Annotated in this window: 62 protein-coding genes (1 of these 62 cut by a window edge); 23 read left to right on the top strand and 39 right to left on the bottom strand. The window is 62.4% G+C overall.

What is annotated here, in order from left to right:
- The 33 genes from BM413_RS17225 to BM413_RS17065 all read right to left on the bottom strand — a co-directional run.
- Positions 1 to 6 carry the beginning of a rod-binding protein gene (locus BM413_RS17225; RefSeq protein ID WP_091915217.1) on the bottom strand. 555 nt of this gene lie to the left of the window's left edge, so the window shows 6 of its 561 coding nt (coding positions 1–6); its start codon is at positions 4 to 6; its stop codon lies beyond the left edge, outside the window.
- 63 nt (positions 7 to 69) lie between these two features.
- Positions 70 to 459 carry a hypothetical protein gene (locus BM413_RS17220; protein WP_091915215.1) on the bottom strand — a complete coding sequence of 130 codons (390 nt, stop codon included), beginning with the start codon at positions 457 to 459 and terminating at the stop codon, positions 70 to 72.
- Positions 460 to 463: 4 nt separating this feature from the next.
- On the bottom strand, positions 464 to 1216 hold the full coding sequence (fliR, locus tag BM413_RS17215; protein ID WP_091915213.1) for a flagellar biosynthetic protein FliR: 753 nt from the start codon (positions 1214 to 1216) through the stop codon (positions 464 to 466).
- Complete coding sequence (flhA, locus tag BM413_RS17210; RefSeq protein WP_091915211.1) at positions 1213 to 3300, bottom strand: flagellar biosynthesis protein FlhA; 2088 nt, start codon at positions 3298 to 3300, stop codon at positions 1213 to 1215. The genes fliR and flhA overlap by 4 nt, the downstream gene beginning before the upstream one ends.
- Positions 3301 to 3438: 138 nt before the next feature.
- Positions 3439 to 3705, bottom strand: coding sequence for a flagellar biosynthesis protein FliQ (gene fliQ / locus BM413_RS17205; RefSeq protein WP_091915209.1), 267 nt, complete (start codon positions 3703 to 3705; stop codon positions 3439 to 3441).
- Positions 3702 to 4115: a flagellar hook assembly protein FlgD gene (gene flgD, locus BM413_RS17200; protein WP_091915537.1), complete on the bottom strand. Its 414-nt coding sequence runs from the start codon at positions 4113 to 4115 to the stop codon at positions 3702 to 3704. The genes fliQ and flgD overlap by 4 nt, the downstream gene beginning before the upstream one ends.
- Before the next feature lie 5 nt (positions 4116 to 4120).
- The gene (gene flbT, locus BM413_RS17195; RefSeq protein ID WP_091915207.1) at positions 4121 to 4564 is read right to left on the bottom strand and encodes a flagellar biosynthesis repressor FlbT; all 444 of its coding nucleotides are present in this window, start codon (positions 4562 to 4564) and stop codon (positions 4121 to 4123) included.
- Positions 4561 to 4908 carry a flagellar biosynthesis regulator FlaF gene (gene flaF / locus BM413_RS17190; RefSeq protein ID WP_091915205.1) on the bottom strand — a complete coding sequence of 116 codons (348 nt, stop codon included), beginning with the start codon at positions 4906 to 4908 and terminating at the stop codon, positions 4561 to 4563. The genes flbT and flaF overlap by 4 nt, the downstream gene beginning before the upstream one ends.
- A gap of 16 nt (positions 4909 to 4924) precedes the next feature.
- Complete coding sequence (locus BM413_RS17185; protein WP_091915203.1) at positions 4925 to 5971, bottom strand: flagellar hook-associated family protein; 1047 nt, start codon at positions 5969 to 5971, stop codon at positions 4925 to 4927.
- 4 nt (positions 5972 to 5975) lie between these two features.
- On the bottom strand, positions 5976 to 7424 hold the full coding sequence (gene flgK / locus BM413_RS17180) for a flagellar hook-associated protein FlgK (RefSeq protein WP_091915201.1): 1449 nt from the start codon (positions 7422 to 7424) through the stop codon (positions 5976 to 5978).
- A gap of 31 nt (positions 7425 to 7455) precedes the next feature.
- Entirely contained in the window at positions 7456 to 8721 is a 1266-nt protein-coding gene (locus BM413_RS17175; RefSeq protein ID WP_091915199.1) for a flagellar hook protein FlgE, read from the bottom strand.
- Between the two features lie 181 nt (positions 8722 to 8902).
- Positions 8903 to 9574, bottom strand: a complete 672-nt coding sequence (locus tag BM413_RS17170) for a response regulator transcription factor (protein WP_091915198.1) — start codon at positions 9572 to 9574, stop codon at positions 8903 to 8905.
- A 226-nt stretch (positions 9575 to 9800) separates the two neighbouring features.
- Positions 9801 to 10367 carry a transglycosylase SLT domain-containing protein gene (locus BM413_RS17165; protein ID WP_091915535.1) on the bottom strand — a complete coding sequence of 189 codons (567 nt, stop codon included), beginning with the start codon at positions 10365 to 10367 and terminating at the stop codon, positions 9801 to 9803.
- Entirely contained in the window at positions 10318 to 11766 is a 1449-nt protein-coding gene (locus BM413_RS17160) for a flagellar hook-length control protein FliK (RefSeq protein ID WP_091915196.1), read from the bottom strand. Before BM413_RS17160 ends, BM413_RS17165 begins: the two co-directional genes overlap by 50 nt.
- Entirely contained in the window at positions 11763 to 13088 is a 1326-nt protein-coding gene (locus tag BM413_RS17155; protein ID WP_091915193.1) for a chemotaxis protein MotC, read from the bottom strand. Before BM413_RS17155 ends, BM413_RS17160 begins: the two co-directional genes overlap by 4 nt.
- Positions 13085 to 14308: a MotB family protein gene (locus BM413_RS17150; RefSeq protein ID WP_175544348.1), complete on the bottom strand. Its 1224-nt coding sequence runs from the start codon at positions 14306 to 14308 to the stop codon at positions 13085 to 13087. The genes BM413_RS17155 and BM413_RS17150 overlap by 4 nt, the downstream gene beginning before the upstream one ends.
- Positions 14305 to 14946: a hypothetical protein gene (locus tag BM413_RS17145; protein ID WP_091915189.1), complete on the bottom strand. Its 642-nt coding sequence runs from the start codon at positions 14944 to 14946 to the stop codon at positions 14305 to 14307. Before BM413_RS17145 ends, BM413_RS17150 begins: the two co-directional genes overlap by 4 nt.
- Positions 14946 to 16568 carry a flagellar basal-body MS-ring/collar protein FliF gene (fliF, locus tag BM413_RS17140; RefSeq protein WP_091915187.1) on the bottom strand — a complete coding sequence of 541 codons (1623 nt, stop codon included), beginning with the start codon at positions 16566 to 16568 and terminating at the stop codon, positions 14946 to 14948. Before fliF ends, BM413_RS17145 begins: the two co-directional genes overlap by 1 nt.
- A gap of 149 nt (positions 16569 to 16717) precedes the next feature.
- A complete protein-coding gene (locus tag BM413_RS17135; protein ID WP_091915185.1) occupies positions 16718 to 17494 on the bottom strand; it encodes a flagellin N-terminal helical domain-containing protein in 777 nt (258 codons plus the stop codon).
- Between the two features lie 269 nt (positions 17495 to 17763).
- The gene (fliP, locus tag BM413_RS17130; protein ID WP_091915182.1) at positions 17764 to 18495 is read right to left on the bottom strand and encodes a flagellar type III secretion system pore protein FliP; all 732 of its coding nucleotides are present in this window, start codon (positions 18493 to 18495) and stop codon (positions 17764 to 17766) included.
- Positions 18492 to 18992, bottom strand: a complete 501-nt coding sequence (locus BM413_RS17125) for a flagellar basal body-associated FliL family protein (protein ID WP_091915180.1) — start codon at positions 18990 to 18992, stop codon at positions 18492 to 18494. The genes fliP and BM413_RS17125 overlap by 4 nt, the downstream gene beginning before the upstream one ends.
- Positions 18993 to 19010: 18 nt before the next feature.
- Positions 19011 to 19709, bottom strand: coding sequence for a flagellar basal body L-ring protein FlgH (flgH, locus tag BM413_RS17120; RefSeq protein ID WP_091915178.1), 699 nt, complete (start codon positions 19707 to 19709; stop codon positions 19011 to 19013).
- On the bottom strand, positions 19706 to 20248 hold the full coding sequence (locus BM413_RS17115; protein WP_091915175.1) for a MotE family protein: 543 nt from the start codon (positions 20246 to 20248) through the stop codon (positions 19706 to 19708). The genes flgH and BM413_RS17115 overlap by 4 nt, the downstream gene beginning before the upstream one ends.
- Positions 20249 to 20258: 10 nt before the next feature.
- Positions 20259 to 21512, bottom strand: coding sequence for a flagellar basal body P-ring protein FlgI (locus BM413_RS17110; RefSeq protein WP_091915173.1), 1254 nt, complete (start codon positions 21510 to 21512; stop codon positions 20259 to 20261).
- Positions 21509 to 21982: a flagellar basal body P-ring formation chaperone FlgA gene (flgA, locus tag BM413_RS17105; protein WP_091915171.1), complete on the bottom strand. Its 474-nt coding sequence runs from the start codon at positions 21980 to 21982 to the stop codon at positions 21509 to 21511. The genes BM413_RS17110 and flgA overlap by 4 nt, the downstream gene beginning before the upstream one ends.
- Positions 21983 to 21987: 5 nt before the next feature.
- Positions 21988 to 22776 carry a flagellar basal-body rod protein FlgG gene (gene flgG, locus BM413_RS17100; RefSeq protein ID WP_091915169.1) on the bottom strand — a complete coding sequence of 263 codons (789 nt, stop codon included), beginning with the start codon at positions 22774 to 22776 and terminating at the stop codon, positions 21988 to 21990.
- A 12-nt stretch (positions 22777 to 22788) separates the two neighbouring features.
- Positions 22789 to 23115: a flagellar hook-basal body complex protein FliE gene (locus tag BM413_RS17095; RefSeq protein ID WP_091915167.1), complete on the bottom strand. Its 327-nt coding sequence runs from the start codon at positions 23113 to 23115 to the stop codon at positions 22789 to 22791.
- On the bottom strand, positions 23115 to 23531 hold the full coding sequence (flgC, locus tag BM413_RS17090; protein WP_091915164.1) for a flagellar basal body rod protein FlgC: 417 nt from the start codon (positions 23529 to 23531) through the stop codon (positions 23115 to 23117). The genes BM413_RS17095 and flgC overlap by 1 nt, the downstream gene beginning before the upstream one ends.
- 5 nt (positions 23532 to 23536) lie before the next feature.
- Positions 23537 to 23917 (bottom strand): flagellar basal body rod protein FlgB, encoded by a 381-nt coding sequence (gene flgB, locus BM413_RS17085; protein ID WP_091915162.1) that lies wholly within the window; start codon positions 23915 to 23917, stop codon positions 23537 to 23539.
- 133 nt (positions 23918 to 24050) lie between these two features.
- Positions 24051 to 25190, bottom strand: coding sequence for a hypothetical protein (locus BM413_RS17080; protein WP_091915161.1), 1140 nt, complete (start codon positions 25188 to 25190; stop codon positions 24051 to 24053).
- A complete protein-coding gene (gene fliI, locus BM413_RS17075; RefSeq protein WP_091915160.1) occupies positions 25171 to 26583 on the bottom strand; it encodes a flagellar protein export ATPase FliI in 1413 nt (470 codons plus the stop codon). The genes BM413_RS17080 and fliI overlap by 20 nt, the downstream gene beginning before the upstream one ends.
- A 5-nt stretch (positions 26584 to 26588) precedes the next feature.
- Positions 26589 to 27311 (bottom strand): flagellar basal-body rod protein FlgF, encoded by a 723-nt coding sequence (flgF, locus tag BM413_RS17070; RefSeq protein ID WP_091915159.1) that lies wholly within the window; start codon positions 27309 to 27311, stop codon positions 26589 to 26591.
- Positions 27312 to 27323: 12 nt separating this feature from the next.
- A complete protein-coding gene (locus tag BM413_RS17065; protein WP_091915158.1) occupies positions 27324 to 28442 on the bottom strand; it encodes a DUF1217 domain-containing protein in 1119 nt (372 codons plus the stop codon).
- A gap of 192 nt (positions 28443 to 28634) precedes the next feature.
- On the opposite strand from BM413_RS17065, the gene motA reads away from it, so the two are divergent.
- Genes motA through BM413_RS17035 form a run of 6 tightly spaced genes read left to right on the top strand, consistent with a single transcriptional unit; the run spans position 28635 to position 33508 of the window.
- Entirely contained in the window at positions 28635 to 29510 is an 876-nt protein-coding gene (gene motA, locus BM413_RS17060; protein ID WP_091915157.1) for a flagellar motor stator protein MotA, read from the top strand.
- A gap of 35 nt (positions 29511 to 29545) precedes the next feature.
- Complete coding sequence (locus BM413_RS17055; protein ID WP_091915533.1) at positions 29546 to 30475, top strand: FliM/FliN family flagellar motor switch protein; 930 nt, start codon at positions 29546 to 29548, stop codon at positions 30473 to 30475.
- A gap of 42 nt (positions 30476 to 30517) precedes the next feature.
- On the top strand, positions 30518 to 30907 hold the full coding sequence (gene fliN, locus BM413_RS17050; RefSeq protein ID WP_091915156.1) for a flagellar motor switch protein FliN: 390 nt from the start codon (positions 30518 to 30520) through the stop codon (positions 30905 to 30907).
- Between the two features lie 40 nt (positions 30908 to 30947).
- Positions 30948 to 31961: a flagellar motor switch protein FliG gene (locus BM413_RS17045; RefSeq protein WP_091915155.1), complete on the top strand. Its 1014-nt coding sequence runs from the start codon at positions 30948 to 30950 to the stop codon at positions 31959 to 31961.
- Positions 31962 to 31982: 21 nt separating this feature from the next.
- Positions 31983 to 33065, top strand: coding sequence for a flagellar biosynthesis protein FlhB (gene flhB, locus BM413_RS17040; RefSeq protein ID WP_091915154.1), 1083 nt, complete (start codon positions 31983 to 31985; stop codon positions 33063 to 33065).
- Positions 33062 to 33508, top strand: a complete 447-nt coding sequence (locus BM413_RS17035; RefSeq protein ID WP_091915153.1) for a hypothetical protein — start codon at positions 33062 to 33064, stop codon at positions 33506 to 33508. The genes flhB and BM413_RS17035 overlap by 4 nt, the downstream gene beginning before the upstream one ends.
- Before the next feature lie 56 nt (positions 33509 to 33564).
- On the opposite strand, the gene BM413_RS17030 is transcribed toward BM413_RS17035, so the two are convergent.
- Both BM413_RS17030 and BM413_RS17025 read right to left on the bottom strand, forming a co-directional pair.
- A complete protein-coding gene (locus tag BM413_RS17030) occupies positions 33565 to 34335 on the bottom strand; it encodes a helix-turn-helix transcriptional regulator (protein ID WP_091915152.1) in 771 nt (256 codons plus the stop codon).
- On the bottom strand, positions 34332 to 35045 hold the full coding sequence (locus BM413_RS17025; RefSeq protein ID WP_091915531.1) for a helix-turn-helix transcriptional regulator: 714 nt from the start codon (positions 35043 to 35045) through the stop codon (positions 34332 to 34334). Before BM413_RS17025 ends, BM413_RS17030 begins: the two co-directional genes overlap by 4 nt.
- 446 nt (positions 35046 to 35491) lie before the next feature.
- On the opposite strand from BM413_RS17025, the gene BM413_RS17020 reads away from it, so the two are divergent.
- Complete coding sequence (locus tag BM413_RS17020) at positions 35492 to 36022, top strand: SRPBCC family protein (protein ID WP_091915149.1); 531 nt, start codon at positions 35492 to 35494, stop codon at positions 36020 to 36022.
- Positions 36023 to 36213: 191 nt separating this feature from the next.
- Positions 36214 to 36873, top strand: coding sequence for a helix-turn-helix domain-containing protein (locus tag BM413_RS17015; RefSeq protein ID WP_244537910.1), 660 nt, complete (start codon positions 36214 to 36216; stop codon positions 36871 to 36873).
- On the opposite strand, the gene BM413_RS17010 is transcribed toward BM413_RS17015, so the two are convergent.
- The 4 genes from BM413_RS17010 to BM413_RS16995 are packed head-to-tail and all read right to left on the bottom strand — an operon-like array spanning position 36874 to position 40633.
- Positions 36874 to 37914: a heme-dependent oxidative N-demethylase family protein gene (locus tag BM413_RS17010; RefSeq protein ID WP_091915145.1), complete on the bottom strand. Its 1041-nt coding sequence runs from the start codon at positions 37912 to 37914 to the stop codon at positions 36874 to 36876.
- 17 nt (positions 37915 to 37931) lie between these two features.
- Positions 37932 to 38897: a PDR/VanB family oxidoreductase gene (locus tag BM413_RS17005; protein ID WP_091915143.1), complete on the bottom strand. Its 966-nt coding sequence runs from the start codon at positions 38895 to 38897 to the stop codon at positions 37932 to 37934.
- Positions 38894 to 39493, bottom strand: coding sequence for a dimethylamine monooxygenase subunit DmmA family protein (locus tag BM413_RS17000; protein ID WP_091915140.1), 600 nt, complete (start codon positions 39491 to 39493; stop codon positions 38894 to 38896). The genes BM413_RS17005 and BM413_RS17000 overlap by 4 nt, the downstream gene beginning before the upstream one ends.
- A 6-nt stretch (positions 39494 to 39499) precedes the next feature.
- Positions 39500 to 40633, bottom strand: coding sequence for an aminomethyl transferase family protein (locus BM413_RS16995; protein ID WP_091915529.1), 1134 nt, complete (start codon positions 40631 to 40633; stop codon positions 39500 to 39502).
- A gap of 348 nt (positions 40634 to 40981) precedes the next feature.
- Between BM413_RS16995 and BM413_RS16990 the strand changes: the two genes are divergently transcribed.
- From BM413_RS16990 to BM413_RS16920, 15 genes are all read left to right on the top strand, one after another.
- Complete coding sequence (locus BM413_RS16990; protein WP_175544347.1) at positions 40982 to 41299, top strand: hypothetical protein; 318 nt, start codon at positions 40982 to 40984, stop codon at positions 41297 to 41299.
- Positions 41300 to 41327: 28 nt separating this feature from the next.
- Complete coding sequence (locus tag BM413_RS16985) at positions 41328 to 41708, top strand: hypothetical protein (protein WP_091915138.1); 381 nt, start codon at positions 41328 to 41330, stop codon at positions 41706 to 41708.
- Positions 41709 to 41718: 10 nt separating this feature from the next.
- Positions 41719 to 41880, top strand: coding sequence for a hypothetical protein (locus tag BM413_RS33145; protein WP_091915136.1), 162 nt, complete (start codon positions 41719 to 41721; stop codon positions 41878 to 41880).
- Between the two features lie 9 nt (positions 41881 to 41889).
- The gene (locus BM413_RS16975) at positions 41890 to 43299 is read left to right on the top strand and encodes an APC family permease (protein ID WP_091915134.1); all 1410 of its coding nucleotides are present in this window, start codon (positions 41890 to 41892) and stop codon (positions 43297 to 43299) included.
- Between the two features lie 69 nt (positions 43300 to 43368).
- A complete protein-coding gene (locus tag BM413_RS16970; protein WP_091915132.1) occupies positions 43369 to 44049 on the top strand; it encodes a hypothetical protein in 681 nt (226 codons plus the stop codon).
- A 2-nt stretch (positions 44050 to 44051) separates the two neighbouring features.
- Entirely contained in the window at positions 44052 to 44354 is a 303-nt protein-coding gene (locus BM413_RS16965; protein ID WP_091915130.1) for a hypothetical protein, read from the top strand.
- A gap of 157 nt (positions 44355 to 44511) precedes the next feature.
- Positions 44512 to 45408 carry a class II glutamine amidotransferase gene (locus BM413_RS16960; RefSeq protein WP_091915128.1) on the top strand — a complete coding sequence of 299 codons (897 nt, stop codon included), beginning with the start codon at positions 44512 to 44514 and terminating at the stop codon, positions 45406 to 45408.
- A gap of 46 nt (positions 45409 to 45454) precedes the next feature.
- On the top strand, positions 45455 to 46141 hold the full coding sequence (locus BM413_RS16955) for a GltB/FmdC/FwdC-like GXGXG domain-containing protein (RefSeq protein ID WP_091915126.1): 687 nt from the start codon (positions 45455 to 45457) through the stop codon (positions 46139 to 46141).
- A gap of 12 nt (positions 46142 to 46153) precedes the next feature.
- On the top strand, positions 46154 to 47482 hold the full coding sequence (locus tag BM413_RS16950) for an FMN-binding glutamate synthase family protein (RefSeq protein WP_091915124.1): 1329 nt from the start codon (positions 46154 to 46156) through the stop codon (positions 47480 to 47482).
- 67 nt (positions 47483 to 47549) lie between these two features.
- Entirely contained in the window at positions 47550 to 48857 is a 1308-nt protein-coding gene (glnT, locus tag BM413_RS16945; RefSeq protein ID WP_091915525.1) for a type III glutamate--ammonia ligase, read from the top strand.
- 36 nt (positions 48858 to 48893) lie between these two features.
- Complete coding sequence (locus BM413_RS16940) at positions 48894 to 50147, top strand: sarcosine oxidase subunit beta family protein (protein ID WP_091915122.1); 1254 nt, start codon at positions 48894 to 48896, stop codon at positions 50145 to 50147.
- Positions 50148 to 50160: 13 nt separating this feature from the next.
- Positions 50161 to 50466: a sarcosine oxidase subunit delta gene (locus BM413_RS16935; RefSeq protein WP_091915119.1), complete on the top strand. Its 306-nt coding sequence runs from the start codon at positions 50161 to 50163 to the stop codon at positions 50464 to 50466.
- Positions 50466 to 53447, top strand: a complete 2982-nt coding sequence (locus BM413_RS16930; RefSeq protein ID WP_091915117.1) for a sarcosine oxidase subunit alpha — start codon at positions 50466 to 50468, stop codon at positions 53445 to 53447. The genes BM413_RS16935 and BM413_RS16930 overlap by 1 nt, the downstream gene beginning before the upstream one ends.
- Positions 53440 to 54078: a sarcosine oxidase subunit gamma gene (locus tag BM413_RS16925; RefSeq protein ID WP_091915115.1), complete on the top strand. Its 639-nt coding sequence runs from the start codon at positions 53440 to 53442 to the stop codon at positions 54076 to 54078. Before BM413_RS16930 ends, BM413_RS16925 begins: the two co-directional genes overlap by 8 nt.
- 124 nt (positions 54079 to 54202) lie before the next feature.
- Positions 54203 to 54778, top strand: coding sequence for a DUF2380 domain-containing protein (locus tag BM413_RS16920; protein WP_091915113.1), 576 nt, complete (start codon positions 54203 to 54205; stop codon positions 54776 to 54778).
- Positions 54779 to 55009: the final 231 nt, after the last annotated feature.

The following is a 55009-nucleotide window of genomic DNA, read 5'->3' as shown; positions in this document are numbered from 1 at the left end:
CGCCAAGAAAAACTGTCCCTTATCCGACTTTTGAGATGCCGATCATGGACGAGCAAGCTTGTGGCAACCTTACTTGTCGTCGGAGGTGGCGTTGCGCTCGATGATGTCCAGCCGCTCGCGGTCGGCGGTGTCGCGGTCGACCTGGCGCCGCACGTCGCGGTAGGCGCGCTCGACCATATTGGTGCGGGCCGTGGCGGTCGCGACCTTGTCGGCTTCGCTCCTGGCCAACTGTACATTCTCTTCCTGGCGGGCCAGCGCCTTGCCGATGCGCTGATGGTAGATTTCGGGGAACATCGACGACATCGAGCCTTCGGAATCGAAGCGCTCGACCAGTTCCGCGGCCTCGTTCTGTGCGGCCACCGCTTCCGACACGAAGCCGGCGTGACGGGTTTCATGCAGCGCCTTCAGCTGCTCCTGCACCTTCACCAGCTTTCGCAGCCTTTCCTTGCGCGCGCTCAATGCATCATCTCCCGATGGTGGTGGTGAGGAAGCCGTCGGCGAACAGGCTGAGCAGCGTGCCGATGGAGAAATAGAAGATGACGAGCCCACCGGCGATGACGAAGGGCAGCGAGATGAAATAGACCGGAATCTGCGGCGTCAGCTTGTTGACGAAGCCGATGGTGAGGTTGACCAGGATGGCATAGGCGATGAACGGGCTGCCCAGCCTCAGCACCAGCAGGAAGCTTTCCGACAGCGTGTCGGTGACGTCGACCAGGGCTGCCTGCGGGTTGAAGAAGACGTCGAGAGGGGCGACGCGATAGGAGGTGACCAGCGCCTTGATGATCTCGTGATGGAAATCGAAGACGAACAGCAGTAGCAGCGCCGAAAAGGTGATGATCGAAGCCAGCGCGGGCTGGGCTTCGTTCTCTTCGATGGCCATGCCGGACATGCCGCCATAGCCGATCAGCATGGCCACGGCCGTGCCGATGAAGCTCAGTGCCATCATGTAGAGCCGGGCCATGATGCCGATCAGCGCGCCGATAAGCAGCTCCGACGCGATCATCGGCACCAGAAATTGCGGGCGGCGGTCCATGAAGGGGACGATCTGGTCCCAGAGATTGACAAGAATAGCGCCGGTGGCCGCGACCGCCACGAACAGTCGAATCTGCAGCGGCACGCGCGCGCTGGACAGGCCGGGCATGATCATGAAGCAGCCGCCGACGCGGCAGAACGCGATGAATGCCGCAAGCACCACGCTTTCGGCAGTGATCGTCACGATATGGTTCCGAGCACCCGGATTTCGACGCCCTTGGCGATCTCGACATGGGAAAGAACGGGCAAGGTGGTGAACAGCCGCTCGATGATCATGCGGACATAGGGGCGGGCATCGGGCGAGGTGACGAGAACGAAGCGTTCGCCGGCCTCGAGATAGCCGCGTATGGCCTTCGATGCGTCCTGGCCGAATTCCTCGAGCTGGCGCGGGTCGATGTCGAACTCGCGAACCTCGCCCTTGGCGTCGCGCTTGAGGCTCTGGTGGAAGGCAAGATCCCAACGGTTGCCGAGACGCAGAACCTTGAGCACGCCACCCTCGGACAAGTCGCCGCAAATCTGCTGCGCCATGCGGATGCGGACATGCTCGACGATCTGCTCGGTGCGGCGCACATGCGGTGCGATTTCGGCAATCGCTTCGATGATGAGATGCAGGTTGCGGATCGACACGCGCTCGGCAAGCAGCAGCTTCAGCACCGCCTGCAGGCCCGGATAGGAGATGTGCGAGGTGCAGATTTCGTCGGCGAGCTTGCGGTATTCCTGGTCCTGCCGTTCGAGCAGCGCCTTCATATCCTTGTAGGACAGGAGCTGCGGCAGGTTGTTGCGGATGACTTCGCTGAGATGGGTCAGCAGCACCGACATGTTGTCGGCGGAGGTGAACTGCTCGCGCTTGAGATCCTCGGCAAACATTTCCGGCACGGAATAGGCGCGCATGCCGAAAGCCGGCTCGCGCACTTCCTCGCCCGGAATGTCGGGGAGTTCGCGGTTGCCGAGAAGCACCATGATTTCGCCGACGCGCATCTGGTATTCGGCGACCACCGTGCCATGGACCTTGATCTGGTAGCTCTTGCTCGGGATGGAGAGGTCGTCGGTGAGGCGCACTTCGGGAACAACGAAGCCATATTGCTGGGCGAACTTCTTGCGCATCTTGCCCATGCGGAAGGCCAGTTCCTGATGCGAGATCAGCAGTTTCGTCGAAAGCTGCTTGCCGATGAGGAGCTCGATTTCGGCGGTCTTGAGCGATGCCTTGATCGAGTTCTTTTCCTCTTCGTCCTTGGTCACCTGCGCCTGCTTCTGGACGGCATGGGCTTCGTCGACGCGTTGCTGCTCGCGCTTGGGAATGATGTAGCCGATCGCGCCCATGGCGGCGGCGAGCACGAAGAATGGGAACATCGGAAGGCCGGGCATGAGGCCGAGCACGATGAGCAGGACGGCCGCGACAAACAGCGCGCGCGGGTGGGCGCCGAGCTGGCCGAAGATTGCCTGGTTGGCGGAGCCGCGCGTGCCGCCCTTGGAGACGAGAAGGCCGGCGGCCAGCGAAACGATCAGCGCTGGGATCTGGGTGACGAGACCGTCGCCGACCGAGAGCTTGATGAAGACGTCGGAGGCTTCGGCCATGCCCATGTCATGACGGAAATAGCCGATGGCGATGCCGCCGACGATGTTGATGGCGGTGATGATCAGGCCGGCGATGGCGTCGCCGCGGACGAATTTCGAGGCACCGTCCATGGAGCCGAAGAAGGAGCTTTCCTCTTCCAGCTCGCGGCGGCGAAGCTGCGCCGTCTTGTCGTCGATGACGCCGGCGGAGAGGTCGGCATCGATCGACATCTGCTTGCCGGGAATGGCGTCGAGGGTAAAGCGGGCGCCGACTTCGGCGATACGGGTCGCACCCTTGGTGATGACGATGAAATTGACGATGACCAGGATCAGGAAGACGATAAGTCCGATGACGAAATCGCCACTCATGACGAGTTGCGAAAAGCCGCTGATGACATAGCCGGCGGCATGGGTGCCGATATTGCCTTCCGACAGGATCATGCGCGTGGTGGCGATGTTGAGCGACAGGCGCAGCATCGTCGCGATCAGAAGAATGGTCGGGAAGGACGAGAAGTCGAGCGGCCGCTGAATCCACAGCGCCACCATCAGGATCAGCACCGAAAGGGCGATGGAGAAGGCCAGGCCTATATCGATGAGGAAGGCCGGGATGGGCAGGAAAAGCACGGCCAGGATGACGACGATGCCGAGCGCGAAAAAGATGTCGCGTGCGCTTTTCGCGGGGCTGCCCGACGGCATTGTTTCTGCGATGGCCATCTTATCTCCATGCTGCTCCCGGCCGGTGCCGAAGTTGGCAACGGCCGATTACAGCATGAGCCTAAACGGCCAAGCTTGCGCGAACATGGGAGGAGAAGGTCATTCCTCTTCCCGTCTACGGGGAGAGGGTCTCAGGTTCTAGAACCCGTTTTCGATGCGTTCGAAGATGACGTTGGTGAAGGACGAAATCTGCGCGCCCATGAACGGTCCGGTGAAGGCCACGACGAGCATGATGGCGATGATCTTGGGAACGAAGGTGAGCGTGATTTCCTGAATCTGCGTCAGCGCCTGAACCAGCGCGATGGCGACGCCGACGATCATTGCCGCCGCGACCGCCGGACCTGCGGCGGTCAGGACCGTCCAGATGGCGAACTGGACGATGTCGAGGGCGTCGGCTTCGTTCACGCTTCGCTCTGTTCGCTCGGCTTGATGACGACGCCGGGGCCGACGACGATCTCCTTGCCGCTTTCCAGCACCGCAACGATGCCGTCCGAATAGAGCTTCACCGAGGCGACCTTGCCGGAGAGCGTGCCGTCTGCCGAGGTGATGTTGCGCCCGATCAGGGCGTCGGCCTGGGACAGCGTCGAGGACGACAGCAGCGCATCGAGCTTGCTGTTGATCTGAACCGACTGCTCGACCTGCGAGAACTGCGCGAGCTGGGCGACGTATTGCGTCGAATCCATCGGATTGGTCGGGTCCTGGTTCTTCATCTGGGCAACCAGCAGGCGCAGGAAGGACTGGTAGTCGACCGCCGTCTTCGACGTCTGGTCGGTCGAGGATGTGTTGGTCGTCGACGTGGTTGGTGCGATTACCATGCTCATCAGTATCGTTCTCCTACGGCGATGGGGCGAGGCGCGGATGCTGCCGGAGCTTCCAGGGCAAGGGCTCGCTCTTCGAGACGGTATAGCCCGCGGAGCGCCTTGAGCGCCTCGTAGACGCGGTCTTCACTGACCATGCGATCCACTTCCTTGAGTGTGGAGCGTATTTCCTTGTCCTCGAAGCTTACCAGAAGCAGCGGCAGGGACTGGCGGAACATTTCGCGTGCCTGCACGGCGCCGGAAGGGTCCATCAGCATGACCTGGATCATGAAGTAAAGCTGGCGAAGCGGCGTGGAGGCATCCTCGGGCTGGAGGACGTGGCTCTCAAGCAGGAACTGAACGTCGTTGAGGAGTTCCAGCGAAACCTTGCGGTCGACCTTGATGACGGCGCCGTTGATGTAGATCTTCTCGTTCGGCTTCAGCGATATCTTCAACGTGCTTTTCATTGAATGCCGTCGCGGATTATCTGCGACACCTCGATCAGGCCTTCGAAATTGCTGGAGCGGCCCTGGCGCACCTCTTCGGTCTCGCGCAGCAGCCACAGCCCGATCGAGATCAGATTGGCGCGAAGTTCCTTGGGCAAGGCGTTGTCGGCGCTGCCGAGGTCCTCGATGAAAGTCGTCCAGAGCCGATTGGTGAAATGCAGCGCCTGTATCGCCTCCAGTGAGCCGACGCCGACGGTGCTTGCGGTGGCAAGCAGATCGATCGAGCGGTTCAGGAGCTGCTTTTCGCGATCCTTGGCGTCTGCGACTGAGTCGGTTTGAACGTCGGCGTATGAAAATTGATACATTTGAGGGGTCCGCCGGTTAGCTCAGGAATTTCAGAAGGCTGAGTTGCTGAATACGTGCCGTGATGGCGTAGGACGTTTCGATGTGCGACAGGAGATCGGCGACCCGCGTGTTCGCCTCGAGAGGGTCGACGCCTTCGGTTGCCAGGATATGCTTTTCGATCAGTCCGGTCTGCGTGTTCAGGCGCTCGCTGGCGTCGGCGACCCGCTTCTCGGCGATACCGGTCTTCGACTGCAGATTAACAATATCGCTGATGCTGTCGGACACCAAGGCCCAGGCTCGGTCGACCAGTGCCTTGCGGGCATCAGACGGGAGATCGCCTGACATAAGTTCGCTGATCATCGTCGTGGCCATGGCCAGCTTGCGAAAGCCGTCATTGTTGGCGCTCGCCGACGTCTCGGTCGTCTCGTTCAGCGAAATGCGGCTGCTGATGCTCTGGTCAGAGGCGTTCGACCAATTGTCCCAGCTTGCGCCCGTGAACTGTGGCTCGACATAAGTGTCGAGGAAAGCGTTCATGTCGGCAGCGGTCGGAAACGGGTCGGCAGGATCCGCCCCGGTATCTGCCAGATATTGTGCGTAGGCGGCGTCATAGGCGGCCTTGGCCGGTGAGCCGGGTGCGGAATAGTCGTTGATCGGCTTGGCATCGGTATTAACGCCGGCAAATATGAATTCGCCGTTCACGCCGGTATTCAGCACCGAGGTCATCGTTTTCAACGCGTCGGTGGCCATATCCTTGGTGACGCTCGCAGTGGAATCGCCCGTCATCGCGGTATGCAGGATCGACAGGAAGGACTGTGCCGCCGTCGAGACCTGGCCGAGGGCATTCTGGGTGGCAGTCAGGCGCGTGGTGGCCAATGCGTTGGAAGCAACGATGCCTTTCATGCGCTCGACTTCCCGGTTGAAGGTAACCGATTGCGACGTGCTCGCGCCGAGCGCCAACCCCTTGTCGGCGAAGAAACCGGTTGCCTGCTCCTTCTGCGCGTTTACGAGTGCGGCCTGCGTTTTCATCAAGGAATAGCGCATGGCCTGGTTGATGGCTGACGAGGAAACAAAACTGGCTTTCATCGTATTACCTCACTGCCGCCAGCAGGGATGCCAGCATTTCGTCGACGGCCTTGATCAGGCGGGCCGACGCCGAATAGGAATTCTCAAGTTCAAGCAACAATGACATTTCCATGTCGACATTGACGCCGGTGTCATTGGATAGCGCCTCTGCAGTGCGGACGGCCAGCGCCTCCTTGGACTCGGCTGCCGTCGAGGCATCCTTGCGCACTCCCTGGAACCAGCCGATCGAATTTGCGGAGTAGGTTGCAAGGCTTACCGAGCCGCCGATGCCTGTGGCGGCATCGAAGGCCATCGGCTCGTCCATGCGGTCGCCATATTTGATGAGAAGGTCGGTATAGGATGTGCCGCCTTCGGTGTTGTGGACGTAGCCGGCACCGTTGGCGCCGCCGTCACGCAGATATTCGGGATTGCTGACGAAGGCCGCATTGAGCGAAATCTGCCCTGCGAGCCCGTTGACCAGCGTGCCGTCCGCCGGCATGGCGGGCGCGCCGGGCCATGTGAACAGGCCAGGTGCGTCGGCAAGAACCCCGTTCGGATCGGTCTCGGCGAAAGCGCTGATGAGGCCGCGCGCGATTTCGTCCATCTGGCTCTGCATCGTGGTGGCGACGCTGTCGCGCAATTGCAGAAGCCCGGCGATCTTGCCGCCGGATGTCGTGTTGCCGCCCGATCCCATGGTGACGGGCACGCCGTCGATATAGACCTTGTTGCCGGGAGTGCCCGACGCATAGGCGGCCGAAGGCTCGAAGCTGATGCTGCGCGGCACGGTCTCGAACAGCGTCGTGCCATCCGAGGTCATGACGACCATATCGTTGTTGCCACGCGTGAAGGTGGAGACGGGAACGTATTCCGAAATCTGCTTCAGAAGCGCATCGCGCTTGTCGAGCGCATCGTTGACGTCGCGGCCGGACGCGGTTCCCGAGACGATTTCCTTGTTGGCGGCCTGGAACTGGGACAACAGGCTGTTCAGTTCGTTGACCGCTGTGGAGATCTGCTGGTCGGTCTCGACACGAAAGGTCTGGATCGCCGCCGCGCCGTCATTGAGGCTGCGCACCACATTGCGCGCGGCGTTAATGGCGTTGTCGGCGAGCGTACGGTTGGTTGGAGTGGCGGAGTAGGTCTGCAGCGCCTTCTGCAACTCGGTGATGGAGGTTGCAGGCGAAAGCGCATTGTCGACGCCATCGACTGCGAGGCTGAGCCGGTCCATGCCGGTATAGACGGTTGTCTGGCCGCTCCAGGAGGAGACGGCCGACAGGTTCTGGCGGAAAAGCTGCTCGTTGGTGGCGCGCTGGATGACGACGACGCGCGCTCCGGGAGCGGTGCTGGAAAGCACGGCGGTCCGGCGCGCATAGTCCGCGTTCTTCTCTTCGGAAACGTTTCGCGAGACCACACTGGTCTGGCGGCTCGTGTTGAGAAGGGAATTCTGGGCGATGCTGAGTGCGCTGGATAACGACATGCTTTATTCCTGTTCGGCTCGTCTGGCCGGACTACCTCTTGAGGTTGACGAGGATGTCCATGAGATCGGCGCCAGTCTGAAACACTTTCGAATTGGCGGTGTAGCTGCGCTGGGACTCGATCATGTCGGTCAGCTCCTGGGCGATGTCGACGTTCGACCCTTCCAGAGCACCGGACACGACCTTGCCCCTGCCGCTCTCGTTGGCGAAGCCCATCTGGACGACGCCTGAATCGGCGGTTGGCGAAAATACGTTGCCGGGTAGCACCTGCATCATGTCGGGGCTCTGCACGGTGGCGATCGGAATGCGGAAGATCGGCTTCAGCGCGCCGTTTTCGTATTTGGCATAGACCGTGCCGTCGTCGGAAATCTGCACGCCTTCGATGCTGGCGGGCGGGGCGCCGTCGGCTTCAGCCGAGACGACGGTGTAGCTCTTGTCGAGCTGCGTCATCTTGGACAGGTCGATCTTGATATCCTGTGTCGGCGGGCCGGGGATCGTCACGGTCACGTCGAGCGGCGTGGTGGTCAGCTTGCCGTTCGCAGGGTCGAACTCGAGGGTCTGGGTGCCGACCAGTTCGTCGCCGGTATAGGGGAATGAGGTGTCAGCTGCCGCGTCGGACTGCTTGTAGATCGCGACTTCCCAGGTGTTGTCGGCGGTCTTGGTGTAATAGACGTCGAGGAGAACCTCGCTGCCGAGACTGTTGTAGGTGACCAGCGACGACTTGGCCGAATATTTCGCCGTGGCGGCATTCGCCGATGGCAGGTCGGCCGGGTCGACGATCTCGGCATCCAACGGCAGATTGGCGGTGAAAATGCCGGTTGTCGATGGGATTGCGACTAGATCCGTCTGGTTGATGGTCACGGGAACCAGTCCGCCGAGACCGTTGGCGACAGCGCTGGGGATGCCGTTTTCGTAGCTGTAGCCCATGAGCTGGAAGCCGGCAGCGTTAACAAGCTGTCCTTGCGCGTTCGGCACGAACGAGCCGGCGCGGGTCAGCACCGGCGATCCGCCTGCGCCCTGCACGACGAAGAAGCCGTTGCCGTTGATGGCAAGATCGCTGCCGGAGGTGGTGTACTTCATGTCACCTTGCTGGCTGATCGAATTGCGAACCGTCGTGGTGACGCCGCCCGACGTATAGTTGCCGGTGGTGGATGGGATGATCAGCGAGGAAAATTCCGTGCTCGCGCGCTTGTAGCCGGTGGTGCTGGAATTGGCGATGTTGTCTGCGACGGTGGAAAGGCGGTTTGCCTGGGCGTTCATGCCCGACACGCCCGTGCGCATCATTCCATACAAGCTCATCGAAAAGTCTCCTGATTATCCGGACCCTGGGTCAGGAGAAGGCTATATGGTTTGACTTGCGCGAGGCTGGCGCGGTGCAGCCGCGAGGAGAATTCGAGCACAGGGCAGGGCGCACGCGCGGCATCCGCGTTGAGCTGAGAGCCGGCACCGAAAGGCGCGGCTATCCTGTGCGGAAGACCTCTCATCCGACGATCAGCCGGTAGCCGAGGAAGCGCTTGGAATCGACCGGGTCGAAGCCGAGCTTCTCGCGCAGCTTCTTGCGCAGCTTGCTGATGTGGCTCTCGACGACGTTCTCTTCGACCTCTTCGTCGAAGATGCCGTAGATGGCGTTGAAGACCTGGGTCTTGGTAACGCGGCGGCCGCTATTGCTCGCCAGATATTCGAGGATGCGGCGTTCGCGCCGGGGCAACGGCAGCGGTTCGCCGGCGATCTCAGGGTCGCGGCCATCGGTGAAGATGCGCATCGGGCCGACCTGGGTGAAGCTTGCTTCTTCCTGGGCACGGCGCCGGATGGCGGTGATGCGGGCCAGGATTTCGCGGATGTGGACCGGCTTGCGGATGACGTCGTCGACGCCGGACTCGAAAAGCTTGAGCGTGTTTTCCAGGGAATGCTGCTCGCTGAGCGCAATCACCGGAGCGCCGGAGCGGTCGCGTATCTTTCGCGGCAGCACCACATCGCCGCCACAATCGCCGATCAGGAAAGCGCGGACTGATTTGAGATCGGCTTCAGCGACACTTTCGACCCACTCGCCGAATTCGCTCGACCGGAAGCCGGCGCTTGCGACGCCTTCCCTGTCGAAAAGTGAATGATATCCCTCTGTAACGAGCTGTCGCTCGTCTACGATTACAATCATCGACCCGCCCCCGAATCAGCAAGAATGCCCTGACGGGGAAGTGGTACGCGTTGCCGCGAATCATGAAAAACCGTTAAATCTTGTAGCTAGTTTCTTGGGAGTCAGGAATCGGAATGGTTGCATCCCCCGGTGGTGCTCGCGCCGTTTGATTGTGGCGCGGGAAATGCACGCGCTTGGCGCCCAACAGGTATGGCCACCATCAAATTCCGTTCGAACAGCGGTACAACTATGGGGCGCAGAAAGATCGTGCGTTGCCGGTCCATTTGCCAAAGCCGGTGGCGACCATGTTGGCGATGACGCGGCAGACATAACGCTTCTGCGCAGGGTCGTTGTTGGGGCCGGCATGATAGCGCGCAACCGCCATCGACCAGGTCATGTGCCGGGCATGAAGCTGCGCCAAAAAGCGTGCTGCATAGTCTACGTTCCGGCCGGGGTCGAGCATTTCAGCGACGCTGCGGAAATGCTCGCCGTGATAGTGGTGGTTGATCTGCATGCATCCCAGATCGATCAGCTTCGCCCCGCCGCGCCTTGCTGCATCGAAGGCCGCGATTGCTTGTGCCGACGAAGTTGGGAAAACGGCTTTTCCTTCTATATTCAATGCGTTGGGTTGAAGGCTCCCTTTCCTGCCAGTCTCCGTCAGGCCCACGGCATAGAGGATTCCAACCGGTACGCCATAGCGGTCGGCAGCGCGCAGGATTTCAGGCTCGCACGGATTGCCGGCTGCCAAAGCTGCTGATGCGGCGCTAGATATAAAGATCGCTGCCAGTGCGGTTCGAAGAAGTCGATGCGCCATCACCAGTGCCATATGCGCCATCGTTGCCGTCCCTTGCCGATCGCTGTCCGCCGGATGTCTCGCCGTTGCCGCCGGACCCGGCAGAGCCGAACGACTGCTGGTCACGCGGTGCAAAGCCTGAGGCCGTTGCGCTGCTGTCGGTACGCGTCACCGATTGCGATGCGACCTGTGGTTGCTGGACTGTCACGCGGTCGATGTCGAGACCCATCGCGCGGAGCGATTTCACGATGGTCTCGCTGTCCGCGCTGAGGCGGCGGTAGGCATCACCGTTTTCAACCTGAATCTCAACCGTCAGTTGCTCTCCGGAGAAACGCATGCTGGCCGTGACGACACCGAGTTCTGCGGGGTGCAGCTGAATTTTCAGGGTGTGCGCCGAAGACAAATTGGGTTGTGAGGCAAGAGGCCGGAAGGATGGGGCCGCCGCTTCGCGCCAACCGGTGTCGGAAGCAAGCTGATTGGCAAGTGCGGAAGCGGTCGAAACGGGTGATTGGGCGACCGGCGCGGGTATGTTCTGCTGGTTCACCACCGTCACACGCTCGGCTTTGCCGTCCGACCGCCTGCCCGACGTATCCGCCTGCTGGCGGCCACGGCCGCCGGCCTCGAGGCTTTGACGGAGATCGTCGCCGACAGGCGGGATTGCCGCGTCGGCGCCCTCTGCTGTTTCGCCGAGGGTCGTCGCTTGAGACAGCGAGACGGTGAGGGAGGCTACCGTCGACTTGGCAGCGTTTTTCAGATCGGCGCGCGTAATGGAAAGGGTGGCCATCTCGCCCGAAACCTGTCCGGGCAACCGGAAATTGGCCGATGGTTCCTTGCCCTCGGCGCTGCGCGCCGCGCGCGCGGCTTCGGCAAGCGATGCCGCATCGCCTTCGAGCGGGATTTTCGTGGCCGCCAAGGTCCCAGCGGCACCTGATTTTTCAGAACCGCTCTTTGCATTGCCGGACTGCTCGCCCCGCGCCTCCAGCCTGTTTGCGATCATGAGAGCCGACAATGGATCGCCGACGGTTTTTGCCGAGCGAGTATCCGTGGCGCTATCAGCGTCGGTTCCGGCGGCATCGTCTTCCGGCAGGGTTTCGCCCGAGGCATCGGTCTCTTCGGTGGTGCCCTTCAGGGCAACGTCGATGACTTTTTCGAATTGAGCGCCCGGGCGAAGCCAGCGTGCCTGTCCCTGCTCGGATGAAGCCGCCGGCGTTTTTTGCCGCGCAGCATTCTCCGGCTTGTGCAAGCCGATAGCGGAGCTGGAGGCCATTTCGCCGTCCTTTCCTTTCGTATCCGAAAATCCGACCACGCTGCCGAATGTGCTGCCGCTGTCCTGTCCCTTGGCGCCCGGCTTCCCCGATTTGCCCGACACCACCGGAACCGAGCCGGCTGACACAGGAGCCTGATTGATGCCGATCGTCATTGCGCGTCTCCCAGCATCTTGTCGATTTCTTCCAGTTTCTTGCGGTTGGCGACGAGCTTTTCATCGGCGGGATCAGGCGGTGTTTGCGGGGCAGCCTGGGCTGGTGTGCTCTCGGCTAGGGCTATCGGTGCCGAGGCTTCTACAATGTCCTGAGGCTGCTGTTCTTCGACCGCATCCAGCGGCAGCGGGTCGGCTTCGATCACCAGAGGGTCGCTGTCGTCTGCGGCAGCAGTGATGGGGATAGCCTGGCGAACCTCCTGCCGTGAAGGCGTGGGCAGCGTGCCGGTCATCTTGGAAGCAACGGCGGCAACCGCATCGAACAGCTTGCGGTCGCCTGCCGAAAGTTTGGCGCGGTCGATTTTTGCAAGCATGGCCCTGATTTCGGCATCGGTGCCGGAGGTCACCGAGGCAAGGCTGGCATAGAGCAGCGCACGCGGGTCTTCGCCGCCGGCAACTGCATCGCCGCCTGCGCCCTTCTCGGCTTTTGCCGAGGCAAAGGCGGACAGTTCCTTGTAACCGTCGATACCGGCGACGCGGGCGATGCGCAGATAGATCACCCGCTCCTGTTCGGCGTCCATCATCGCGGTGATTTCGCTGACCTTGGCGAGGTCGATCGAATCATGAAGCGCCATGACGCCTGCCACGAAGGAGTCGGCGAACTGGCTGGCATAGGGCGAGCGCAGATAACGCTCGACATATTGCGTGGAGGCGAGCGTGAAGCGCCCGGCATCGCCATGTGCGGTGGCGAGGCCGATGGAGCGGCGAAGCGCTGCTTCCTCGACCAACGTGCCGGGGCCGAGCAGGCGTGCCTGATCGAACAGTTTCAGTGCACCTTGCGGGTTGTCGTTGGCAGCGAGCGAGCCCTTGACCAGGGCCAGAAATGCGCCGAGTTCGGGCGGCTGCTTCATCGGATCGACGGGCCCGAGCGTGGTTCGCGCGCTGACCGCCTGACCGTTGAGATAGTCGAGCAAGCCCTTGCCGATGCCGAGGTTTTCTTCATCGAGCACGAGGCGCGACAGAACGGTGTCGATCGTCGCCGGATTGCCGCCGCTCATGGCATAGACCAGCATGGCGCGATAGTTGCGTGGATCGTCGAAGCCGTCCTGCCCGGTCTTGCGCAGGCGCTCGTCTATCATTTCGAGCAGCTTGCGCTGCATCGGCAGCGCGGCATGGTCGCCCGATGCGATGCGGTCCTGCACCAGCTGCAGCGAACGCACCATCTGGAAGGGCTGGAGCTGGGTTTCGGCGCGCGCCAATGCGGGCAGGCTTGCTGCAAGCAGCGCCATACCGATCAGACCATGCAGCGGACGCGGGAGCCTCATCCGCCGTTCTCCAGCACGATCTCGATGCGGCGATTGGTGGCGGCCAGCGGGTCGGCGGCGTTTTTCGGCTTGCGGTCGGCGAAGCCGCCGACTTCGGTGACGCGGCGCTCGTCGAGGCCGCCGCGCACCAGCATGTAATAGGCCGAATGGGCGCGCGCGGACGAAAGCCGCCAGTTGTCGTAAGTTGCGTTCTTGAACGGGCGCGCATCGGTATGGCCGCTGATGGTGATCACGCCCTTCTGTTCGTTCAACGCCTTGCTGATCTTTTCCATCGCCAGGATGAGCTCGCGGCGGGGCACGGCAGAGCCGATCTCGAACATGCCGAAATCGAGCTGGTCGGTAACGGAGATGATCACGCCCTTGGCCGTTGCCTCGACCGAGATGCCGTCATGCAGCCTGTCACCGGCAGGGAAGGCGGCGGCAAGTTCCTTGCGCAGCTGTTCCGCCTTCTTGACGTCGGCAGCGCTCGGCTTGTCCTGCTTGGGTGCTGTCTCGGCAGGCTTCTCAGCGACGGGCTTTTCAGGCTTGGCTTCCGCCTTTGTCTCGGCCAGCTCTTGCAGCGGGGCGACATCCTTGGGAGCGGTGATATCTGCCTTGGCGGCTTCCGTCTCGGGCTTGGAACGTTCGGCGCTTGCCTCGGCCAGCGGCGTTGCTACCTGCTGCGACCAGAAGTCCGGCGCGAACGGATCGCGGTAGGACTCGCCGCCCTCAGCACCAGTTGCCGGGCCGGCTTCCTGCACGCCGCCGTCGCCCTTGTCGCTGACATTCTGGCGCACGCCGGAATTGGCGGCGATCTCGGCCAGCACCGCGTAGGGATCGGCAAAAAGGTTCTCGTCCGAGCGCTGGTCGGCGACGGCTGCATCGGCGGAATTCTGCTCCTTCGCCGGACCGGAATTGGCGCGTCCGACGCTTTCGCCGGCGCTGGTCGAATCTTCCGGCTTCTCGGCGGGCAGGCCTTCGCTCTCGCTTTCAAGGCCCCGGCTGCTGGTGGTGTTGTCCATCAGCTGCACGGGGTTGAAGTAGTTCGCGACGGATTTCTTCGTCTTCTCGTCGGCGGCGCTGATGAGCCACATGACGAGGAAGAAGCACATCATCGCGGTCATGAAGTCGGCGAAGGCGATCTTCCAGACGCCGCCGTGATGGGCGTCGTCCTCACCGCTGTGACCACGCCTGACAATGACGATCTCGTGCTTGACGTTGTCGATGTCCACGCTGCTCACGCCAGGATCTCCGAGATTGCCGTGGACCATTCGGCGATCCGCGTTTCGAATATGTCGCCGTCAATCGTCACCGTCAGGTCGAAGCCGGGGGCCTCGACATAGTCGAAATTGTGCTCCCGCTCCGGCATGGCGGCCCTGAGCGCCTCGAACAAGGACTGCGGGCCGGAAACGCGGATGCGCACCGCTTCGGGATCGGCGGTGGCGGTCTTGATCGACAGGGCGAGCGCTTCGAGCGAACGCTTCTGGATATCCTCGCTCAGAATGCCGCCGACGATGCGTGCCGTCGCCGTGGTGGTGAGTTCGGTGACACGCGCTTCCATCTCAGCGATGCCGGCAGCCATGGTCGCGCCGGCTTCCTGCCCGAAGCGATGAAGGACTTCTTCCATCTCGGTGGCGTGACGCAGGCGCTCGGCTTCCATTTCGATAGCGTGTTCGGCAGTAAGACGCTCGGTCAGCGCGGCTTCAGCGCGCGCAACTTCCGCGCTGATCATGTCGGAGTAATCGGGGGCTGCATTCGACGGAGAAAAAACCGGGGAAGCCGCCTTGCGTGGCGGCTCCGGCGTGCGTCCGGGTTCGGCCGCGCGAACGGGGCTTTTGCCGAAATCCTGAAGAAGCTCGAAAAGGGCAAGCGCGCTCATCAGGCGGCTTCCTGATGAGCCCATTTGCGCAGGATATGCGCGGTGCGTTCCTCATTGAGGTCGACCATGCGCGCAAGGCGTTCCTGCGGCGCAGGCCGGAGCTTGCGGCGCAGGTCGTCGAGCGGATTGGTGCGCGGCGGCTGCGGCAGGGCCTCTGCCTCGGCGTTGGCCGAGTCCGGTGTCGGCAGCGAACGCTGCACGTCGTCGAAGCTCGGGCCGGCGATCTCGGCAGGCTTGGTCAGGGAGGCCACCATCGGGCGCAGCCCGAAGAAGGCGACGAGGAAGACAACGATGACGAAGGCGGCCGCGTTGATGAGCGTGCCCGTTTGCTGGCCGAGCTTGTCCATGAAGCCGGGCGCTGCGATCTCGACGCCGTCGAGCCCATCAATGAACTCGACCGCCGAGACGTTGACCACGTCGCCGCGCGCCGTATCGAGGCCGGCTGCGGTGGAAACGACCTTCTGGATTTCGGCGATGCGGCCGTTGATCTGCTCTGCCGTCGCGCCTTCGCCGAGGATGGCTGCGAGACGCTGCTGGTTGACGACGACTGCCACAGACATCTTGGTCACCGTATAGCCGTTGCTGACGGTGGCGATGCGCTTGGAGTTCATCTCGTAGTTGGTGGTTTCCTCCTTGCGATCGCTGTTTTCGGAGGATTGCGGACCGTCGACGGCTGCGAGGTTTGCTTCCGGCAGGTTCTGTTCAACGGTGGCGGGTGCTGCGGCGCTGCGGCGGTTGGCGCTCTCATTGGCGCGCACGACCTGGACCGAGCGCTCGACGCGGGATTCCGGATCGAAGATGGTTTCCTCGGTCTGCCGTGTGTCGGTGTTGACGTCGGCCTTGACGCTGGCGCGGAAATTGTCCGGGCCGAGATAGGGCGTCAGGGCGCGGCGGATGTTGGCTTCGATCTGCGATTCCACCGTCTGCTCGACGCCGAGCGAGCGGCTGGCGCTGGAATTGATCGGATCGTCGCCGGCAGCAAGCAGCGTGCCGGCGGAATCGAGCACGGTCACCTTCTCTGCATTCAGGCCGGGGACGGCGGCGGCGACGAGATGGCGGATGGACATCGCGCTCTTGACCTCGTCGATGCCGGAGGCGCGGATGACGACGGAGGCCGACGGCTCCTGCTCGTCGCGGCGGAAATTGGCGCGCTCGGACAGAACGATGTGGACGCGGGCGGCGCGGATGCCGTTGATGGACTGGATGGTGCGGGCAATCTCGCCTTCGAGTGCCCGTACGCGGGTGATCTGCTGCATGAAAGAGGTCAGCCCGAGCGAGCCGACATTGTCGAACAGTTCGTAGCCGGCATTGGCGCTGGTCGGCAGGCCTTTTTCGGCAAGCAGCATGCGGGCGGTTGCGGTCTTGCCGGTGGGAACGAGAACGCTGGTGCCATCGGAGCCGACATCGAAGCCTATACCTGCTTCATTGAGCGCAAGACCGATCTGGTTCACGTCGGAACGTTCGAGCCCGACATAGAGCGTCTCGTAGGCCGGACGGTTGAGATAGAAGGCGCCGAGGCCGATGATGGCCATCACCAATGCGGCGACACCGCCCATTATTGCCAGCCGGCGCGGGCCGAAACCCTGCAGGTTCGAAAGAATGGTCTGAATTTGCTGCGGCACGGCTCAAAGGCTCCTGCATGTCTGTCCGCAGAAACACTAGAGGTCGAAGCTTGTGCGAAAATGAAATCGGGCCGCGCCCCCGAAAGAGCGCGACCCGGTTAATACCCCCCGTCCCATGAGCATCGGAACGAGCCGATGCTGATCCGCTATTAGCGGAAGAGCGACAGGATCGACTGCGAGCTCGAGTTGGCGATCGACAGCGCCTGGATGCCGAGCTGCTGCTGAACCTGCAGAGCCGAAAGGCGAGCCGATTCGGCGTTCATGTCGGCGTCGACCAGAGCGCCAACGCCGCGATCGACAGCGTCCATCAGCTTCGACGTGAAGGAGAGCTGCGAGTCGATGCGGATCTTGGCGGCGCCGAAATCAGCTGCGGCCTCGCGCATGGTCTTCAGCGTCGCCTCGGCGGTCGAGAGGTCAGAGAAGTCAGCAGCTTCGAGGTCGAAAGCGGTCACGGTGATCAGGTCGGGCGTACCCGAATCCTTGACATAACCAGCGAGCACGGTCAGGTCGGCGCCCGCGGTTGCCAGCAGGTTCTGGCCCTCGAAGTCGGCGGACGTGGCGATCTGCGCGATCTGCGCCGTAAGCGCGTCAATTTCCTTCTGGGTAGCTGCCGTGTCGATGCCGCCCTGCTCGTTGGAAGCGAGCTTGGCAACGATCTTCTCGCCGAGCGCGATAGCCTCGTCGAGGCCGGTGTAGGCCACGTCAACCACGGCCGAGCCGAAGTTCAGCGAGTCCTTGACGGCCTGGTTGACGCCGTTCTGGGCGCGCATGCCGGTGGCGATCGACCAGTAAGCAGCGTTGTCCGAAGCGGTCGAAACGGCCTGGCCAGTGGCGATGCGGTTCTGGGTGGTGGCCAGGTTCTTGTTGGTGCTGGTCAGGGTCTGCAGCGCGGTCATTGCCGACGCGTTGGTGAGAAGACTGGACATGGGTCCTGTTCCTTTAAGGTCTGATTTTTTTATGAGGAACATGCCGGAAGCTACCGGCGAGAGCGGAGCGGCATCATGCCTATGGCTCTGTTCGAACCAATCCGTCCTGTATGAATGCCTTTATGGCGGGCAATTCCTACCAAAAGGATAATTCAGTTTTGTGACTCTAGGGGCCGCTTCACCTCACCGCAACCCACGAAATCTTTCATCTCATTGTTCGGATGAGTCTTTTTGTCGCGGCGAAAATTCTTAACCATTTCGCGGAATGTTCAGTTGAACGATCTCACGAGGCTGCCGACGAGCAGGTTCCAGCCGTCGATGAGCACGAAGAACAGTATCTTGAAAGGCAGCGACACCACCGTCGGCGGCAGCATCATCATGCCCATGGCCATGGTGATGGTGGCGACGATCAGGTCGATGACGAGAAATGGCAGGACGATGAGGAAGCCGATCTCGAAGCCGCGCCGGATTTCCGAAATCATGAAGGCCGGAACCAGCACGCGCAGATCGACATTCTCGCGCGAAACCGTCTGGCCACGTTCGCGGGCGAGGTCGGCGAAGAGGTCGAAATCCTTGTCGCGGACATGCTTGACCATGAACTGACGGAAGGGATCGGAAATCCGCTCCAGCGCCTGGTCCTGGTTTATCTCGTTGTTCATCAGGGGGCGCACGCCATTGGCCCAGGCCTGATCGAATGTCGGGGCCATGACGTAGAAGGTCATGAACAGCGACAGGCTGATGATGATCATGTTGGCTGGCGTCGTCTGCAGGCCCATGCCGACGCGCAGGATCGAGAAGGCGATGACGAAGCGGGTGAAGCTCGTCACCATGATGAGCAGGCCCGGCGCAATCGACAAAACCGTCAGCAGGCCGAACATCTGGATGATGTAGCCGACGGTCGTGCCGTCCGCCTGGCCGATGCCGCCGAGATCGATCTGCTGGGCCTGCGCCACCGTTGCGGTGGCGATCAGCGCGAAGGCCGTGAGGAGGAGTTTTCTCATTCGAAAAGCAGTGTCCGGATGAGCACCTGCTTGACGTGGCCTTCGCTGCGGATTTTTGCCCGCTCCTCGAGATCGGCTTTCAGATGCTGGAACCCGCTGGCGCCTTCGATCTGGTGAACCTTGACGGTGCGAAGGAAGGCGAGGAGGTCCTGATGGATATCGTCGACAAGCGATTGCGGCTGGGCGGCGTCGAACACGACGGAGGCCTCCATGCGAACCCACATGTCGCTCGGCGCGGCAAGATTGGTGGTGATCGGCGGCAAAGGAACCTCGAGGCCGGCTGAAGCCTTGCCGTGGTCGCCCTCGGCCTTTGCCGGTGCTTCATGGCCTTCGCTTGCTGCAACCTCAACCTTTGCCGCACTCTCGCGACCATAGAGGTACTGGCCCGAAACCCAGCCGAGACCGATCGCGGCGGCCGTCATGCCCAGAAGGACCGCGGCCTGAATGACCAGCGACGGGCCTTTGGGCTGGGGAGGGGCTTGTTCGGTTACGGACATGGCGTCGGCGTTTCTTTCCTAGAAGGGAAGCACGTTGTCGAGGATCTGCTGGCCGTAGGGCGGCTGCTGGACCTCGGTCAGGCGTCCGCGCCCGCCATAGGAGATGCGGGCCTCGGCGATGCGCTCGTAGGAAATCGTGTTGTAGGGGCCGATGTCGGTTGGGCGAACGATGCCGGCGATGGTGAGGATGCGCAGTTCGGCGTTCACGCGCACTTCCTGCGAACCGTTGATGACGAGGTTGCCGTTGGGCAGCACATCGCTGACGACGGCGGCGACCGAAAGCTCGATGCTTTCGGAGCGCTCGGTCTTGCCGGAGCCCTTGGTGGAGGTGTTCGAGCCGACGTCGGCGTCGAAGGAGCCGCCCTGCTTGTTGCCGTTCCAGCCGAAATCCATGCCCGCGCCGAGGGTGCGGTTGACCTTGCGGTCTCGGTCGGACTCGTTCTTGAAGCGGGCGCGGTCGTTGATCTCGATCTTGACGGTGAGGATGTCGCCCGGTGCCAGCGCGCGCGGATCGGTGAACAGCCGCTTCTGGCGATCGTCCCACAGCGAGAAGCGCTTGACCGGCTGGGCCGGCGGCTGGGGATATTGATAGACCGATTGCGCAGCGATGCCGGACCCGACCGGGGACATCACCGGCTCCTTGCCGACTTCTTCGACTCTGGTGGCGCAGCCGGAAACTGTTGCAGCGGCCAGTGCTACGAGGGCAAATCGGATCATGAGGGGTCTTCCTTGCGGGCGGCACTCGCCATGATGCCGGTAAGTGCTGCGGCCGCCTTGCGGTCCATTTCGTTGAGGATGACGCCGGCCTTGCGCGAATCGAGCTTCATCATGATGCCGGCGGCGACATTGATGTTGACCTCGGCCAGCCTCTCGGCGGCAGCGTCGGGCTTCATCGCGGCATAGATCTTGACGACGTTGTCTTCCGCCTTGGACAGGAAGTCGTCGCGGCGCTTCAGCCACTCCTCGTACTCGGCGCGCTTTTCCTCCAGCAGCTTCATGCGCTGGTCGATATCCTTCTGCAGCGTCTCGAGTTCCTGCGCCTGCAATGCGTAGCGGCGGTCGCGGGCGGCGTCGGCGATGTTGGAGCAGAAGCGCTCGACTTCAGTTTCGGAGCCGTCGCTGGGAGCTGCGGCAGCGACGATCGACTGGGTCGCAGCCGGACCGCTGGCGCTCAGCATTGCCATCAGCGCTGCGGCAGCAAGGATGCGGCCGGCGTTTCGCCGGGGCCATGTGAGGAAGTGGGGATCAGCGCTCATTGGCCTTCACCTATTGCAGCACGAGATCGGCCTGCAGGGCGCCGGCGGATTTGATGCCCTGAAGGATCGCGATGATGCCTGCCGGCTTGACGCCGAGCCGGTTCAAGCCGGAAACCAGCGTTTCGAGATCGGGCCCGTCGAGAAGTGCTACCCTCGCGTCGGGCTGGCTGATGTCGATGGCGGTGTTCGGCTCGACCGCGGTGACGCCGCGCGAGAACGGCTCCGGCTGGACGATGGTCGGTGTCTCGGTGATGCGCACGGTCAGCGTGCCGTGGCTGATGGCAACGCGCGAGATGCGCACATCCTGGCCGATCACGATCGTGCCGGTGCGCTCATCGACGACGACGCGGGCGGGTACGTCGGATTCCACGACCAGATTTTCAAGCTCGGCATAGAAGCGCGCCGGCGAGATGCCCTCCGGCTTGCGGATCATGACGGTGCGCGAATCCTGCTCGCTGGCAACGCGCTTGCCGAAACGGGCGCGGGAATAGTCGTTGATGACATCCGTGACGCGGACGGCGGTGGAGAAGTCGGCGTTGAGAAGCTGAAGGGTGAGCAGCGACTGGTCGCCCATTGCGGCCTGTACCTGACGCTCGACGATGGCGCCGTTGGGGACGCGGCCGGCGGTCGGAACGCCCTGGGTCACGCGCTCGGCCTGGCCTTGGGCCTCGAAGCCGGCAATGAAGACGGGGCCTTGCGCCACAGCGTAGATTTCGCCGTCGGCTGCCTTCAGCGGCGTCATGATCAGTGTGCCGCCGGCCAGCGAAATTGCATCGCCCATCGAGGAGACGCTGACATCGATGCGCGCGCCGGACTGGACGAAGGGCGGCAGGTTGGCGGTGACGATGACGGCGGCGACGTTCTTGGCGCGGGCACGGCCGCCTTCGGACGCGATGCCGAGATTTTCGAGCATGGCGCGGATCGACTGCTCGGTGAAGGGCGAGTTGCGCAGGCTGTCGCCCGAACCCTGCAAGCCGATGACCAGGCCGTAGCCGACGAGCTGGTTGTCGCGAGCGCTCTGCAGCCGGGCAATGTCCTTGATGCGCGAGATCGGGCCGTTGCCGCCGGGCAGGCGCCGGCCGCGATTGTCATAGCCTTCGTCGCCATAGGCACCGCCCGCGCCGCCGGTGGCGGCAAGCACACGCGCATTCGTGTCGATGGCCGCGCCGTTGACGCGACCGGGGATCTTGCCCTCGGGGCCGTCGGCCAGGGCCGGCTGAAGCCCGATCAGGAAAGCCAGAACCAGTGAAATTATGCGCATCATAGGCCGCTGACCCGTACGGAGCCATCGGCCATGATGGTGCCCGATAGTACCTTGCCGCTGTCGAGATTGCGGACCTTGATCATGTCGCCGGCCGAACCCGGCTGAAGCGTCACGGCAGCCGCCGAGATGGTGAGTACGCCCGAGACGAACAGTGCCTGGACCGCAGCACCCTGTTCGACGAGAAAGGCGTCGCGCACCGCCGCGAGCGGGATGTAACGGCCCGGCAGCAGCGTGCGGCGTGCGATCTTGCCTTCGATGTCGGTCCTTGCCATGGCAACGGCAGCCGGCGGCTGCTTGCCCTGGCTCAAGGTGACTTCCTTGAGTGCCTCTGCAGGGATGGTCTCGCCGGGATAGATGACGCGATTGGGGATGGTCACCGTCTCGCCGGCAAAGGAAACAGCCGCGCCCGTCAGCAGCGCCAGTCCGGCGGCGGCCGCAACAATCAGGCTGTGAAATGCGCGCGGCATCATTCTCGTCACCTTATGTTCTTGGACACCACGGCAGCCATTTCGTCGGCGGCCTGAATGACCTTGGAATTCATCTCGTAAGCGCGCTGGGCCGAGATCAGCTCGGTGATTTCCTTGACCGGATCGACGTTGGAGTTTTCGAGGTAACCCTGCTCGACCGTGGCATAGCCGGGATCGCCCGGCACGCCGACATTGGCGACGCCGGAGGCCGGGGTTTCCTGGAAGAGATTGTCGCCGAGCGGCGCAAGGCCGGCCTCGTTGGCGAAGGTCGCCAGCGTCAGCTGGCCGAGGTCCTGAAGGTCGGCCTGGCCGTCGATGCGGGCAAACACCTGGCCGGTCTTGTTGACGACGACCTCGACGGCATCGGCAGGCACGGTGATCGCCGGCTGGACGTTGAAGCCGTCGACGGTGACGAGCTGGCCGGTGGCGTTGGTGTTGAAGGAGCCGGCGCGGGTGTAGAGGGTCTGGCCGTCGGCGCCCTCGATCTGGAACCAGCCGGTGCCGGTCAGCGCAAGGTCGAGCTTGTTGCCGGTGCTGGTGAGCCCGCCCTGAACGTGGACGTTGCGCACTGCGGAGGTCTTGACGCCGAGGCCGATCGTGACGCCTTCGGGCACGACATTGGCATTGGCCCGGTTGGGCACGCCCTGCATGCGGTCGACCTGATAGAGCAGGTCGGAGAATTCGGCACGCGCCCGCTTGAAGCCGGTGGTGTTGATGTTGGCGATGTTGTTGGCGATGACTTCCAGATTGGTCTGCTGGGCGTTCATGCCGGTGGCGGCGATGGCGAGTGCTTTCATGATCTATTGTCCTCAGATCGCCATGCGGCTGACTTCGAGATAAGCGGTGACGATCTTGTCGCGGATGGCGACAGCCGCCTGGAGAGACTGCTCGGCGGTCATCACCGCATCGGCAACCTTGCGCATGTCGGCGTCGCCCTGAAGCGCTTGGACCGATACGTTCTCGGCACCCTTGAGCGTGTCGATGGTGCGGTTGGCGGCTTCCGAAACCATTGTCGCGAAGGACTGGCCGATGTCGGTTCCGGCCGTCTGTCCGAGACTGCCGGGGGAGAGGCCGATGGTGTTCTCGACACCGCTCGGCTGGAGTTTCGTGCCTATTGCGCCGATGCCGGTGATCATCAGTTGCCTCTCATCAGGTCGATGGTCATGGAAATGAGGTCGCGCGCCTGTTTGACGACCTGGAGATTTGCTTCGTAGGAGCGGTTTGCCTCGGTCATGTCGGCCATTTCGACCAGCACATTGACGTTGGGCATCTTGACGTAGCCGTTCTCGTCGGCGGCCTCGTGGCCGGGCAGGAACTCGACCGGATAAGCCGTCTGGTCGCGATTGATCGCGGCGATATCCACCGTCGATGCGCCGACGGCGCGGTCGACCTCGGCGGAGAAGATGATGGTCTTGCGCTGATAGGGGTCGGCGCCGGGCGTGCTGCCGGTCGACTGCGCATTGGCAAGGTTTTCTGAGACGATGCGCAGTCTTTCCGACTGGGCGGTGAGGCCGGAGGCTGCGACCTTGAGCGTGGCGGTGAGTGCGTCCATGCGGGTCAGCCCTTCACGGTCAGCATCATCATGCGGTGGAACGCCTTGACGATTGCGGTATTCAACTCGAAGGTGCGGCGCACTTCGCCGGCCTTCATCAGCTCGTTTTCGAGCACGACGGTGTTTTCCGAGGGCAGCACCGAGTTTTTGCCGTCCTCGTTGCGGACGGCATAGGCGGCCTTGGAGATGCCGCCGGCGAAATGGCCTTCCTGCGTGGCGCTCATGGCGACGCGGCGCTTGTCGAGCACCTTCTCGAAAGGCTCGATCTCGGCGGTGCCGTAGCCGGGCGTATTCACATTGGCGATGTTGCCGGCGATCGCCGACTGGCGAACAGCCAGCCAGTCGGATTGCTGGGAAGCGAGATTAAACAAATTGACAGGCTGCATAGAAATCTCCGGGCAGATTTCCACACTGTAGGCAGCCAGTCTTGCGCGGGCCTTGCGGCTGGCTTGCAGTTATTGGCTGACCATGACCTTTTCCAAAAACCGGCGTCCGCTTTTTGGGGTCACGGTCTGATCGCTACTGCGAAAGCTCGACGATCTTGTCTGCGCTGGTGACGAGCACCCATTTCTTGCCACGCAGCTCGATACTGGCGACGCGGCTGTTGTCGGGCAGGAGCGAGCCGCGCTGAACGACCCACAGGCCGGTTTCGTCTTCGATCATGGCGCGGCCGTTGACGACATGGACCAGGCTGAACGTCGCCTCGTCACCGGGAAATGGCTGATCGGCGAGTGCAGACGCTACCCTCGGCACATCGTCGCTCGGCAAGGAGGCCGTGACGAAGGGATCGAGTTTTCCGAATGGAAGATCCTCGTCGGCGAAGGGTGCCTCAACAGTCTCATAGCGCGAAGAAAAAGCTATCCGGGCCGGGCGGGTGCCCTGGCCGCTGCCACTGAACTGCAAGGCCTGCACGCCGAACTTCTCCTGATTGAGAAAGACGTACCAGGGAAACAGCGCGCAGAAGAGGCCGAGCCCGACACCAAGGCCGGCAATGACCAGATCGCTGCGACGATCCGGGTTGCGGACAGCCTTGACCGGGACTGTCGGGCGCATGGGCGCCCGGGCAGGTGCGGGTCTGGCTTTAGCCGTGGCGACGGCAGCCGGCTTGGCACCCTGGAACGGACGCCAGCCGGCCTTTTCCTTCTCGGCCTTGCGTATTTCGTTGCGCGCCGGTTCGGTTCTTGTCGATTGCGTCGATGGTCTCGCCTTGAGCGTTACCCGCTCCGGCGTGCTTTCCTCGATTATGTCCAGCAGTTCGCGTTCGACGCTTCTGGGTTGCGGGTCGGGATGGAGTTGCTGCAGCACCTCCTTTTCCCTTTCCGCTCTGCTTGCGTTGGCCAATTCCTGGCGGCGCTGTTCGAAATATCCGGGCTTGGCGTTACGCCGAAAAAGCCGCCAGCCGGAGCGCTCGACCTCGGCCTCGTTCTGTTCGGGGATATCTTCGAGGGTCTCTTCGACCTGCGCCGGTTTCAGGCGCCGCCTCCAGGACCAACGCCGCGTCTCCTCGTCCCATCTTCTGCTCCTGCTGAAGATACGGCTGGTGCTCTGCTTGAGTTCGCGCAGACGCCGCCGGACTGCCCGCCATCCGGTCTGTTCCTCCCTGGCCCTGCTCTCGTCGAGCATGGCGCGGAGGGCGTGTTCAATTTCCCGGAGCTGCATCGGGCTTTTCCTTGGCTCTGAGATGACGGGCGAGATCGGCGAGCGGATCGGGCGAGGGCGGGTCGGCCGGCGACTGGGTCAGAACTTCGTAGACCACGGGCACCTGACGCACCGCCAGGTCGAGCTCGGCGTCGGCTCCCGCCTGGTAGGCACCGAGCAGGCGGATGTCGCGCGTATCTTCGAAGCGTGAAATCATAGATTTCAGGCGGGTTACCAGCGCGCGTTCGTCATTGCTCCAGGCCTTGCCGGCCAGACGCGAAATGGATGACAGCGGATTGACCGCCGGGTAGCGGCCCTGTTCGGCAATTGCGCGGTCGAGCACGATGTGGCCGTCGAGAATGCCGCGCACGGAATCGGCCACGGGATCGTTGTGGTCGTCGCCGTCGACGAGAACCGAAATGATCGCCGTGATGGAGCCTGTCGTGCCTTCGACGCCGGGACCGGCGCGTTCGAGCAGCTTGGGCAGGTCGGTGAAGACGGACGCGGGATAACCGCGCGCGATCGGCGGCTCGCCGGTGCCGATGGCGACTTCGCGCAACGCATGGGCAAAGCGCGTGATCGAATCGAGTACCAGAAGCACGCGGTCGCCGCGCTCGCGGAAATGCTCGGCGACGCGCATGGCGGTATCGGGTGCGCGGCGGCGCATCATGGCGCTTTCGTCGCTGGTGGCGACGACGGCGACCGTCTTGGCCATACTGGCCTCACCGATCGTGTCTTCGAGGAATTCGCGCACCTCGCGGCCGCGTTCGCCTACGAGCGCAACGACCACCGTGTCGAAGGCCTCCGCACCGGCAAGCATGGCGAGCAGCGTCGACTTACCGACGCCGGAACCGGCGAAGATGCCGAGGCGCTGGCCGAAGCAGATCGGCGTGAAGATATCGATGACGCGGACGCCGGTGAGAAACGAGGTTTCGACGCGCTGGCGCGACAATGCGGCCGGCGGCACGGAATCGGCTGCGTCCTGGATGTCTCCTTCAACCAGAGCCGGGCCGCCGTCTATCGGCCGGCCGAGCGAGTCGATGGCGCGTCCGCGCCAGGTGACATGCGGTGCAACGGCGAAGGGTCCGCGGTTGAAGACAAGGTCGTTGACGCCGGCATCGGCGGTGCGTTCGAAGGGTGCGACCAGTACGTCCTGCGAGCCGATCTGGATGATCTCGCCCCGCCGCGTTCCGTTCTGGCCGCGATGCTCGACGATGTCGCCGAGCCTCGCCGTGCCCGATAGGCCGCGAACATGGTAGTGCGTTGGCGATACTTCGGTGATCCGGCCACCGCGTTTGACGATGGTGCGCGCGTCGGCGAAGCGATGATAGCTCCGCTCCAGGATCGTCAGCCTGTTCTCATGATGCGCAGGCTGAAGGTCCGGGTTGGCTGCGACCGGCTGGGCGTTGGTCATTTACACTACTTCGAGCCGAGCGTCCGGACGGCTTCGCCGAAGGTCTCCTCGGAGCTGCGCATCAGGGCGGCTGTCTGTTCGAAGGCACGCTGGACGCCGATCAGCCGCGTCATTTCCAGGATCGGGTTGACGTTGGAATCTTCGACGAAGCCCTGTGCGACGCCGACATCGATGCGGTCCACCACAGGATCGGGCTGGCCGTTGGGGATGATGCCGGAATTGCCGTAGCGCTGGAAGTTGGTTCCGGGGTTGAATTCGTAGAGGCCGATTGCCGCGACGAGCTGGCCGTCCTGGCGAAGCACGCCGTCGGCACCTGCCTGAGGTGCGCCGTTGCGCGGGTCGAGCTGGATCGGCGCGCCGCCGGCGTCGAGCACGGGATAGCCTTCGATGGAAACGAGCTGGCCGGTCTCCAGCATGGTGAAGCGGCCGTCACGGGTCATGATGGTGCCGGCCGGCGTCTCGATGCCGAACCAGGCATCGCCGCGAATGGCAAAGTCGAACGGATTGCCGGTTTCGCGGAACGATCCCGACTGCGTCGACAGATAGGTGTCGCCGGTCGAGGCGAAGGACACGGATTTTTCGCCGACGCCCGAGACAACGTCTTCGAATTTCACGCCGGTGGCGCGAAAGCCGACCGTCGAGGCATTCGCGACGTTGTCGGCGATCGTGTTGAGCCGGCGCTCCAGCGCGATCTGGGACGAGAGGGCGACGTAGAGACCATCCTGCACTTTATATGTTCCTCAGCGTTTCATTGACTGGATGGAGAGCAGCAGATTCGTCGACACGCCATATTCGGCCGGCTGGCTGAACAGCACCGTCAGCGAAGTAGCGGCCGACGTCGAGGGATTTTCGATTTCCCAGAGCGCGGTGAAGCGCTGGATGAACTTGCCGAGCTTGTCGGGATCGGAAAGGTCTTCGATCTTCAGCCGCGACTCGAAATATTTGACCTGCTTGTCGATGTCGGCCTGCGCGAATGCGTCGGGCAGGCCGAGCGCGGTGCGGACGACCTGCGCCAGCGCCTTGTCGCCGAGGACTTCGTAGAAATTGGTGATGTTTGGGGCATTGCGCTGGAAATAGAGCGCGAGCCGCACACCTTCATTCTGCGCACCAGCGTCCTGTTCCAGCGACTGGCGGAGATATTTGTCGGTGACGGGCTGCTGGGACAAGACGTAGGTCGTTGCCTTCTCACCATAGGCCTCGAAGTTGAAGGCTGTCGCGAAGGCAGCGTAGCGCGGCTCCTCCTGCTTGTTTGCGAGGCTGTTCTCATCGCGGACACCGCCCTCGAGAATCTTGCGCAGAAAATCGTTCGTGTCGATTTCCGGATCCATCGCGTAGGCGGTCTTGATATAGCTGACCAGCCGATCATTCTTCATCAGCTCATCGATCGACTTCACCTTGACGATATTGGCCAGGTAGTAGGTCGTCTCGGCCTTCACTGCATCGGAGTCGGGATTGCCGCCGTTGATCTTGATCTGGGTGGCGTAGTTCTCAGCGGTGAACTGTTGCGCCATGTTGTATGTGGTCGTCTCTTCGCCGCGGGCGGCGAAGTTGAAGCTGCGGACGAATTCGGCGTAACGCTTGTCGCTGAGCTTGTTGGCGAAGCTGTTCGGATCCGAAATGCCTTCCTTCAGCGCCTTCTCCATGAACGCCTTGGCATAGGCCATGTCTTCAAGCCCATGGGCCTTCATCGCGTAGTTGAACAGCCGGGTGTTCGAGACGAACTCGTCGATCGTCTTCACCTTGGAGATGTTTTCGAGATAATATTTGGTCTCGCGATCCACCACAGGCTGCTTGCTGACGCGGTCGAGCGACCTTGTCAGGTTGCTCGCAATGAGCTGGTAGCTGGTATAGGTCGTCATCGCGTGGCAAGCCTCCGCCCAAAGTATCCGGAGAAGCTAAACCAACTTCCTTGCGCGAAGCTGAATCGCAGATGACATGCAGAAACAGCTTGTGATTTTTTGCGGTTGCGAAAAAATACGAACCCGATTCAAGCCTCACACAAGGCACAGCCGCTATTGCATTAGGCTGTAGGACTTGCGGAAGGACGGGCAGTGGGCATTCTGATCGGTTTTGCGGTGACTCTGGGCTGTGTGCTCGGCGGCTTCATGGCCATGGGCGGGCACATCGACGTGCTTATGCAGCCATGGGAGTTCGTCATCATCGGTGGTGCGGCACTCGGGTGCTTCCTGGTTGCCAATCCCATGAAGACGGTGAAGGATACCGGAAAAGCCTGCGTCGAGGCTTTCAAGCAGGCGGTTCCGAAGGAGCGCGATTATCTCGAGACGCTCGGTGTGCTGCACAGCCTGATGCGCGAACTGCGCACCAAGTCGCGCAGCGAGGTCGAGGCTCATATCGACAATCCGGAAGAATCGGTGATCTTCCAGGCCTTCCCTACCGTCCTGAAGAAACATGACCTGACGCATTTCATCTGCGACTACTGCCGCCTCATCATCATCGGCAATGCGCGTTCGCACGAGATCGAAGCGCTGATGGACGAGGAGATCCAGACGATCCGTTCCGACAGCCTCAAGCCCTATCACGCGATGACGGCGATGGCCGACGGCCTGCCGGCGCTCGGCATCGTGGCTGCGGTGCTCGGCGTGGTGAAGGCGATGGGCGCGCTCGACCAGTCTCCTGAAATCCTCGGCGCGCTGATCGGTGCGGCACTTGTCGGCACCTTCCTCGGCATCTTCCTCTCCTATGCAGTGGTGGGGCCTGTCGCCACCAAGATCAAGATCGTGCGCGAGAAGAACAATCGCCTCTACATCATCGTGAAGCAGACGCTGCTTGCCTACATGAACGGCTCGCTGCCTCAGGTGGCTATCGAATTCGGCCGCAAGACGATTTCGTCCTACGACCGGCCGTCGATCGATGCGGTCGAACAAAGCACCATGAACACTGCCGCCGACGCCAAGAAGGCTGCCTGATAGATGGTCGCGTCTGAACGGGAATCATGCCGGCCATGAGCAGCGTAGCCAGTCCAGCGGAGACGCGAGCGTTCATCGTCGAACGTCTTGTCGGCGATACGGGTGAGCCCGACCGCATCCTCGATGCGGCGCGCTCGCTTTCGGAGCGCGCTCTTCCGGCGATCATTCAGGGTCTTGGCGAAAATCTTTCTGTGCCGGTCGGTTTCGACATCGTCTCGGTCGATCTGGCCCGGCTCGCGCAGGCGCGGCCGACGAGCGGCCATCATGCGATGACGGTTGCTTCATCAACCTCGTCACCCGATGCGCTGATCCTGTCGATGGATGCGGCAGCCGTTGCTATCATCGTCAGCGCGCTTTTCGGCGGCGATCCCGAACTGCCGGTTTCGCCGATCAACCGCGAATTGTCGCCGACGGAGACGGAAGTGGCGACGATGGTGTTCCAGCAGATCGCCGAGGCGGTCAACGGTTCCGGCCCGCGCGCCTTCGAGTTCCGGCTGCCGCTGCCTGCCGCGATCACCGGCCTGGAATTGAAGAAGCACATCGTCCGCGACGGGCCCGCCGTGCGTGTCGTCTTTTCGGTTTCGATGGGCGCCACGGTCGGCAAGGTGTCGCTGACCATGCCGCAGCGCGTGCTTCTCAAGCATCGCGGCGACGCGGGCGTGAAGCAGAGTGCGGAGCCGGAGACGGAATGGCGCACCCGTTTCAGCGAGGAAGTCATGCGCTCGGAGGTCAATCTGGAGGCGACGATGCCGCTCGCCAAGATGACGCTTGGCGAGATTGCCATGCTGCAGGCGGGGCAGGTCATCGAGCTTGGAGAGACCGCGCAGTCGGAGGCAAGGCTTTCGGCGCGCAACAAGACACTGTTTGTGTGTGAATTCGGCAAATTGGGGCAGAATTACACTGTGCGAATCAGGCATCCTTTCGATGCCGGCCAGGACTTCATCGATACGCTGCTGCCGGGATGACGGGCGGCATCGTTTCGAGAAGAACCTGAATTGGAGAAGGCTATGAACCAGACCAACCCGGCGCCGGATGTCGATATTCCGGAAGAACAGCTCAACCGGGCGATCGAGGAATTGCGCGGGGCTCTCCAGGAAGAGGAAAAGCGCTCGCCTGACAAGGCCAAGGCTGAACAGCAGGCGTCGAATGCCGGCGTGATCATGAACATTCCCGTCGACGTTCAGATCGTGCTTGGCAGCACCGAAATGCCTGTCTCCGATCTGATGGCCTTGCAGAAGGGTTCGACCGTCGCTCTCAATCGTCGTATCGGCGAGCCCGTCGACGTTGTCGTCAATGGCCGCAAGATCGCGCGGGGCGAAATCACCGTGCTGGAAAGCGATCCGTCGCGCTTCGGCATCAAGCTCACCGAAATCATAACTGCGGCGAAGCCCGCGTGATGGATTTCCGCGCTCCCGCCAATTGCAGGAGGCTCGGCGCATGACGACGGCGCTTGTGAACCTGACGCGCGCGCAGAAAGCCGCAGCCATTCTGGTCGCGATGGGCAAGCCGTCGGCGAGCCGGCTCTTGAAATTCTTCAAGCAGGAAGAACTGAAGGCGCTGATCGAGGCCGCGCGGCTTTTGCGCACCATCCCGCAAGGCGACCTGGAGCGCATCGTCGCGGAGTTCGAGGCGGAATTCACCGAGGGCGCGGGCCTGCTCGATTCCGGCGACCAGATGGACACGATCATGAACGAGTCCCTCTCGGCCGAGGAGATGGACGCGATCATGGGCAACGGCAAGAAGGTGGCCGGTCCGCAAGGCCCGCCGCCGGTCTGGCCGGACCTGGAAAAGGTCGAACCGGAGCGGCTCGGGAAATTCCTCGCCAGCGAACACCCACAGACTTCGGCGGTCATCCTGTCCAAGCTGGCGCCTTCGGTCGCGGCCAATGTGCTGCTTGCGCTGGAGAAGCCGCAGCGTGGCGACATCATCCGGCGGATGATGTCGATGACGACCGTGCCCGAGGCCGCGACCCGCATCGTCGAGAACCAGTTGCGCACCCGCGTGCTCTCGGAAGGGGCGAAAAAGGATATATCGGTCGGTCAGACCCGCGTCGCCAGCCTGCTTAACGAGATGGACAAGTCGCAGCTCGACGAAGTCATGCAGGGTCTGGAAGAGACCGGCGTGAGCGATCTCGACGGCATCCGCGCGCGGCTGTTCTCCTTCGACGATATCCCGCTTCTGGCGCAGAAGTCGCGCGTGGTGCTGTTCGACGGCCTGTCCACGGAACTGGTGACGCTGTGCCTGCGCGGCGCATCGCCCGAGATCACGGAAGCGGTGCTGTCCTCTATCGGCGCGCGCGCGCGCCGCATGATCGAGGCCGAGCTTGGCCAGGAAGTCGACGGCATTTCGGCAGCCGAAGTGACGAAGGCACGCCGCAGCGTCGCGTCCACCGCCATCCGCATGTCGCTCGAGGGCGCCTTCGAGCTTCCGTCGACGCAGCACGCTGCCTGAACCCGGCACTGAGAGGACACCTTGTCCGAGGGCGCCGACAAAGAAAGCAAAACAGAAGAAGCCACAGAGAAGAAGATCCGTGACACCGTCGAAAAGGGCAAGCTGCCCGTTTCGAAGGAAACCGGACTTCTGGCCTCGTTCGTCGCCATACTGATCTTTGCCGTGTTCTTCGCGCAGGACAGCATCAGCCAACTCGGCATGTTCCTGTCGATCTTCCTGGAGAAACCGGAAGCCTGGCCGCTTTCTACGGCGCCGGATGTGATCGAGCTTTATCAGGTGGTGTTCATCGAGATTGCCAAGATTCTCGGCATCCTGATGGTGCTTCTGGTGGTTGCCGGCGTCGGTGCTTCGGTGTTGCAGAACATGCCGCAATTCGTGGGCGAGCGCATACGCCCGCAAGCCGAGCGCATATCGCTGAGCAAGGGTTGGACCCGCCTGTTCGGCATACAGGGCTTCGTCGAGTTCCTGAAATCGCTCGGCAAGCTGGGTTTCGTGACGCTGGTGCTGGTCTTTACGCTCAGCGGCGATATTCGCCTGCTGCTTTCCGGCATGATCACCCAGCCCGCCGCGTATGCCCTGACCATGCGTTCCATCGGCATCGACATCATCGTCTCGATCGTCTTCGTCATGGGGCTGATCGCGGCGGTCGACCTTGTGTGGTCGCGCTTCCACTGGCGCCAGGACCTGCGCATGACCAGGCAGGAGGTCAAGGACGAGATGAAGCAGTCGGAAGGCGATCCGATCGTCAAGTCGCGCCTGCGCTCGCTCGGCCGCGACCGGGCACGGCGGCGCATGATGGACGCGGTGCCGCGTGCCACGCTGATCATCGCCAACCCGACCCATTATTCGATCGCGCTGAGATATGTCCGCGACGAGGACGCGGCCCCGATGGTTCTTGCCAAGGGGCAGGATCTGGTGGCGCTGAAAATCCGCGAGATCGCCGAGGAACACGGCATTCCGATCTTCGAGGACGTGGCTCTGGCCCGCTCCATGTACAAGCAAGTTTCGGTGGATAGTGTGATACCGGCTAAATTCTACCAAGCCGTCGCCGAACTGGTTCGCATCGTTTACGGCAACAAGGTGCCGCGCAAAGGGATCTCATGATCAAGCAGCCGCATGCATCGACGCGTGAGATCATCGTCGCCAACTCCATTCAGGAGGTGGTGAGCGAATTGCGCCTTGTCGATGTGGCGGATTACATCGCCTTCATAAGGCTGGAACAGTTCGGCTGCATTTCAGACATCGTCGATTCAGCCGCCGAGCTTTTCTTCATGCCGGGTACGCTTCGTCTCGGCCATGGCGGCGAAGCGCATGTCGGCTGGTCGGAAAATCCGCGCATCGTGCTCGACCTCGAATTGCGCCCGGCCGGCGCCACCGTCTATTTCGCCCTGACACTGACGGCGCTTCATGCGTCGGTGGAAGTCAATTACGTCGCCTTCGACATGGCCGATGAAGACCCCGAAAAGAACACCGCGTTTCTGGAGGCGTCGCTCGAACAGTCGCGGATCCGCAAGACGGTGACGCGGCTTGTCGCCGAGGAAAGCTAAGGCGGCTTTTATGCAATTCCGGACGGAAAACCGCTACACACTTTTCCTGGAATTGCTCATTCGATCAATCCCATCCGCAGCGCCTTTGCCACCGCGTGCATGCGGTTGACGGCGTTCAGCTTCTGCGTGGTGTTGGTGAGATACTGGTTGGCGGTGTGCACCGACAATTTCAGTAGCTTGGCGATGTCTTCGCTGGTGAAGCCGTTGGCCGTCAGCTTGAGGCATTCCAGTTCGCGTTTCGAGATCGACGGCACCTTGCCGCTGTCACCGGGCCGCATCACCGCGACGGCACTGAAGAGCGCAAAGCAGCGGGCGTGGATTTCGTGGAGCTGCTCCGGCGGCAGGCTGATATCGGCGCCGTAGAAGATCACCAGCCCGCATTGGCCGCGCTCGGCATAAACGGGGAAGGCTATGCCGGAACTGTCCGGCACCAGGGGTGAAATTTTCCCGGCCCAGTCGAGCGACTCCAGGGTCCTTGCCGATGTCGAGCGTGCATCGCTGCTCCACCAGCATGGCAGGCTGGAGACGCGCGTATGCTGCACCAGATCCTCGCCATTGCTGCCGGAGACGAATTTCGTGTGCAGCGATACGCGCGGATAGTCGGAATCGAAGCATGGAACCAGGCGCGCCCGCTCCATGGACGGGCTGACGAGAAACAGCCCAAAGCCGGTGGCGTTGATATCGACGGCGATCCAGCGGCAACGCCGCACGGCGTCGGGAATGGTGACGGCCGGATGCGTCTCCGAGCCCGGCACGTTGGCGCCGAAGGGGTTTCTTCTGATACCGAGCAACACGTCCGCTGCTTTTGCCGCCGCTGCCTGTGTCAAATGATGCCGCTCCTGATTGCGGTTGCCACCGCCATGGCGCGGTTGCTGGCCGAGAACTTCCGGATCGCATGGGTGATGTAGCTGTTGACCGTGTTGGACGAGACGCCAAGGATCACGGCCACCTCGTCCGTGGTCTTGCCTTCCGATACCCAGAACAGACATTCGCGCTCGCGGTCCGACAGGGGATCCTGCATGGAGGCTGCCGCGACCAGTGCCGGTGCCTGCGAGAGCGCATAGCAGCACTCGACCTGCGCCCTCATCAGCGCGCCGATGTCGATCTGGCCGGGAACGGCCGCGGAAAAGAGGATGAACAGGCGCTGGCGGCCGACATTGAGTTTCAGCGCATAGATTTCGCAGTGGCCGAGCACGTGAAGGAGCTTGGCGTCCTCGCCGCTCAGCATGCCGTCCAGTGCAGGGGCGTGAGCGCTGACGATGCCGCGCGGCCTGATGCCGGGAGCAACGGCAAGCGCGCTCGTTGCGAGATTTGCGATCAGCTGATGCCCGGCGAGTTCGATCGCGTCGTAGATCCAGTTGGAGGCGAGTATGCGCGCATCGCTCTTGTCCTGGTCGTGCAGGATGGCGACCAGCATGTAGCTGTCGGCGCCGATGGTGGCCGTGAGCTGCATGAGAAAACCGGTCAGGTCACCGCGCGATGTCAATTTGACGGCGGCTACCCCGGTATCCTGATGCTGCTCGGCTAGACTTGTCATGTGTCCAAAATGGCCGGAATCCATATAAATGCCCGGACCCCTGGCGACGCCAGCGACTGAGCCTGAAAACGCTTTCACCTGTTACGAAAACTCGCACCTGGCACGGTGTGGTGCCATCGGCCGAATCCTTGCGGGACCACGCGAAACCTGCCGCGTCTTGTGCCGGAAAACACTCCGGAACTCTGACTTTGAGTGGTTCGCCAGGCCCCCCGCGGGCCGGCTGATTCGGGTCTAATCTAACCCAGCGGAATCCGTCAGCAAACCCAAAAATTAACAAATGTTAAAGCGTGTGATCCGAGTGTCATTTGGATTACAGCCCTATGCGCGTTGGCAAAGGCACTGCCGGTTATATTAAACCGAATGGTTGACAATGCGTTTGCGACTGCCATATTGAACTGTATGGTTTAATGTGATCTGGTCAGATTGCCGGAGCGAGGAGAAGGTCAATGCGTGAATTCGGTGTTGTCACAGCACCCAATACGGTTCGGCTGGAGCGCGTGTTTCCTGGGCCGATCGACCGGCTATGGGCCTATCTGACCGAGCCGGAAAAGCGCCGCGTCTGGCTGGCGGCGGGGCCGATGGCGGATCATGTCGGCGGGGTGGTCGAACTTCGCTTCAGGCATTCCGAGCTTTCGCATGAGGCGACACCGGAGCGTTTCGGGGAAAACGGCAAGGAGTTCAGGAATGTCGGCGAGGTGACGGCATGCGACCCGCCGCATTTGCTGAGTTTCACCTGGCCGAGCAGCGGCGGGGACAAGTCGGAAGTGACCTTCGAATTGTCGCCGCAGGGAGACGACGTCCTCATGGTGCTGACTCATCGCCGGCTTGCCGATCGCCCGGAAATGACCAGCGTCGCCAGCGGCTGGCACACCCATCTCGGTATCCTCGAGGATCAGCTGGCAGGGCGAAAGCCGCGTGGTTTCTGGTCGACCTACATGGAGCTTGAAAAGGAGTATGAGAAGCTTTTGCCTATGTAACGCCACCAGCGCTTCCGGTTGGCTGTTGACGCCCTGAAGCAGCTTGCATCCCTTGCCACAAACGCGTACTGAGAATAAAAATATTCACTGCGAGTGAAATCTCAGCGCAAGGAGAGGCGGGCTTGGCAAAGAAGGCTTCACAGGCAACGACACAGGCCGGGAAACCAGCTGCGGGCGTTTCGGTACGGCCGTTGAAGGTGGTCGAAGGCGACCTTCACAACACAGCATTGAAGCAGAACCCGCATGCGGTGCGCGACACGCGCGAAAACGTGCTGGAAGTTGCGATCGGCCGCGAGGTACGTGCCTTTCGCAAGAAGCTCGGCATCACGGTTGCCGACCTTGCGGCTGCGACCAATATCTCGCTCGGCATGCTGTCCAAGATCGAGAACGGCAACACCTCGCCATCGCTGACGACGCTGCAATCCCTGTCGCGGGCGCTCGGCGTGCCGGTGACGGCGTTCCTGCGCCGCTTCGAGGAAGAGCGCAACGCGGTCTTCGTCAAGGCAGGCGAGGGCGTCGATGTCGAACGCCGCGGCACGCGCGCCGGGCATCAGTATACGCTGCTCGGCCATGTCGGCTCGAACACCAGCGGTGTCGTGGTCGAGCCCTATCTGATCACGCTCAGTGAGGATTCGGACGTGTTTCCGACCTTCCAGCATGACGGTATGGAGTTCCTCTATATGCTGGAGGGCGAGGTGGTGTACCGCCACGGCGACAATCTCTACCGGATGATGCCGGGCGACAGCCTGTTCTTCGACGCCGATGCGCCGCATGGGCCCGAAGAACTGACCAAGCTGCCGATGCGCTATCTCTCGATCATCTCCTATCCGCAGGGTAGCGGCGGGGATTGATCAGTCCGGCCCGAAGCCCGGCGAGGTCGGTGCGCCGTCGTCATATTTCGACAGCCATTCGATGACCGTCGGACGGTAGCGCGACAGGCCCTTGTAGTCGGCAAGTTCGGTCGGCAGGTCGCGGAGCACGCGGTGGAAGCGGCGCGCCCATTTCGGCGAGGTCACCAGCTCGTCCATCTTGATCAGGTAGCAGCGGATCGGGAAGACCAGCGCATTGGAGCGCGGCAGGCGCCAGAAGCTTTGCAGCTCGACGCGCAGATGGACCTTCTGGCCGACATTCTCCGGCGTCACCGTCGCCCGGTCGGTGCCCCATTTGTGATAATTCTCAGGGCTTGTGTCGAGGCGCGGATTGATGGTCATCGTCCAGTTCAGGCGGCGCGCCGGCGCGCCCTGCTGGATGTTGGTCAGGAATTTCAGCGCGCGTGTAAAAATGCCCTTCTCATGCGCCAGCGGCACCGGGGCGTGCCACTCGAAGAAGTTCATGCCGATGTCGAAATCGAGCGACCAGTCGGCCTGGGTGGTGACGATGCCGGCATCCATCCAGAGATTGCCGTCGCGCTGGTCGAGGATACAGAAATCGCCCTGGCTCTGACGGGTGATGTATTCCATCGGCCCGTAGGGCAGGGTCGAGACGTCGCCGAAGGTGAAATGGTCGTCGATGCCGAGCGGCCGGTTGATCCAGTGCCATTTGTCGCCGTCGCGGGTCAGCGTGAAATGCTCGGGATAGCTCTCGGCCTTTGAGGTCATCAAGAGTTCGAGCAGGTCCCAACCGGCCAGCGTCATATGCGGCAGCGACTGGCAGCGCAGTGGGTCTTCGGCCAGCACCAGCGCCCGGTCGTGCATCTCAGAGACGTAGTGCTCGTCGACGTCGATGCCGTGCTCCAGCACGCTGCCTTTCGGCCCTGGCACATGCGGCTCGATGTTGACCGCATACATGTAGGCATCTTCATGGAAGGGAAACGGAAACCGCCTGATATGCTCGGGACTGTTCCTGAAGGTGAAATCGTCGCGAAACGTTTCCTTCCTGAAATTGATTCCCATGGTCTTTCCCCTTTTAGCTAGCGTTCGAGAACGAGGGATTTTCCTTCGAAACGTGAAACGCATGGCATGATCTTGCAGCCGGAGCGGTGTTCTTCTTCCGACAGCCAGTGGTCGTTGTGCAGGAACTTGCCGTCATAGGAGACGACATTGGTTTCGCACTGGCCGCAGACGCCGCCGCGGCAGAGATAGGGCGGATCGACGCCCGCTGCCTCGATGGCTTCGAGCAGGCTCTGCTGTTCACCGACGCGGATCTGCTTGCCGCTGACGGCCAGCTTCACATCGAATGGCTTGCCCGGTTGGGGTGCTGCGAAATGCTCGTAGTGCACCGTCTCGCCCGGCCAGCCGGCCTCGGCTGCTGTCCGGCGCACCCAGTCGATCATGCCGGCGGGGCCGCAGATATAGAGATGCGTGCCGAGGGGCTGCGACGACAGGAGTTTTTCCAACGGCAGCTTCTCGTTGCGGTCGTCATGATAGAGATGGATGCGCCTGCCGTAGCGTGCCTGCAGCACGTCGGCATAGGTGCCAAGCGCTTGCGTGCGGCAGGTGTAGTGCAGCTCGAAATTGCCGCCTTCGCCGGCAAGCTGCGAGGTCTGCGCCATGAAGGGCGTGATGCCGATGCCGCCGGCGATCATCAGGTGCTTCTTGGCCCTTAGGTCGAGCGAGAACAGGTTGACCGGGTTGCTGATGACCATGCGCTGGCCGGGCTTTACCCGCTTGTGCATGAATAGCGAGCCGCCGCGCCCAACATCGTCGCGCCGCACGCTGATCGTGTAGTCGGTGGTGTCGAGCGGCGAACTCATCAGCGAATAGGGGTTGAGGCGGGTGCGGTCGTCGTCGCGCATTTCCACCACGACATGCGCGCCGCCCGAAAAGGTCGGCAGGATGGCGCCGTCGGTGCGCCGGAAATGGAAGCGCTTGACCAGTTCGTTGACGGGGACGACATCGGTGACGGTGACGTCGATCTTGCTTGTTCCGGCGCTCAACGGAAAATCCCCTCTTTTGGAGGGTTCTCGGTCGGGTCCTCCGCATTGATGCACACGCCCTGGAAGGCGGCGATGCGGCGCGAGTAATGATCGCGTACCAGAAGAAGCAGGCCACAATGCGAACAGGTCGCCGGCTGGGTCGTCACGTTCTCGGTGATGCCCTTGCAGTGGACGCATTGCACCCGCCGCGCCAGCGAGCCGCGCTGCTCGGTCTGGATCGACGTGTGGTCGATGCCGGCTTCAAGGGCAACCTGCATGGCCTGGCCGATCAGCCCTTCGGTGCCGGAGAGATAGACGCGCAGGCCCATATGTGCGGTTGCCAGCGTCTGGCGCAGGCGCGGCAGGGCGCTGGCGATCGAGGGGCCTTCATAGAATTGCGCCGGGTGGAGCTGCTTCAACGGCTCGATATATTTCGCGCCGGTATTGCCGGGAACGAACATGACGTGCGCGTTGGTGAAGAAGCCGGCGGGCGCGGTCTTCGTCATGTCGAGGATCGCCGCCGCGCCCTCGGCGTCGGCGATGAAGAGATGATGCTTTCCCTGTTGCGGCGAGAGCGTGCCGTAGACGGGTCGGCTCAATATGGTCTTTGCCGTCATGCCGGCTCAACCCTTTGCGGTGCGCTTCAGCTTCTTGGGATCGTCGAAGGGCAGCGGTTGTGCTGTTGCCTTGATCTTGCCGCTGGCGTTGTGGATTTCAAGCGGCGTACCGGCCACGGCGCAGTCGACCGGCATGCGGGCGATGCCCATCGATTTCTTGACCAGCGGCGAATACATGGCGCAGGTAACGACGCCGACCTGCTTGCCGTCCTTGAAGATCGGCGCGCCTTCGTCCGCCGGCTCCTTGCCTTCCAGCAGCACGCCATAAATCTTGAAGCGCTCCTTGCCCTTCAAGCGGTAGTGCTCCTCGGCCCCGCGGAAGCCGGTTTTGCCGGGGCTGACGGTGAAATCGAGGCCGAGTTCCCACAGCGTATCGCCGGGGCCTTCGTTCTCGAACGGGTATTTCTGTGAATTATCGTAGGGGTAGAACAGCAGGTAGCTCTCGACGCGCAGCATGTCGAGCGTGGTGAAGCGGCAGGGGATGATGCCCATGTCCTTGCCTTCCGCGAGGATCGTGTCCCAGATCGTGCCGGCATCCTGGCCGCGGCAGAAGATTTCATAGCCGCGCTCGCCGGTATAGCCGGTGCGCGAAATCATCACGGGGAAGCCGAACAGGCGCGTCTGCATGTGATGGAAGTAGTTCAGGTCGCGAATGCCCGGCACATGCTTGGCGAGAAAGTCGACGGCAAGCGGCCCCTGCAGCGACAGATCGTGAAGATTGTCGTCGAAGCGCAGCGACACGTCGCGACCCATGGCGGCGCGCTGCAATTCCTCGTGGCCGGTGCCCGAGCCGTGCACGACCATCCATGAGTTCGGACCCATGCGGTAGAGGATGCAGTCGTCGGTGAATTTTCCGGCCTCGTTGAGCATGCAGGCATAGACCGACTTGCCTGGATAGACCTTCTCGACATCGCGCGTGGTGGCAAGATCGAGCAGGTGGGAGGCGTGGGGGCCGTTGACGTGGACCTTCTTCAGGCCCGAGACATCCATTAGCCCGGCCTTGGTGCGGATCGCGACATATTCCTCGTCGGCGTCCTTGTCATAGGTCCAGGCGGTGCCCATGCCGCTCCAGTCTTCGAGCTTGGAGCCGAGGGCGCGATGGCGATCCGCAAGTGTCGAGAATCTCCACGAAGCAGTCATCTGATACATCTCCCATTTGCACTTTGCTTGATTTCGCCCCCGCGCGAAATGCTGCAACTTTGATTGCCGGCCATAGTGCCTCAAAATTCCAGACACGCAACACTGTAGTGCAAAAAATTTCATTATCAGGCAAAATCAGGGATTGCCGCCGCCAAGCCCTCGATCGTGGGCTTTTGGCAGAAAACGGAGCTGAATTCGCGTCGCGCCACCTGACGACATTCCGGTGCGTTACGGTTTACGCCGCGTAAATACGCCTTGACATCGAGTTTCTGCGGGTATTTTCTTCGCAAACAAAAATGTTGCCTGGCAGTATAATTCCTACGGGGAAAGCGGCGCTTAGCCAGGCCAATGAAAGCGCTGTCGAAAGGGAGAGAAATGTCGGACCTCAATCAGCGGATTGAGGCCATGTACCGCTCTGACGTGCGCGGTGCGTGGCTTCTCGTAGTACTTCTCTGGATAACCCTGCTCTTCGTCCTGTTCATGACCTGGCCCTACATTCCCAATAGCGGGATCAGGGTGGCAGTCGTCGTCGCGGCTGCCGCGGTGCTGATTTTCAACACCGCCGCGATCCGGGCGATGGTCAAGCACTACGCCGAAGACAAGCACTTCATCTACGGGCTGGATATCCAGCATCTGGACGCGGCGAAGCGGGAGAAGAATCTCTGACGCACCGGCAGGTTTTGGGAGGACAATAATGCCGAAATACATACCACCGGAACAACCCAAGGCGATGCAGGTTTTCGACATCGTCTTCATCGTCGTCGCCATTTTCGTGGCGCTGTGGCTGCCGCTGAAGCTCGGTCTTGCCGGCGTCTCCAAGGCCATCGACAAGATCGAGAACCCGACCTGGGAAAGCCTCGGCCAGAACCCGACGATGGTCGGCTTCTGGGAGAAGCTCGGCTACAACCCGGCGACCGCTCACGACATCATCCAGAACAAGTTCCACTACACCTGGGACATCACCACGCTGCTCGTCATGGTCGTCGTGGTCGTCGGCTATTTCATCTTTCTCTTCCGCGCCTCCGACAAGGAATACCGCGAAGTGATCGACGAAAAGTTCGGCGACAAGAAATAGGAGCGAAACGATGTGGTTCACACTTTCCTATGTCGCCTGGGCGCTTTCGGCGGTTCTCGCCGCCTGGATGCTCTTCGACTGGTTCAAGACCGACACGACCTATTCGGAAGACGTGCTGACCTCCTCGCGTGAAGGCGAGATCGAGGCAGCCACCGAAAAACACAAGCTCTGAGGGCGTTCGATGACTGACGCTGCAATTACAACTTCACCGTCGACGGTGGTACCCGGCCAGCGGGTTTCGCTGCTGCGCGTTCTCGGCCCGGCCCATGTATGGGCTCTGGGCGTCGGCATCGTGCTGGTCGGCGAATATACCGGCTGGAACTTCGCCGTCGACAAGGGCGGCTCGCTGGCCGCGCTGATCGTCTGCTGGTTCATCGGGCTGCTCTACACCTCGGTCGCAATGATCGATTCCGAAGTGACGTCCACGGTCGCCGCCGCCGGCGGCCAGTATGCGCAGGCCAAGCACATTGTCGGCCCGCTCATGGCCTTCAACGTCGCTCTCTATCTCGTCTTTGCCTACACGATGCTGGAAGTGTCCGATTCCATTCTGGTCGGCGACCTGATCGTCACCGTGGCAGGAACGGAAGGGCTGGAACGGCACGCCTTCGTCGTTCTCACAATCGTCCTGCTTGCCTGGCTCAACTATCGCGGCGTGTTGATGACGCTCAACGTCAACTTCGTCATCACCGCGATCGCTTACGTTGCCATTATCGTCCTGTTCTTCTCGGTCCAGCCGTGGAGCCAGGGCACAGTGCTGAAGCTCGGCGAACTCATCACACCGGAAAACGCGCTGCCCTATGGCTGGATCGGCGTGCTCGCTGCTTTCCATTTCGGCATCTGGTTCTATCTCGGCATTGAGGGCACGACGCAGGCCGCCGAAGAAGTGCGCTCGCCGGCGCGGTCGCTGCCCTATGGCACGATGGCCGGCATGATCACGCTGCTGATCGGCGCGGCGATGACATGGTATGTCTGCGCTTCGCTGCTGCCGTGGGAGTATCTCGGCTTCACCTTCTTCCCGCTGTTCGACGCGGCGAGGGCAACGGGCTCCGGTTTCCTCGAGACGCTGCTGTTCTGGGGTACTGTGCTGGCGGCTGTCGCTTCGGCGAATGGCTGCATCAACGATGCGGCGCGCGCCTGGTTCTCGCTCGGCCGTGACCGCTACCTGCCGACATGGTTCTCGGCAGTGCACCCGAAATACCGCACGCCCTACCGGTCGATCCTGTTCCTGCTGCCGATCGCGCTGGCCTTCGCCTTCATTGCCGACTTGAACCAGGCGATCACCTTCTCGATCCTGTCGGGGCTGCTCGGTTACACCTTCATGTCGATCAACATCATGATGTTCCGCAGGAAGTGGCCGCTGGGCTCGATCCGCAGAGGCTATACGCATCCGTTCCACCCGATGCCGGCGATCGCGCTTCTGTCGATCTGCGTCATCACCTATTTCGCGGTGTTCCTCGGCTACGGTTCGCAGCTCATCGCCATGACGCTGTTCTACATCGTCGTGTCGATCTGGTTCCACTTCTACCGCTACAAATACGTGCGTCGCGGCGACCAGTTCACCATGCCGTGGCCGAAGCCCGTCGGCTACTGACGACCTGAAACCGGCGGCCCGCGCGACAGGTGCGGACCGCCGAAACATCTTAAGGCAAGCGGAGCGATCATGGTGAAAACCGCACTCGGCATCCTGCTGTTCGCTCTGGTGGCGTGGCATCTCATCCGCATGTTCCAGCGCAGCCGCGAGACGACCGCTGAGCGGCAAGGGCTCTTGTTCAGCACGGTGAAGGAACTGCTTGAGAACCCGGTCGTGCGTGAACTTCAGGCACCAGACCATCCCATCTTGGAAGGGCAGTTCCGTGGCTTGCCGGTGCAGCTTCGCCCGGTGGTGGACACGCTTGCGGTGCGCAAGCTGCCGAGCCTGTGGCTTCAGGTGACGATACCGATTGCAACGGGCGTTGGCGGCACATTCGATTTCATGATGCGGCCTGCCGGGCCGACGAGCTTTTCGAACTTCGACCACCTGCCACATATCGTGAATTCCCCCGTTGGATGGCCGGACGATGGCCTTCTGCGCAGCGACAATCCGCACGACATGCCGCAGCCAGGCGCGGTCGCGCCGGCTTTGCCGCTGTTTGCCAATCCGCGCATGAAGGAATTCCTGGTCTCGCCCAAGGGCGTGCGCATCGTGATCCAGATCGCGGAGGCGAACCGCGCGCAATATGGCGTGTTCCGGCAGGCGGACTTTGGCGACATAGTCATCAATCCTGACCTTATCGAAGCGGTGCTTACCCGGATGGTGGCGGTGGTCTACAATCTGCGGCAACCGATGGAGGTGGCAGCGTGACGATGGTTGCCGACGCGAAAGAGCCGTTCAAGCCGCTGGCGATCCTCGTGGCGGCAATCCTGCTGCCGGGTTCCGGGCATCTTCTGCTCGGCTATGCACAACGCGCGCTGATGTTCCTGTTCTTCATGGCGGTATTCGGCTGGGTTGGTATCAGGCTGCTACCAGATGCCTCGTTTTTCGCGCGCCATTCCGGAGCCATTCTGATCTATGGTTTCTGCGTGCTCGATGCCTATAAGATCGCGCGGATCCAGCACGAGAAATGGCGCTTTGCGCGAAGGCAGGAAATCACGCCGCCAGCGGCGTGATGCCACGACATACAGAGGGCACGCCGGGGACGGCGCCGGGCTGTTTCAAGTTGCGCCCTTTCTTTTCTCACATGAAAAAAACATTCATATGGGTTGAACTCAATTTTCAAAACTGCTAGCCATTGAAGTCAGAAAACTCGCAAGGAGGTTCAGGCCCATGTGTGGCATTGTTGGACTGTTTCTTAAGGATAAATCGCTGGAGCCTCAGCTGGGCGCCATGCTGTCGGAAATGCTGGTTCTGTTGACCGACCGCGGACCCGACAGTGCCGGCATCGCAATCTATGGGGCATCGCAAAAAGATCACGGCAAGCTGACGATCCAGTCGCAGCAGCCGGCGCGCGATTTCGCCGGGCTGGAAGCCGATCTCGGCAAGAAGATCGGCGCTTCGGTGACGATGCTGGTGAAATCCACCCACGCCGTTCTCGACGTGCCGCGCGACAAGCTCGAAGCGGCGCGCGACGCCATTGCCGAACTGCGCCCGGATGCGCGCGTGATGGGCATGGGCGACACGATCGAAATCTACAAGGAAGTCGGCCTGCCCGAGAAGGTCGCCGAGCGCTTCGAGGTCTCGAAGATGAGCGGCACGCATGGCATCGGCCACACCCGCATGGCGACCGAGTCGGCTGTCACCACCATGGGCGCGCATCCGTTCTCAACCGGGCCGGACCAGTGCCTCGTGCACAACGGTTCGCTTTCCAACCACAACAATGTTCGCCGCGAACTGAAGCGCGAGGGCATGACGTTCGAGACCGAAAACGACACCGAAGTCGCAGCCGCCTACCTGTCGCACAAGATTTCCAACGGGCAGGATCTGGGCCAGGCGCTGGAATCCAGCCTCAGCGATCTCGACGGTTTCTTCACCTTCGTCGTCGGCACCAAGAACGGCTTCGGCGTGGTGCGCGATCCGATCGCCTGCAAGCCGGCTGTTCTGGCCGAAACCGACCAGTATGTCGCCTTCGGTTCCGAATATCGCGCACTGGCCAAGCTGCCCGGCATCGACGGCGCCAAGGTCTGGGAGCCGGAACCCTCCACCGTTTATTTCTGGGAGCACTGAAACCGTGAAACACGATGTCGTCAATGTAGCGGAAAGGAGCTCCGGCATGCAGGTCTTCGACCTTGCAAAGTCAACGCTGCGTGAACTCAACCAGGCGCTTCACAACGTCCAGAACGGCTCCAACGAGACCGCCTGGGAAGTGCTGAACCCGAAGGGCAGCCACGCGGTCGCGGCGGGCGTCGACGCGCCGATCAACGTCGATGTGCGCGGCAGCGTCGGCTACTATTGCGGCGGCATGAACAGCGAAGCCACCATCACGGTGCATGGCTCGGCTGGCCCCGGCGTCGGCGAGAACATGATGTCGGGCTCGATCATCGTGAAGGGTGACGCCAGCCAGTATGCCGGTGCTACCGGCAAGGGCGGCCTGCTGGTGATCGAGGGCAATGCCTCGTCGCGCTGCGGCATTTCGATGAAGGGCATCGACATCGTCGTCCATGGCAATATCGGCCACATGTCCGCCTTCATGGCGCAGTCTGGCCATCTCGTGGTGCTGGGCGATGCAGGCGATGCGCTGGGCGACTCCATCTACGAGGCGAAGCTTTTCGTGCGCGGCAACGTCAAGAGCCTGGGTGCCGACTGCATCAAGAAGGAGATGCGGCCGGAGCATATCGCCAAGCTGAAGGACCTGCTCGAGCGCGCCGGCGTCAAGGACGTCAAGCCGGAGGAGTTCACGCGCTATGGCTCGGCCCGCACGCTCTACAATTTCAACATCGACAATGCCGACGCGTATTGAGGCAAGATCAGAATGACCTATCAGAACCCGCCGACGAAGCCCCGATACTCCGCGACATTCGACGAATATACGCTGTCGGAAATCCGCCGCGCTGCCGCCACCGGCATCTATGACATTCGCGGCGCCGGCGCGAAGCGCAAGCTTCCGCATTTCGACGATCTGCTGTTCCTCGGCGCGTCGATCTCGCGCTATCCGCTCGAAGGCTACCGCGAAAAGTGCGATACCAGCGTCGTGCTGGGTGCGCGCCATGCCAAGAAGCCGATTGAGCTGAAAATCCCGATCACAATCGCCGGCATGAGTTTCGGTTCGCTGTCGGGTCCGGCCAAGGAAGCGCTTGGCCGTGGCGCTTCGCTCTCCGGCACCTCGACGACCACCGGCGACGGCGGCATGACCGAGGAAGAGCGCGGCCATTCGCAGACGCTGGTCTATCAGTATCTGCCGTCGCGCTACGGCATGAACCCGCGCGACCTGCGTCGCGCCGACGCGATCGAGATCGTGGTCGGGCAGGGCGCAAAGCCCGGCGGCGGCGGCATGCTGCTTGGCCAGAAGATTTCCGACCGCGTCGCCGAAATGCGCACGCTGCCCAAGGGCATCGACCAGCGCTCGGCCTGCCGTCACCCCGACTGGACCGGCCCGGACGATCTCGAGATCAAGATCCTCGAAATCCGCGAGATCACCGACTGGGAAAAGCCGATCTATGTGAAGGTCGGCGGCGCGCGTCCCTACTACGATACGGCCCTTGCCGTGAAATCGGGTGCGGATGTCGTGGTGCTCGACGGCATGCAGGGCGGCACTGCCGCTACGCAGGAAGTGTTCATCGAGAATGTCGGCCAGCCGACGCTTGCCTGCATCCGGCCCGCCGTCCAGGCGCTGCAGGATCTTGGCATGCACCGCAAGGTTCAGCTCATCGTTTCGGGTGGCATTCGCAACGGCGCTGACGTTGCCAAGGCGCTCGCTCTGGGCGCTGACGCTGTGTCGATCGGTACCGCGGCCCTTGTCGCGCTCGGCGACAACGATCCGCGCTGGGAGGCCGAGTACCAGAAGCTCGGCACCACGGCGGGTGCGTATGACGACTGGCACGAAGGAAAAGACCCGGCAGGCATTACCACGCAGGACCCGGAGCTGATGAAACGCGTCGATCCTGTCGCTGCAGGACGGCGATTGGCGAATTATCTGAAAGTGATGACGCTTGAGGCACAGACCATCGCGCGTGCCTGCGGCAAGAATCATCTCCACAATCTCGAGCCGGAGGACCTCTGCGCACTGACTATCGAAGCCGCCGCCATGGCCCAGGTGCCGCTGGCGGGAACCAATTGGATACCGGGAAAGAACGGTTTCTGATCAAAAAAATAAGAAGAGAGAGGAACATGCCATGGGAACGGCATTCGAAAGCAAACGGGGAACTGCTGTGGCAAACGATCTCGCAGAATTCGCAAAGGCGAATAACGTCAAATATTTCATGATCTCCTATACGGACCTGTTTGGCGGCCAACGCGCCAAGCTGGTTCCGGCACAGGCGATCTCGGACATGCAGAAGGAAGGTGCTGGCTTTGCCGGCTTCGCGACCTGGCTCGACCTTACGCCGGCGCATCCCGACATGCTGGCGGTGCCGGACCCGTCTTCGGTCATCCAGCTGCCGTGGAAGCGGGACGTGGCGTGGCTCGCCTCCGACTGCGTCATGGAAGGCAAGAGCGTTGCCCAGGCGCCGCGCAACACGCTGAAGCGGCTGGTGGCTGAAGCCGCCGAAGAGGGCATGCGCGTCAAGACCGGCGTGGAACCCGAATTCTTCCTGACGACGCCGGGTGGCGAGAAGATTTCCGACGAATACGATACGGCGACGAAATCCTGCTACGACCAGCAGGCGGTGATGCGGCGCTACGACGTCATTGCCGAGATCTGCGATGCCATGCTGGAACTCGGCTGGCAGCCCTACCAGAACGACCATGAGGATGCGAATGGCCAGTTCGAGATGAACTGGGCCTTCGACGATGTGCTCAACACCGCCGACAAGCATTCCTTCTTCAAGTTCATGACCAAGTCGATCGCCGAAAAGCACGGCCTGCGCGCCACCTTCATGCCCAAGCCGTTCCAGGGCCTGACCGGCAATGGCTGCCATGCCCATATCTCGGTGTGGGACCTCGACGGCAAGAGCAACGCCTTCGCCGACAAGAATGCCGAGCTGGGCCTGTCGGCCAAGGGTCGGCACTTCCTCGGCGGCATCATGAAGCACGCCTCAGCCTTGGCCGCGATCACCAATCCGACGGTCAATTCCTACAAGCGCATCAACGCGCCGCGCACGGTTTCGGGCGCGACCTGGGCACCCAACACGGTGACCTGGACCGGCAACAACCGCACTCACATGGTGCGCGTGCCAGGCCCCGGCCGCTTCGAACTGCGTCTGCCCGACGGTGCTGCCAATCCGTATCTGATGCAGGCTGTCATCATCGCTGCCGGTCTTGATGGCATCCGCACCAAGGCCGATCCGGGCGAGCGCAGCGACATCGACATGTACAAGGACGGTCACACCGTCACCAACGGCCCGAAGCTGCCGCTGAACCTGCTCGATGCCCTGCGCGAATATGACAAGGACAGCGGGCTGAAGTCGGCGATGGGCGAGGAATTCTCCAGTGCATTCCTGAAGCTCAAGCATCAGGAATGGAATGCCTACGCTTCCCACTTCACCCAGTGGGAACGCGAAAACACTCTCGACGTGTAATACGGAAATAGCAGGCCTGCGCGGCGGAAACCCTTGATGAAATATTCGATCTTCTCTCTCGCGCGGGCAGCCCTTTCAGGTCACAAGAACTGGCCCCGCACCTGGCGCGATGCCCAGCCGAAGAGCCACTATGACGTGGTGATCATCGGCGGTGGCGGGCATGGGCTGGCGACCGCCTATTTCCTCGCCCACAAATACGGCATCCGCAATGTCGCGGTGCTGGAAAAGGGCTGGATCGGCTCGGGCAATGCCGGCCGCAACACCACCATCGTGCGCTCCAACTACATGCTGCCGGGCAATACCGGCTTCTACGAGCTTTCGATGAAGCTCTGGGAGCGGATGGAGCAGGACCTCAACTACAACACGATGATGAGCCAGCGCGGCATCGTCAATCTCTACCACTCCGACGCGCAGCGCGACGCCTATGCGCGGCGCGGCAATGTCATGCGCATCAACGGCATCGATGCGGAACTGCTCGATCAGGCGCAGGTTCGCAAGATGATGCCGTTCCTGAATTTCGACAATGCGCGTTTCCCCATCCAGGGCGGACTGCTGCAGCGCCGCGCCGGCACGGCGCGCCATGACGCCGTGGTGTGGGGCTATGCCCATGCAGGCGACCGGCTTGGCGTCGACATTATCCAGAACTGCGAAGTGACAGGCTTCACCCGCGACCAGAACGGCAAGGTCACCGGTGTCGAGACCTCGCGCGGCGCGATCGGCGTCGGTAAGGTCGGCATGGCGGTGGCGGGCAATTCATCGCGCGTCGCGGCCATGGCCGGCATGCGCCTGCCGATCGAAAGCCACGTGCTGCAAGCCTTCGTCTCGGAAGCGATCAAGCCCCTCATTCCGGGCGTCCTCACCTTCGGCGCCGGCCATTTCTATGTCAGCCAGTCCGACAAGGGCGGCCTGGTCTTCGGCGGCGACATCGACGGCTACAATTCCTATGCCCAGCGCGGCAACATGCCGGTGATGGAAGACGTCTGCGAAGGCGGCATGGCGCTGATGCCGATGATCGGCCGCGTGCGCCTGCTGCGCCAGTGGGGCGGCATCATGGACATGTCGATGGACGGCACGCCGATCATCGACAAGACGCCCATCGACGGCCTCTATCTCAATGCCGGCTGGTGCTATGGCGGCTTCAAGGCGACGCCGGGCTCGGGCCTCGTCTTCGCGCATCTGATCGCCACCGACACGCCGCATGAGGAAGCAAAGCGCTTCCGGCTCGACCGCTTCCAGCGCGGCGCGATGATCGACGAAAAGGGCGTTGGCGCCCAACCGAACTTGCACTGAAGGCGGATCAGGAATGCGCATTGCATGCCCATTTTGCGGCGAACGCGAGAACGGTGAGTTCACCTATCTCGGTGATGCCAAGCCGAAGCGCCCGGCGATGGCCGCCATCGACGGTGGCGCGGGTGCGCCCGGCGAGGCGGAGGCCTTCTACGACTATGTCTATCTGCGCGACAATGTTGCCGGCGAGATGAGCGAATACTGGTATCACGGCGGCGGCTGCCGCTCCTGGCTGGTCATCGAGCGCAACACGCTGACCCACGAGATCAAGTCGGTGCGCGCCGCACCCGGTGTGGGTGCGGCCAAGGCGGGGGCGAAGTAATGGCTTCCGCACAAACCAATCGCCTCGCGAGGGGCGGGCTGATCAACCGCAACGCGCCGCTGTCCTTCACCTTCGACGGCAAGGCGATGACCGGCTATGCCGGCGACACGCTGGCCTCGGCGCTGGTCGCCAATGGTGTAACGCTGGTTGGCCGCTCGTTCAAATATCACCGCCCGCGCGGCATCCTGACCGCCGGTCCGGAAGAGCCGAATGCACTGGTGGAGCTGCGCAGCGGCGCGCGCCGCGAAGCCAACACCAAGGCGACCACCGCCGAGCTTTATGACGGGCTCGACGCGCTGAGCCAGAATCGCTGGCCTTCGCTCGGCTTCGACGTGATGGCGGTTAATTCGCTGCTGTCGCCGATCTTCGTCGCCGGCTTCTACTACAAGACCTTCATGTGGCCGGCGAAGTTCTGGGAAAAGCTCTACGAGCCGGCCATCCGCCGCGCCGCCGGCCTCGGACGGCCGAGCGGGATTGCTGACCCGGACCACTATGAGAAGGCCTGGGCGCATTGCGATGTGCTGGTCGTCGGCTCTGGTCCTGCCGGATTGGCCGCCGCCCTTGCGGCCGGCCGCACCGGCGCGCGCGTGATCCTCGCCGAGGAAGACCGCCTGGCCGGGGGGCGGCTGAACAGCGACGGCGGCGAGATCGACGGCATGCCGGCGGGCGAGTGGCTTGCCGGGGCGCTGGCTGAACTGGAAGCCTTGCCCAACGTCCGCATCATGACGCGGACCGCTGTGTTCGGCGTTTATGACGGTGGCACCTATGGCGCGCTGGAGCGCGTCAACGACCATTTGCCGATTCCGCCGGCGCACCAGCCGCGCCAGCGTCTCTGGCGCATCGTCGCCAAGCGCTGCGTGGTGGCGGCGGGCGCGATCGAGCGGCCGATCGTCTTTTCCGGCAACGACCGGCCGGGCGTGATGATGGCTTCGGCGGTGCGCACCTATGTCGAGCGCTTTGCTGCCGCACCTGGCAAGCGGCTGGCGCTGTTCACCAACAATGACGATGGCTGGAGAACGGTCGAGACCGCGCATCGCGCCGGCATCGAAATCGCCGCCGTCATCGATTCCCGCAAGGATGTGCCGCAGCATCATCGCGCGCTGGCGCAAAGCGGCGGCTTTGCCGTGCACAACGGCGTCGTCGTCGATGTTAAGGGTGGCAAGACGGGCATCAGCGGCGTCGAGGTCGCGCTGGCCAATGGCGGTCACGCGCAGATCGCCGCCGATGTGCTTGCCATGTCGGGCGGCTGGAACCCGTCCGTCGGCCTGTCCTCGCATCATCGCGGCCGGCCGAAATGGCGTGAGGATATCGCAGCCTTCGTGCCGGAGGGTGCCCCGGCGGGGATGCTTTCGGCAGGTGCTGCCAATGGCGAGTTTTCGCTGAACGCCTGCCTGCGCACCGGTCATGAAGCGGGGTTCGCTGCTGCATCCGATTGCGGCTTTGGTGGCAAGGGCGGCAGCGCGCCGGCCGCTGCCGACGAAGCCATTTCCATCTCGCCGCTCTGGCATGTCGAGGGGAAGCACAAGGGCTTTGTCGACTTCCAGCATGACGTGACCGCATCCGACATCGCGCTGGCGCAGCGCGAGGGCTTCGAATCCGTCGAGCACCTGAAGCGCTACACGACACTCGGCATGGCGACCGACCAGGGCAAGAACTCGAATGTCACCGGCCTGGCGATCATGTCGGAGCTGACGCGGCGCTCGATCCCGCAGACCGGCACGACCATCTATCGCCCGCCGCATGTGCCGGTGGCGATCGGTGCCTTTGCCGGCCATCACCGCGACGAGAATTTCCATTCGGTCAGGCTGACGCCGTCGCATCACTGGGCGGCCGAGCGCGGTGCCGTGTTCGTCGACACCGGCCTGTGGAAGCGCGCGCAGTGGTATCCGATTGCCGGCGAGAACGACTGGCTGACCTCGGTCAACCGCGAGGTGCTGACTGTCCGCAACGGCGTCGGCTTCTGCGATGTCTCCACGCTCGGCAAGATCGACGTGATGGGCAAGGATGCCGGCGCCTTCCTCGACCGCGTCTACATCAACGCTTTCGCCTCGCTGGCCGTCGGCAAGGCGCGCTACGGGCTGATGCTGCGCGAGGATGGCATCGTCATGGACGACGGCACGACCTCGCGGCTGGCCGAAGACCATTATTTCCTCACCACCACCACGGCCAAGGCCGGGCCGGTGATGCAGTATCTCGAATTCTGCCGGCAGGGTCTGTGGCCCGAACTCGACGTGCAGCTAACCTCCTGCACTGACCAGTGGGCGCAGTTCTCCATTGCCGGGCCGAAGACCCGCGACCTGCTGCGCGAGATCGTCGATCCGGCGGAAGATTTGTCCAACGAAGGCTTTCCCTTCATGGGCGTGCGCGAGGTGCGGCTGCGCGGCGGCATGTTCGCGCGGCTGTTCCGCATTTCCTTCTCGGGCGAAATGGCCTTCGAAATCTCGGTGCCGGCCCGCTATGGCGATGCCATGGCGCGTAACCTGATGAAGGCCGGCGAGCCCTTCGGCGTCGTGCCCTACGGCACCGAGGCCCTTGGCGTGATGCGCATCGAAAAGGGCCATATTGCCGGTGCCGAACTCAACGGCACGACGACGGCCGACGATCTCGGCCTCGGCAAGATGATGTCGAAGAAGAAGGACTTTGTCGGCCGCGTCATGGCCGGGCGCGAGGCGCTGACGGCACCCGATCGTCAGGTCGTTGTCGGCCTGAAGCCGGTCGACAAGGCAAGGCGGCTGCGCTCCGGTGCGCATATCATTCCGAAGGGCGCGGCGGTCGGCCCGGATACGGACCAGGGCTACGTCACCTCGGTCTGCCATTCGCCAATGCTCGGCCAGTGGATCGGCCTGGGCCTTGTCGAGCGCGGGCGCGAGCGCATCGGCGAGATCGTGCGCGCGCATGATCCGCTGCGCGGCGAAGACTATGACGTCGAGATCTGCAATCCCGTCTTCTACGATCCCGAGGGAGGGCGTCAGCGTGGCTGATTTCACCTGGACCACCCGCTCGCCGCTGCAGCAGGCCGTTATTGCCGGCAAGCATGGTGCGGCGATTGCCAAGGCAGGCATCCGCCTGTCGGAAATACGCGATTTCGATCTGGTGCAGGTCTTTGCGCGGCGCGGGCAATGGGCAGCAACGGCCAAGGCAGCCAAAGCCTATTTCGGCGTTGTTGCACCGACCGGACCGAAGGCGGTGACGGGCAAGAAGGGCGTGCTGGTGTGGTCCGGTGCCGACCAGTTCATGGCGCTGTCGCCGCGTATCGGCACGATCCAGCCTATCGACGGCTTGCGTGGTGTCTTCGAGGGTTTCGCTTCGCTTTCCGACCAGTCCGACGGGCGCTGCCTGATCCGTCTATCGGGTCCGCGGGTGCGCGATATGCTGGCGAAGGTAAATTCGCTCGACCTGCATGATAGTGTGTTTGCTGTCGGAACGGCGGCGGCGACTTCCATCGATCACACGGCGGTCAATCTGTGGCGAGAGGCGGATGCCGCAGACGGGTCGCCGGTGTTCAGCGTGCTGGTGTTTTCGAGCTTCGCCGACAGCCTGTGGCATACGCTGGTCGACTCGGCGGCCGAATATGGCATCGAGGTCGAAAGCCTATCGATCGCTGCCGGCTGATCGCAAAGTCTCCTTCTAATTGACAAGACTGCGTCGGTTGAGTTGGCCGGCGGCTGCCCCTAAGCTTTGCCGATCATGATGATTGGTCGCGCGGGCGGATCGCCCGGCGGACCGGGAGGTCGGCATGAACAGTCAGATCAAAGCGAATGCGCGATGCGCAACGTCTGCGGATGGCCGAAGGCTGATCGTCCTCGCTCTGGCCGCGAGTGTACCGCTGCTTTGCGCGCTCGTTCTTTTCTTCGCAATTGTCTCGAATGCTCGTGCCAGCGAAGAGCGGCTCTCGATGGCGCTTGGCGATTTCTATCTCGTCGATTCTTCCGGTGAGGTTCGCAATCAGGACGCAGAACACGACGCGCGGCTGAAGCGGTTCGATGAGATCATGCACGACGAATTGTCGAAGAGCGGAAAGTTCTTGCTGGCTCAGATGCAGTGCCCGGAAGCGGGTTGCACCAGCAAGGAGTTGCAGCTCGACGACATGCTGGACCGCGCAAAGGGCGCCGGCGCGCGCTTCGTCACCGTCGGCGCGGTCGAGAAGATGAGCACGCTGGTGCTGTGGACGCGCTTCGAGGTCTATGACGTGCCGACCCGCCAGATCGTGTTCAACCGCCTGCTGACCTTTCGCGGCGACAATGACGAGGCCTGGCAGCGTGCCGCGCGCTATGCGGCGAGGGAGCTGATCAAGAACGCGCCGGTGAAGTGAGGGCGGCAGGCGCTGTTTGCCTTGCCGTAAACGGCAAGGCGTGTGCGTCTGAAGCACCCCCACCCCCTAACCCCTCCCCACAAGGGGGAGGGGGATCGGTGGCGTCTGTGCGAGGATCGTCGATTAACGGTTTTGCGCGGCATAGCGGCCGCGAAATTCCCCTCCCCCTTGTGGGGAGGGGTTAGGGGTGGGGGTTGCTCCAATCCGCTTTGCGGATTGGAGGAGAGTGCC

It is taken from the genome of Mesorhizobium sp. YR577, assembly GCF_900116595.1.
In the GTDB taxonomy this organism is placed as follows: domain Bacteria; phylum Pseudomonadota; class Alphaproteobacteria; order Rhizobiales; family Rhizobiaceae; genus Mesorhizobium_M.
The sequence above is the reverse complement of the archived record's forward strand: the minus strand, read 5'-3'. Positions and strand labels throughout refer to the sequence as shown.

What these genes read in the sequence shown, in the direction of transcription:
- BM413_RS17020 (WP_091915149.1), top strand. Translation starts at nt 35,492, where the DNA reads ATGCGTGAATTCGGTGTTGTCACAGCACCCAATACGGTTCGGCTGGAG.
- BM413_RS17095 (WP_091915167.1), bottom strand. Translation starts at nt 23,115, where the DNA reads ATGATCACCGGCATCGGCGCAATAGGCACGAAACTCCAGCCGAGCGGT.
- flgC (WP_091915164.1), bottom strand. Translation starts at nt 23,531, where the DNA reads ATGGACGCACTCACCGCCACGCTCAAGGTCGCAGCCTCCGGCCTCACC.
- flgG (WP_091915169.1), bottom strand. Translation starts at nt 22,776, where the DNA reads ATGAAAGCACTCGCCATCGCCGCCACCGGCATGAACGCCCAGCAGACC.
- BM413_RS33145 (WP_091915136.1), top strand. Translation starts at nt 41,719, where the DNA reads ATGTGGTTCACACTTTCCTATGTCGCCTGGGCGCTTTCGGCGGTTCTC.
- BM413_RS17010 (WP_091915145.1), bottom strand. Translation starts at nt 37,914, where the DNA reads ATGGGAATCAATTTCAGGAAGGAAACGTTTCGCGACGATTTCACCTTC.
- BM413_RS16990 (WP_175544347.1), top strand. Translation starts at nt 40,982, where the DNA reads ATGAAAGCGCTGTCGAAAGGGAGAGAAATGTCGGACCTCAATCAGCGG.
- BM413_RS16950 (WP_091915124.1), top strand. Translation starts at nt 46,154, where the DNA reads ATGACCTATCAGAACCCGCCGACGAAGCCCCGATACTCCGCGACATTC.
- fliP (WP_091915182.1), bottom strand. Translation starts at nt 18,495, where the DNA reads ATGAGAAAACTCCTCCTCACGGCCTTCGCGCTGATCGCCACCGCAACG.
- flgK (WP_091915201.1), bottom strand. Translation starts at nt 7,424, where the DNA reads ATGTCGTTATCCAGCGCACTCAGCATCGCCCAGAATTCCCTTCTCAAC.
- BM413_RS16920 (WP_091915113.1), top strand. Translation starts at nt 54,203, where the DNA reads ATGAACAGTCAGATCAAAGCGAATGCGCGATGCGCAACGTCTGCGGAT.
- flgD (WP_091915537.1), bottom strand. Translation starts at nt 4,115, where the DNA reads ATGGTAATCGCACCAACCACGTCGACGACCAACACATCCTCGACCGAC.
- BM413_RS16965 (WP_091915130.1), top strand. Translation starts at nt 44,052, where the DNA reads ATGGTTGCCGACGCGAAAGAGCCGTTCAAGCCGCTGGCGATCCTCGTG.
- BM413_RS17145 (WP_091915189.1), bottom strand. Translation starts at nt 14,946, where the DNA reads ATGAGCGCGCTTGCCCTTTTCGAGCTTCTTCAGGATTTCGGCAAAAGC.
- BM413_RS16970 (WP_091915132.1), top strand. Translation starts at nt 43,369, where the DNA reads ATGGTGAAAACCGCACTCGGCATCCTGCTGTTCGCTCTGGTGGCGTGG.
- flhA (WP_091915211.1), bottom strand. Translation starts at nt 3,300, where the DNA reads ATGGCCATCGCAGAAACAATGCCGTCGGGCAGCCCCGCGAAAAGCGCA.
- BM413_RS16975 (WP_091915134.1), top strand. Translation starts at nt 41,890, where the DNA reads ATGACTGACGCTGCAATTACAACTTCACCGTCGACGGTGGTACCCGGC.
- BM413_RS17000 (WP_091915140.1), bottom strand. Translation starts at nt 39,493, where the DNA reads ATGACGGCAAAGACCATATTGAGCCGACCCGTCTACGGCACGCTCTCG.
- BM413_RS17055 (WP_091915533.1), top strand. Translation starts at nt 29,546, where the DNA reads ATGAGCAGCGTAGCCAGTCCAGCGGAGACGCGAGCGTTCATCGTCGAA.
- fliN (WP_091915156.1), top strand. Translation starts at nt 30,518, where the DNA reads ATGAACCAGACCAACCCGGCGCCGGATGTCGATATTCCGGAAGAACAG.
- BM413_RS16940 (WP_091915122.1), top strand. Translation starts at nt 48,894, where the DNA reads ATGAAATATTCGATCTTCTCTCTCGCGCGGGCAGCCCTTTCAGGTCAC.
- BM413_RS16995 (WP_091915529.1), bottom strand. Translation starts at nt 40,633, where the DNA reads ATGACTGCTTCGTGGAGATTCTCGACACTTGCGGATCGCCATCGCGCC.
- BM413_RS16960 (WP_091915128.1), top strand. Translation starts at nt 44,512, where the DNA reads ATGTGTGGCATTGTTGGACTGTTTCTTAAGGATAAATCGCTGGAGCCT.
- BM413_RS16930 (WP_091915117.1), top strand. Translation starts at nt 50,466, where the DNA reads ATGGCTTCCGCACAAACCAATCGCCTCGCGAGGGGCGGGCTGATCAAC.
- BM413_RS17080 (WP_091915161.1), bottom strand. Translation starts at nt 25,190, where the DNA reads ATGCAGCTCCGGGAAATTGAACACGCCCTCCGCGCCATGCTCGACGAG.
- BM413_RS17160 (WP_091915196.1), bottom strand. Translation starts at nt 11,766, where the DNA reads ATGACGATCGGCATCAATCAGGCTCCTGTGTCAGCCGGCTCGGTTCCG.
- BM413_RS17125 (WP_091915180.1), bottom strand. Translation starts at nt 18,992, where the DNA reads ATGTCCGTAACCGAACAAGCCCCTCCCCAGCCCAAAGGCCCGTCGCTG.
- BM413_RS17065 (WP_091915158.1), bottom strand. Translation starts at nt 28,442, where the DNA reads ATGACGACCTATACCAGCTACCAGCTCATTGCGAGCAACCTGACAAGG.
- BM413_RS17185 (WP_091915203.1), bottom strand. Translation starts at nt 5,971, where the DNA reads ATGAAAGCCAGTTTTGTTTCCTCGTCAGCCATCAACCAGGCCATGCGC.
- BM413_RS17170 (WP_091915198.1), bottom strand. Translation starts at nt 9,574, where the DNA reads ATGATTGTAATCGTAGACGAGCGACAGCTCGTTACAGAGGGATATCAT.
- BM413_RS17025 (WP_091915531.1), bottom strand. Translation starts at nt 35,045, where the DNA reads ATGACAAGTCTAGCCGAGCAGCATCAGGATACCGGGGTAGCCGCCGTC.
- BM413_RS17135 (WP_091915185.1), bottom strand. Translation starts at nt 17,494, where the DNA reads ATGTCCAGTCTTCTCACCAACGCGTCGGCAATGACCGCGCTGCAGACC.
- flgA (WP_091915171.1), bottom strand. Translation starts at nt 21,982, where the DNA reads ATGATGCCGCGCGCATTTCACAGCCTGATTGTTGCGGCCGCCGCCGGA.
- fliI (WP_091915160.1), bottom strand. Translation starts at nt 26,583, where the DNA reads ATGACCAACGCCCAGCCGGTCGCAGCCAACCCGGACCTTCAGCCTGCG.
- BM413_RS17115 (WP_091915175.1), bottom strand. Translation starts at nt 20,248, where the DNA reads ATGAGCGCTGATCCCCACTTCCTCACATGGCCCCGGCGAAACGCCGGC.
- BM413_RS16985 (WP_091915138.1), top strand. Translation starts at nt 41,328, where the DNA reads ATGCCGAAATACATACCACCGGAACAACCCAAGGCGATGCAGGTTTTC.
- BM413_RS16955 (WP_091915126.1), top strand. Translation starts at nt 45,455, where the DNA reads ATGCAGGTCTTCGACCTTGCAAAGTCAACGCTGCGTGAACTCAACCAG.
- BM413_RS17045 (WP_091915155.1), top strand. Translation starts at nt 30,948, where the DNA reads ATGACGACGGCGCTTGTGAACCTGACGCGCGCGCAGAAAGCCGCAGCC.
- flgB (WP_091915162.1), bottom strand. Translation starts at nt 23,917, where the DNA reads ATGCAGCCTGTCAATTTGTTTAATCTCGCTTCCCAGCAATCCGACTGG.
- BM413_RS17035 (WP_091915153.1), top strand. Translation starts at nt 33,062, where the DNA reads ATGATCAAGCAGCCGCATGCATCGACGCGTGAGATCATCGTCGCCAAC.
- BM413_RS17165 (WP_091915535.1), bottom strand. Translation starts at nt 10,367, where the DNA reads ATGGCGCATCGACTTCTTCGAACCGCACTGGCAGCGATCTTTATATCT.
- BM413_RS17155 (WP_091915193.1), bottom strand. Translation starts at nt 13,088, where the DNA reads ATGAGGCTCCCGCGTCCGCTGCATGGTCTGATCGGTATGGCGCTGCTT.
- flbT (WP_091915207.1), bottom strand. Translation starts at nt 4,564, where the DNA reads ATGAAAAGCACGTTGAAGATATCGCTGAAGCCGAACGAGAAGATCTAC.
- BM413_RS16935 (WP_091915119.1), top strand. Translation starts at nt 50,161, where the DNA reads ATGCGCATTGCATGCCCATTTTGCGGCGAACGCGAGAACGGTGAGTTC.
- flaF (WP_091915205.1), bottom strand. Translation starts at nt 4,908, where the DNA reads ATGTATCAATTTTCATACGCCGACGTTCAAACCGACTCAGTCGCAGAC.
- flgH (WP_091915178.1), bottom strand. Translation starts at nt 19,709, where the DNA reads ATGATCCGATTTGCCCTCGTAGCACTGGCCGCTGCAACAGTTTCCGGC.
- BM413_RS17175 (WP_091915199.1), bottom strand. Translation starts at nt 8,721, where the DNA reads ATGAGCTTGTATGGAATGATGCGCACGGGCGTGTCGGGCATGAACGCC.
- BM413_RS17110 (WP_091915173.1), bottom strand. Translation starts at nt 21,512, where the DNA reads ATGATGCGCATAATTTCACTGGTTCTGGCTTTCCTGATCGGGCTTCAG.